The organism is Flavobacterium sp. FlaQc-57 (assembly GCF_044007395.1).
Taxonomy (GTDB): Bacteria; Bacteroidota; Bacteroidia; order Flavobacteriales; family Flavobacteriaceae; genus Flavobacterium.
Window position 1 is genome coordinate 749,731 of sequence record NZ_JBIPDA010000002.1, and the last position, 57,671, is coordinate 807,401.

Here is a 57,671-nt window from a genome sequence, read left to right on the forward strand (position 1 = left end):
GTAAGCGAATGGTCGTATACAGCTGCAGGAAATTATAAATTCAACGATAATATGGCTTCGTACGTTCGTTATAGCCACGGATTTAGATCACCAATCGAAGAATCATTTTATGATAATGCGGCTGATTTAAGCAAATTAGAAAACACTGAAGTAAATCAATTTGAGCTGGGTTATAAATATTCTAATTCATTTTTCTCTGTGAATGCCAATTTGTTCCACATGGGCTTAAAAAATGTTGCTTTTACTGATATTTTATCTGACGGAAGTTCTGAGAATAAGTTTGCCGATGTAAACAATATTGGTCTTGAAGTTGAAACCAATGCGAGATACGAAATGGTGAAACTGAACTTTACATTCACAGTTCAAAAACCGGAATATGATAATTTTACAGGAACAAATGCTGACGGTTCGACTTTTGATTTTAACGGAAACACAGCGCGAAGAATCCCTAAGTTTTTCTGTAATTTAAGACCTGAAGTAGACATTACAAAAGATCTTACGGCTTATGTTCAGTTTTCTTATTACGATAAAAAATTCACGAATCAGGATAACAGACAGGTTTTGCCAGCGTACAAAGAAGTTGGAGCAGGTTTAAATTATACCTATAATAATCTTCGTTTTGCAGTCGATGCTTCGAATTTATTTAATGAAATTGGTTTGACAGAAGGAGATCCAAGACAAACAACATCTGCAGCAAGCGATGTGTTTATGGCAAGACCTATTTTAGGGCGCGCGTTTAGATTTTCGGTAGCGATTAATTTCTAAATTTATATAACCTTTAAAAAATATTAAACACATAGAAACATAGATTTTTATCGTTAAAAAAAGAACAAAAAAGAAACTAGTTTCCACACATAGTCCCGAAGTATCGGGATGAATTAATGCAAGTGAAACGCCTTTTTGAGTTCAATCTAAGCTATGTTTCTATGTGTTAAGTTTTTACTTAGAGGGATATCTACTATATAGTTACTGTATAGGCGCACAGCAGTGCATCTCCGCACAGTAACCACAAAGCAAAGACAAACAAATAAAAGATGAAAAACATAGGAATTAAAATCTCACTTTACCTTAATTATTTTGTCTTCGCTATTTTATTAAACAGTGTAGGCATTGTGATTCTAAAATCGCAAAGAAATTACGGAGTCGATGAAGTTCAGGCAAGTATTTTAGAAGCTTTCAAAGACATGCCAATTGCAATTGTCTCCTTTTTTATAGCTTCTTTTTTACCAAGAATTGGCTATAGAAAAGCGATGCTTACAGGTTTGGCTTTGGTTACTTTGGCTTGTATTTCTATGTATTTTGGAAATTCATTCGACAATGCTAAAATTCTTTTTGCAACCGTTGGAGTTTCATTTGCTTTGATAAAAGTTTCTGTTTATTCGTTGATCGGAACTGTTACTGAAACTAAAAAAGAGCATAATGCTTTAATGAGCAGTATTGAAGGTTTTTTTATGGTTGGTATTGCGTTGGCTTACTTTTTATTTCCTGCTTTTAATAATGAAGAAGATCCTAATTCCTGGCTGAATGTATATTGGTTATTGGCAACATTATCATTTTTGTCATTTCTGTTTTTACTTTTTATAAAATTTGAAGAGCCGGAAGTTGCAGCGGGAGCAAATCTCAAAGATGATTTCATGCAAATGTTCAAATTAATGGCAAAATTACTTACTGTAATTTTTGTAATTAGTGTGTTTTTGTTTGTAATGATCGAACAGGGAATTCTCTCGTGGTTGCCAACATTCAATACAAAAGTGCTTCATTTACCAGAGAATATCAGCATTATGATGGCTAGTATTTTGGCCATTTCATTAGCGATTGGTAGAATGATTGCGGGAATTGTGACAAAAAAAGTCAATTGGATCTGGGTTTTAAGTGTATGTATTATTTCGGCCATGTTGATTGTTGTTTTTGTACTTCCAAAAACGGTCGGACTAGAAGTAAAAAATATTAATACACTCTCAGATATTCCTTTAATTGGATTTGCATTTCCATTAATCGGATTATTTATCGCGCCTATTTATCCATTATTAAATTCGATTGTATTAAGCGCATTGCCTAAAAATCTACAAAGCTCAATGACGGGATTAATTGTAATTTTTTCGGCACTTGGCGGAACATTGGGTTCCAGAATAACGGGTTGGCTATTTAAAAATGAAGGACCGGAAAAAGCCTTTTATTTTACTTTAATTCCCATGTCTTTATTATTAATATCCTTTTTTATTCTTAAAAAAATAACTTCAAAAGATGAAATTTAAATTACATATAATCCAAACCATCGAAAAATTATTGGCTCAGGAAGATACTGATGGCGATAAAAAAATAACAATTGATGACAATGGACCAAAAAAGTTCTTGTTGCATGATGAAGATGGAAATTCTGCGGTAATTGAAGGAACATATCAGCTTTCGAATTTATTGCAGGAACTGGCGTTGGCTAAAAAAAACAATACTGAATTTGCCGAAATCAATCTGAATGAGATAACAGAAGATCCTGTAAAAAGGATTTCAAGAAAAATAAAAGATCTTTATTGGAAAGGTCTTACCCGAACAATAGATGCCGATGGCGTAAAGAAAATTCTGGAAGACAATAAGATCGAAAATGAATTGGCTTATTTGTATGTTCCTTTTGGCGATGAAATTGTTTTTGATTATTTCAAGAAATTAGAAGCTACAACTCCAAAGTTAAAAGTGGTACAAATGCCTAAAAACATTTCGCCTGAGTATGTTTTATCCTTGAATAAAAAACCCGGAATTTTGGCTTTGGCACTTCAAATAAAAAACAATGAAATATCGGGAGTTCCATTTGTCGTTCCAGGCGGAAGATTTAACGAAATGTACGGTTGGGACAGTTATTTTATTGCAAAAGGACTTTTGATTGATGGCAAAATTGATCTTGCTTTAGGGATTGCCGAAAACTTTAAATATCAAATTGATCACTACGGAAAAATACTGAATGCTAACCGAAGTTATTACTTGACCCGTACGCAACCACCGCTTTATACATCTTTAATTATGGATGTTTTAGAAAAGTCGAATCCGGATATTTTTTGGATTGAAAGACACTTAAAAACGGCCATAAAAGAATATCAAACCGTTTGGATGGAAGAAGGAAAACGTCTTACGGCAAATGGATTGAATCGCTATAAAGCTGAAGGAATCGGACTTCCGTTTGAAGTTGAAGAAGGGCATTTTGATGATATTCTGGAGCAATATGCGCCAAAGTATAATTTGTCTACGCGCGAATTCGAAAAGAAATATCTGGAAAGAGAAATTGTTGATGCTGAGCTTGATAAGTATTTTACACACGATCGAAGTATGCGCGAAAGCGGACATGATACAACAAACAGATTGGTTGGAATTTGTGCCAATTTAAATACAGTTGCTATTAATAGTTTGCTTTATAAATACGAAACAGATATTGCTTTTTTGATTCAGAAATATTTTAAAAATGAATTTCAGTATTTTGAAGATAAATCTTTTTCAAGTGATTACTGGCTTGCAAAAGCGGCTTCCAGAAAAGAAAAAATCAATACAATGTGTTGGGATTCAGAATCTGGATGTTATCTGGATTATGATTTTGTAAACGAAAAACAACATTTTTTTGAAGCTGCACCAACTTTTTATCCGCTTTGGGCAAAAATAAGCACGCCTGAACAAGCTGAAATTTTAGTTAAAAAGACTTTGCCGAGATTTAAAATGAAAGGCGGAATTGCTGGAGGAACTAAAGAATCAATTGCAGATCGTGATGAAAATGCACCAATACGACAATGGGACTATCCGTTTGGTTGGGCGCCGCATCAAATGCTTTTGTGGGAAGGTTTACTGAATTATAATTTTAATGAAGAAGCACAGGAAATGGTGTATCGCTGGCTTTGGCTGATTACCAGAAATGCGGTTGATTACAACGGAACTATTCCGGAAAAGTTTGATTTGTCAATAAGCTCACACAAAATTTTTGCAGAATATGGCAATGTCGGAACTGAGTTTGATTATATAACTGAAGAAGGTTTTGGATGGATGAACGCTTCGTACCAATTTGGATTAACAATTTTAGAAGACGATCTAAAACAAAAATTATCTGATTTGGTCGATCCTGATGAACTTTTTTAGGTAAACGAGCTTTCGACTTTGCTCAGGGTGACATTTAGTTTTATAATTCATCTGTCAGGCTGAGCGGAGTCGAAGCCCTTTTAGTTATTGAAAACGACAAACCCGACAGTCCCGAAGCCTCGAGATAAAACCTGTCGGGTTTACTATTTATAAATGTGAAAATTATTTGCCACAAATTACACAAATCTCCACGAATTCATCATAATTATATTTGATTCTGAATTTTATTGAAAACTGAGAACTGAGACTGAAAACTAAACCTTTCTTCCCATTAAATTCTCACCAAAAGTTCTAAGAATGTCTTTCTTTTCAGCGTTAATATCCATTTTTTCTAAAGTCTCAAACGCTTTAAAAGTGTACATTTCTATTGCATCCTGAGTAGCTTTTGAAGCTCCTGATTCGTTAAAAATGGTTTTTGCCGTTTCGATTTTTTCAGTATTATCATCTAGTTGTAAACTGAACAATTTTTCTAATTCCGCAGCTTTTTCAAGAGTAGAAAACTCTCTTGCTTTTAGGTACAAATAGGTTTTTTTATTTACCATAATATCTCCGCCAACTTGTTTTCCAAAAGTTTCCGGATCACCAAAAGCATCCAAATAATCGTCTTGGAGTTGGAAAGCTAATCCTAAATTTAATCCAAAATCATAAATCAAATCTCCTTCTTTTTCAGAAGTTTTGGCTACAATGGCGCCCATTTTCATGGCAGCAGCAACCAAAACGGCTGTTTTATATTCGATCATTTTTAGATATTGGGGAATTGTAACATCGTTTCTTTTTTCGAAATCGACATCCCATTGTTGTCCTTCGCAAACTTCAAGAGCCGTTTTGCTAAAAAGTTTTGCTAAGTCTCTAAAAACAGTTGGATCGTATTGTTCAAAATATTGATACGCTAAAATAAGCATTGCGTCTCCGGAAAGAATTCCAGTATTCAAATCCCATTTTTCATGTACAGTTTCCTGTCCTCTGCGCAAAGGCGCATCATCCATAATATCATCGTGAACCAATGAGAAATTATGAAAAACTTCAACAGCCATAGCTGCCGGAAGTGCCACTTTATAATCAGTATCAAAAACTTCAGAAGCCATTAAAGTTAGAACCGGACGCATACGTTTTCCGCCAAGACCTAAAATATATTCAATTGGTTCATAAAGGTTTTTAGGCTCTTTGTTGATGCTTTGGCTTTCTAAATAATTGATAAAAAATTCCTGGTACTGGCTAATATCGTGCATAATATATAATCTGAATTGCGAGCCTCAAAGATACGATTCATTATGAATTTTCCTTTCTTAAAATTTTAAATGATAATTATGAGGTCAAAACAGCCCTTAAAACGGCTAATAATTAAGAAGTTAAAATATTTTTTAAAAAAACTTGGAAACTTTCTTGGTGTTTAGAGTTTCCTGTTTATATTTGCAACTTCTAAGCGGAAACTTTAAACACTGTGAAAGTTTCCGTGTAGCATTTGAGTAATTTATAAACTCAATTAAATCAAATATTTATGAAAACAACATGGACCTTAGACTCTAGCCAATCAGATGTTTTGATTAAGATGAGACATTCGATAATTGCATACATGGGCGGAACTACAAATAAATTTGGTGGTTTTGTGGATATTGAAGATAATGAGATTGAAGACGCTTCAGTTGAATTTTCATTAGATATCAATAACAAGAATGATAGTTTTCAGCAAATTGATACGTATTTACAGCTTCAAGATCTTTTTGACGTAAATGAACATCCGATTATTAGTTTTAAATCGACTTCATTTCAAAAGGTGAATAATAATATCAATTTTTTTAAAGGTGATTTAACAATAAAAGATGTCACTAAAGTGGTTGAACTTGATGCAGAATTTATTGGTGTAAACACTTATAACGGACAGAGAAAGGTTGCTTTTGAAATTAAAGGTGATATCAAGCGTCAGGATTTTGGTTTAGATTATAATTCATACAATCATAACGGGGGCCTTGCTTTAGGAAAAGATATTAAGCTTATCGCGAATCTTGAATTTAGTATCTAAAATTTAGATAATGAATGGGTTAATGTAAAAATATTACAAATATAACGGTAGCTATTCTTCAGGTTTTAGTCTTGACGATATATTTGCAATACAATTTGAAAAATCAAAATGAAAGAGAAAATCATAGCAAAAGCGAGTGAGTTGTTTTTAAAACTCGGTTTTAAAAGTGTTACAATGGATGACATTGCCGGAGAAATGTGTATTTCGAAAAAAACGATTTACAAATACTTTTGTAATAAAGAAGTCCTGATCGAAGAAAGTACTTCGATGGTTCACAGTCAGGTGCATGAAATAATTGATACCATCGTGGCGAAAGATTATAATTCGATTCATGAAAATTTCGAAATCAGAGAAATGTTTCGAGATATGTTTAAGAACAATACAGATACTTCTCCTATATATCAATTGAAAAAACATTATCCGGAAATTTATCAAAATGTATTGTCACATGAAATTGATCAATGTACTCAATACTTTAGAGTAAATATTGAAAAAGGAATCAGTGAAGGCTTATATCGTCCTGATTTAAATATAGATATATATGTGAAATTTTATTACACTTTAATTTTTCACATTAATGAGACCACAGTCTCTGAAAGAGAGGCTCAAAAAATAGAATTAGAGGCGCTGGAGTATCACACCAGAGCTATGGCAACTGAAAAGGGAATACTGGAATTAGAAAAACAACTTAAAAAAATTACTATTTAATCATCAATCTATGAAAAGAATAATTCTTATATTTTTGTGTACAATTGGCTTGACTGCCAACGCACAAGTCAAAAATCTAACCCTAAAAGAGGCTGTTACATATGCGCTTGAAAATAAAGCTGATGCTAAAAAAGCCAAATTAGAGGTTGAAAATAGTGAGTACAAAATTCAAGAAGTGCGTTCAAGAGCTTTGCCTCAAATTTCTGCAAACGGAAACTTAACTTACAATCCTATAATTCAAACAACAGTTATTGACGGAGCAGGATTTGGTCAGCCGGGAACATCAATTCAGGCAGCATTTGGTCAAAAATGGACATCGACTGCCGGAATTTCTTTAACTCAGGCAATCTTTGATCAGGCAGTTTTTACAGGATTAAGAGCAGCAAGAACTACTCGTGAATTTTATCAAATAAACGATCAGTTAACTGAAGAACAAGTTATAGAAAGAGTGGCAAATAACTACTATTCTGTATATGTACAAAAAGAAAGATTGGTTTTGTTAGATAGTAATTACGTAAACACAACCAAAGTTCGTGATATCGTAAAAGGTCAATTTGATAATGGCTTGGCTAAAAAAATAGATCTTGATCGTATCATTGTAAAAATGTCAAACATTGATACCGAACGTCAACAGATTAAAAATCAAATTACTTTACAGGAAAATGCTTTGAAGTTTTATATGGGAATGCCTATTGAAACTCCAATTGATATGCCAAAAGAAGAATTTGAAGTTGTTCCTGCTGCATTAACAGAACAGCCAAATGTTGAAAACAGAACGGAATATTTGCTTTTGAAAAAACAAGAAGAGCTTTTGGTATACAATAAGAAAGCAGTTCAGGCAGAGTATTATCCAACACTTTCGTTAAGTGCAGGTTATAATTATATTGGTCAGGGACCTGAGTTTCCTTGGTTCGAAAAGCCGTCATCAGGAGTTTATTGGTCTGATTATTCTGGAATTGGTTTAAATTTAAAAGTGCCAATCTTTACAGGTTTTGGTACTCGTGCCAAAGTAAGACAAGCTGATGTACAAATTAGATCACTTCAGGAAGATATTAAGGATACTAAACTTTCTCTTGATTTAGATTACAGAAATGCAATGGCTCAAATTGATAATAACCTTGTTACGATCAATAATCAAAAAGAAAATATGCGCTTAGCAACTGAAATTTTAAGTAATACAAAAAACAATTACCTTCAGGGATTAGCATCATTAACAGACTTATTAGATGCAGAAAATGCATCTCTTGAAGCTCAAAATAATTATACCAGAGCAGTTTTAAATTATAAAATTGCCGAAATATCTCTAATCAAATCAAAAGGCGAACTTAAATCTCTTATTAAATAACTAAATAAAATGAAGAAAACTATTATAACTATCGTAATCATAATTGCAGCTTTAGCTCTGATTGGATTTGTCTTAAATAATAATAAGAAGGAGAATAAAGCGAAAACTGATATCGTAGCGGAGAAAAATGCTGCCATCTCAGTAAAAGTTTCTCCTGTAAAAACAGAAGAAATCTCATTGGATTTCGTTGCAAACGGAAACTTTCAACCAATTCAACAATTGACTTTTTCTGCTGAAAAATCTGGTAAAGTAATCAGTGTTTTAGCTAAAGAAGGAGATTACGTTAGAGTAGGTCAAACGTTATTGACAATGAGAGGTGATGTAATTAATGTAAGTGCACAACAAGCACAAGCAGTTTATCAAAACGCAAAATCAGATTACAGCAGATACGAAAATGCTTTTAAAACTGGTGGTGTTACAAAACAACAATTAGATCAGGCAAAATTAGCTTTAACAAATGCTGAGTCTAACTTAAAACAAGCTAACATTAATGTTGGAGATACAAAAGTAAAAGCTCCAATAAACGGATTCATCAATAAAAAATACATTGAACCGGGATCTATCTTAACAGGAATGCCTGCAACTGCATTGTTTGATATTGTAAATGTTTCTAAACTAAAATTAGTAGTTACTGTAAACGAAAACCAAGTTGCGAGTTTAAAAGTAGGAAACCAAATCAATGTAACAGCTAGTGTTTATCCTGATAAATCTTTTTCTGGAAAAATCACTTTTATTGCTGCAAAAGCTGATGAGTCTTTAAACTTTCCGGTTGAAATTGAAATCATAAACAATATAAACAACGACTTGAGAGCAGGTATGTACGGAACTGCAAACTTTGCATCAAACCAACAAAAACAACATATGATGGTTGTTCCAAGAAATGCATTTGTTGGAAGTGTGAGCAGCAACGAGATTTTTGTAGTTGAAAAAGGTATTGCAAAATTAAGAAAAGTAACTGCTGGAAGAATTTTAGGAGATAAAGTAGAAATTATCAATGGATTATCTGATGGAGAAACTGTAGTTGTTACAGGTCAAATCAACTTACAAGACGGTAATACAGTAGAAATTATTAAATAATTGTAGGCTATAAGCCGTAAGCTATAAGCTTTAAGCAGTTCAAGCCTAAAGCTATAGCGTACAGCCTAAAGCATAAAAAAACATATATGAAATTAGCCGAAATATCCATAAAACGTCCGTCGTTAGTAATTGTATTGTTTACAATTCTGACACTTGGTGGATTGTTCAGTTACAGCCAATTAGGTTATGAGCTGATCCCTAAATTTGAGCAAAACGTTATTACAATTTCTACAGTTTATCCAGGAGCTTCTCCAAGTGAGGTAGAAAACACAGTAACTAAGAAAATTGAAGATGCGATTGCATCCCTAGAGAATGTCAAGAAAATTGATTCAAAATCGTACGAAAGTTTATCTATTGTTTCGATTACATTAACATCGAATGCAAAAGTCGATTTCTCTTTGAATGATGCACAGCGAAAAATAAACGCGATTATTAGTGATTTGCCAGATGATGTAAAAACACCGGCACTAACTAAGTTCTCGTTGAGTGATTTACCAATTATGACGCTTGGTGCCAACGGAAAAATGGACGAAGCAGCATTTTATGACTTAATTGACAAAAAAATTGCTCCTATTTTATCTCGTGTACAAGGTGTTGCTCAGGTAAATATCATTGGTGGTTCTGAGCGTGAAATTCAGGTAAATCTTGATGCAGTAAAAATGCAAGGTTACAATTTATCTGTTCCTCAGGTGCAACAAATGATTTTGACTTCGAACTTAGATTTCCCAACAGGAAACATTCAAACTCGTAATCAAAAAATATTAATTCGTTTAGCGGGTAAATACAAAAGTGTTGAAGAACTAAGAAACTTAGTAGTTTCTTCTCAAAACGGAATTCAGGTTCGTTTAAGTGATATTGCAGATGTTCAGGATACTCAAAAAATTGCTGAAAAAATATCTCGTGTAGATCAAAAAAGCGCGATCGTTTTACAAATCGTAAAACAATCTGATGCAAATGCGGTTGCCGTAAGTGAGCATTTATTGAAAACTATTAAAACTCTTGAAAAAGATTATAAAGACAATGAATTAAAATTAGAAGTTGCAAAAGACAGTACAGTATTTACTCTTGAAGCTGCAGACTCTGTAGTTCACGATTTATTAATTGCAGTTGTTCTGGTAGCATTTGTAATGTTGTTCTTCTTGCACAGTATTAGAAACTCGTTGATCGTAATGGTGTCTATTCCGGCATCTTTGATTGCTACTTTTATTGGTATTTATTTTATGGGATACACATTAAACTTAATGAGTTTATTAGGATTATCTCTTGTTGTTGGTATTCTGGTCGATGATGCGATTGTAGTATTAGAAAATATCTACAGGCACATGGAAATGGGTAAAAACAGAATTCGTGCATCATATGATGGTACTGCAGAAATTGGTGGAACAGTAACTTCGATTACCTTAGTAATTGTGGTTGTATTCTTGCCAATCGCAATGAGTTCTGGTTTAGTTTCTAATATCATTACACAATTTTGTGTTACGGTAATTATCTCGACTTTACTATCACTTTTAGCATCGTTTACAATTATTCCTTGGTTATCATCTCGTTATGGTAAATTAGAGCATATTGAAGGAAAGAATTTATTTGGAAGAATCATTCTTGGTTTCGAAAGTTATTTGACACGTTTCACGGATTGGGTTTCTCATTTATTAACTTGGTGTTTAGATCACTATGTTAAAACACTTGTAGTAGTTCTTATATTATTCTTTGGATCTACAGTAGGATTAATGGGAGGTGGTTTCATTGGAGGAGAGTTTTTCGCATCATCTGATAGTGGGGAATTCTTAGTTCAAATCGAAATGCCAAAAGATGCTTCGTTAGAACAAACGAACTTCATGACTCAAAAAGCCGAAGCATTCCTTAAAGGAGAAGAATACGTTCACAGTCAAATTACAACTGTTGGACAAACTTCAGAAGGTTTTGGAGCATCACAAGCGACAGCTTACAAAGCAGAGATTGACGTAAAAATGATCGAACAAAAAGATCGTACGGACGATGCGAATGTTTACGCTGCAAAAATCAAACGTAAATTAGAAAAAGTATTAGTTGGAGCAAAAGTAAAAACAGTTCCAGTTGGTATTTTGGGTACTGCAGAAGATGCTACTTTAGGATTGATCGTAACAGGTCCATCAACAGAAGCTGCAATGGCATTTGCTAAATTAGCTGAAGCTGAATTGCGTAAAATTCCAGGTACAACAGAGATTAAATTAACAGTTGAAGACGGAAATCCTGAGATTAACGTTAAAGTGGACCGTGATAAAATGGCCGCTTTAGGATTAACACTTCAAACAGTTGGTTTAACTATGCAAACTGCTTTTAGCGGAAACACAGATGGTAAATACAGAGCTGGAGAATACGAGTATGATATCAATATTAGATACAACGCATTCGACAGAAAAAGTATTACAGATGTAAGCAACCTGATTTTTATAAATTCAGCAGGACAACAAATAAAATTGTCTCAATTTGCAGATATTACAGAAGGTTCCGGACCTAGCCAATTAGAGCGTAGAGACAAATCAGCTTCGGTAACTGTAAAAGGACAAAACGTTGGGGTTCCTTCAGGAACAATTGTTGGAATATGGCAGGAAAAATTAGATAAGTTGAAAAAACCAGCCGGAGTAAATTATATCTGGGGTGGAGACATGGAGAACCAGTCTGAAGGATTTGGTACTTTAGGAATCGCTTTACTTGCGGCTATTATCTTAGTTTACCTTGTAATGGTGAGTTTGTATGACAGTTTTGCACACCCGTTTGTGGTATTATTTGCTATTCCGCTTTCGTTTATTGGAGCGATGTTAGCTTTGGCTTTAACAAACAACTCATTGAACATTTTTACCATTTTAGGTATTATCATGTTGATTGGTCTGGTGTGTAAGAATGCGATCATGCTTGTCGATTACACGAACCAACGAAGAGCAGCAGGAGAATCAATTAGAACGGCATTAATTCAGGCGAATCACGCACGTTTACGTCCGATCTTGATGACAACAATTGCGATGGTATTTGGTATGTTCCCAATTGCATTGGCATCTGGAGCTGGAGCTGAATGGAAAAACGGATTGGCTTGGGTAATTATTGGAGGATTAATCTCTTCTTTATTCTTAACCTTGATCGTAGTTCCGGTTATATATAATATCATGGAGAAAATTATTCATAAATTCTCTAAAGGAGAAAAAATCGATTACGAAGCTGAAATGTTTGCAGATTATACGCCAACAGAAGTAAGCGAAGACGGTTTTAATCCTAAACATACCCATTAATTGTTGATTTAATTTTAGATTGAAAAAATCCCAAATTCCGAAAGGAGTTTGGGATTTTTTATTTGAAACCTGAAACCTGAAACCTGAAGTTTTTTACTGTAGATACAAATAATGATTAAAATAATCTATAATTGCTTTTCCTTCCAACAAAACATCGGCACCAATAATGCCGTGCACCGGTTTTGCTTTATAAGATTCTAAAGCTTCATTAACGTGCGAGAGATCAAAAATTACAATACCGAAATCTTGATTTTTCCAGCTTCCAAGTTGTAAATGATTGTGGGCAGAAATTTGTGTTTTCATTCCTGTTCCACCAGCACCGGATGCTTTGGTTTTAGATTTTTTTGCATTCAGTTCAAAACGTTCAATGCTTTCAAAACCTACGCAAGAGTTAGAAGCTCCGGTATCTAAAATGAAATTTCCGGAAACGCCGTTTATTTTGGCTTTTATTAAAAGATGTTGTGTTTTGGTAACCTTGAATTTTATTTTTTTGTATTTCTCTTTTTTGAGAACTTCGTGAAGATTTTCCATTTTCGATAATGATTGAATATCAAAAATAAACCAATTACAGCCAATAAACTAATGATGTAAAAGATATAATTCGTTGATTTTTCTTCTGGTGAAATCGAACCGTAATATACAAATGAACTCCAGTAATAAGGAGATTTCTTGGCGTTTGGAATCGATTTGTCTTTCAAAAAAGCAATTTTAGCGTTAGTATTGGCTTCAAAATACGAAACATTATTTTTTACGTTTTTATAAAAATCAGCCATAAAAACCGATGTTGTATAATCGTTTACTTTCCATAATGAAAACAGTAAATTTTGTGCACCGGCAAACTGAAAACCTCTTGCTACGCTCATAGCGCCCTCTGCCTTATAAAGTTTTCCAATTCCCGTTTCGCAGGCACTTAAAACCACTAAATCCGGATTGATGTTGAGGTTATACAATTCAGAATATAATATTTCCTGATCGTAAAACTTAATACTTGCGGGAGTTTCGATATCGCCGGATGAAGCGTGTGTACTTAAATGGAGAATTGAATATTGGTTTGCATTATTTTTAAAATTAGAAAAACTAGCTTCTGAATTCTCTAAATACTTTCCTTTAAAATTATTTCTGATAGATTCTAATTCTTTCTTAGAATAACTCAATTCAAAAGTGGTTTTTTCGAAAATTGGAAAAATCCCTAACACTGTTTTTTCTGATTTTGAAATAGGTTTTGAATTCAGGTAATTACTGGCTGAATTATTATAAGCAATTTTGAAATCATTCAATAAATAATGCATTTTTGCAAAATTTGTTGTAGAAGATTCTTGCGTAATTAAAGCGTCAAACGGAAGGAAATTTAAAATTCCGTCAGGAACAATGATGAGGTTTTTGTAGATTGCGTTTTGAGGCAATTTCAGCATATTATAAACAGAATTCCCAACGTGATTATATTCCAAAATGTTATTGGTAATGTTATTTGCATTGCTAAAATAATCTATAAATTGTACAATTTTTGGAATTGCAGTATCGGTAATATTAATATCATTTAAAGTAATTTGGCTATTTTGTAAAATGAAGTAATAAAGCTTTTCAGAACCCATAAAATAGTAAACCATCACCGCTTTATCTTTTTCTAGTTTTGATAACAGCGCTTTTATATCACAATTCTCAGGAATATAATTGGAATTTTTGGTTTGGATTTTCTTCAAATAAAGCATCAATTCGTTTTGCTTTTTTATGGCAGAATTAATATTCGAAATATTAGCTAAATCTCCTTTTTGCTGCTCTTTTATAATATTATTGTTTAAAGTTTGAAGTTGGTGTAAAAGCTGTTTTTCTTCTACGGAAGCATTTTTAATATTTGATCTATAACCTTTTAAAATTCCAGATTTTGTTCTTTCAGACAATTGAAAAGCTTCTTCCAGATATTGAATTTTGTTTTCTTTTTGATACAAACGATCATAAATAGAAATACATTTTTCAGTACGGTTTCTTGCCCTAATTTGTGTAATGATTTTTGAGTTTTCGTAAATCAAAACATTCATCAGTAAATCTTCAATGTCAAAAGAAAGTTTAAAAGAATCAAGCGCTTTTTTGGGTTTATTTTGTTTAGAAAAGATTTCTGCCTGTAAATCAAGAACATCAATCAAAACCGTTTCGGAATACAATTGATTTTGATTGGGAAGTATGTTTTTTGAATTGTAATTCGGAATCAGGATTTTAAAAATTGCCTGAATTTGTTTTGCACTTTCATCATATTTTTCTTCATCAAAAAGCAATAAAGCTTTTTCGTAATATAGTTTTGAGAGTTTTCTGGGTTGACGATTTGTGGTTGCTAAAAATAGCTTTTCGGCCTTTTGCATATAAGAATCAGCAATTTCAAATCGTTGCCATTGTCGATTCATCGAAGCTAAATTTCGATAAGAATTTGATAATGTTTCTAGCTGGTTTTTTTCGTTTTTTAAATATTGAATCGAAGATTCAAATGCTTTTTCGGCATTATCTGACGAATTTCTAATCAACACAATTTGTTTCGAGCCTAACCAATAACTATTTCCCAGATTATTCAATAAAATTCCTTTCTGTGAATCAGATAGTTTCTCGATTTTTAAAGTATTTTCTAATATTTCAATCGCCAAAGAAATCTTTCCGGAACTCTGATAAACATTTGATAAATTGAGAATTGCTGCAAATCTTTGTTTCTGCGCGTCGGGATAATTTTTAGAGGTATTTACAATGAAAAAGTATTGTTTTATCGTATTTTCAGCATTATCATAATCGCCCAAAACAGTATATAAATTACCCAAAGGTTTCAAACAATATTCGATTATATCATAATTACCGAGTTTGTTTTTCTCATAAATTTGCCAGGCTTTTTCGTAACTGGCAATCGCTTTTTCAGTTTGACCAAATTGATTTTCATAATACGCTTTATTGCAGTTTAAAACCACAATTGCCAATAATTCGTTTTTGGTTTTTGGTTTTGAATTTTTCCAGAAATCAGTTTCGATTTGGTTTAAATTTTCTATGGCTTTCGCCGAAGGTTTCGCAACAAAAACATCAACTGCATTGTATATTTTATCTTCTTCCGAAACAGATCGCTGCCCGAATGAAATTAGAGTTGAAAAGAATAAAATATAGCAATATAGTTTTATCATACAAGTTTTATTATTTCACGGAGTCACACAAAGCTTTCGCAAAGCTTCACAGAGAATAGAAAAAAGAATTTTACGAAAATTCTACGAATCTTTGTGGTATAACTCTTAAAACTTCCATATCCCATAAACCTGAAAATAATTAAAATTCTGTTCGAAATTAATCACATATCGTGCGCCTAAACTCGGTCCAATTCTCGCGAAACCCAATGTTAAATCAAGTAAAAACCCTGTTTTTAAATTGACAAATGAGTTTTTAACCGAATTTGATTCGGTTCTCGTATCTATTAAGAATTGATCTGTTGCCCCTTCAAAAGTTTCGATTTTTTTGATTTGATTCTGTTCAGATGAAACATCAAAATTAGCTTGAATACCTGCTCCAACTCCAATGTAATTATTAATATTATAACGAACTAAAACTGGAATTTCCCAGTTTACATTTTTGTTTTCGGTTGTCATTGTTGTGCGCTGAAATTGTTTTACACCATTTGGATTTACCACATTATCAGTAACCACGGTGGCACCGCTTTCGTATTTGTTCAACGCATTAATCCATTCGGCCTGCCAGTAAAAGCGATACGATTTAAAAGGCGAAATAGTTGCGCCCACAAAATAACTCGTCGATTTTTCTAAATCCGGATAAAGATTATAACCCGCTTTTGCACCAATCGAAATTCCGGGCAAGAATCGGGTAGTAGCATAATTGGTAATTATGGGTTCGTTTTTATCAAAGATTATTGCGGTTCGGCTTCGGGTTTTTACTTTATGAAAATCTTCAGCAAACTTCATCGAATATTTTACAAAACCTTTTGTGCTGTCTTTTTCGTGCACATTTTTTTGTTCACTTCCGGGTAAATAAATGTTTTTGAAAGTAAAGAATATTTGTTTTTGTTTGATGATCGTATCGAGACAGCTTATGGTAGGTTCTTCACCTTTTGGGCAAATGGGACATTTTGGATACATGTCTTCGATCTGAAATGTCTTTTTATCAAACATATCCGGAACATCCGTTTCTAAACGAATCATTCTTGCTGGGCCTTCGCCATTATTTTGAAAGCGGGTTTTAAAATTTACTCTTTTAAAACGCACTAATCTGTAATTCATAAAACTTCCGTTGGAGCCCATTTTATTGGGATCATGAGAAGTGACGATTTCCATTTCCAGATTTTTTATTTTGTGGTTTTTATAACTTCTGTTCGGAACAAAAATACCGCGCATTGTAACCGTTGCACTGGTGTCTTTGATCATTTCCGGAGTGGTTTTGAAAGTGTAAAAAACATTTCGGGTTTCACTCGGATTGGCATCATCAAATTCTAAGATCGAAACGTTGTGATAGGTTTTATTAGCATCTAATAACGAAGCGTCAAGATCTTCTTCAGTAGTTGTATTTCGGTATTTTTTAAGTTGCATTTGATTTTCGGCGGAAGCCAAATAATTTTTAGAATCATCGAGTTCATCAGCAAAAGCAACAGCATTATCTTTTACTTCGCGCTCGTTGGCATACGTTCTAGAATCGACCAATTCGAAATTATTACTTTTAAATTGTTTCTCATTATAGAATAAATACAGTTTTCCACTCGAAACATAATTCTCGAGATTTTGATAACTTACTACGACTACCATTTCCTGATCCGGAATTGGATCGCAGTTTTTAATAATTGTAAATCCGTTTTGATCAGCGATTGAAGCAATGTCTTTATAATTAGAATCTGTAATATCGTTTACAGCCACTTTTTTAGGGCGTGTTGCGGGAGGTTTTCCGTTGTCATAATTATTGGTTACCGCAAGTCTTGTGGTGTAAGTTCCTTTATTTTTATATACGTGTTTCGGTTCGGCTTCTTTGCTGTAATGTCCGTCGCCGAGTTCCCATAAATAAGAATAACTGGGTTTTGGTGCGCCCGCAATCGGAATTAAAGGCGGGGTTTCAGGTTTATAAGTGACAGCATTTCCGTTTTGGATAAAACTAATATTGGCTCGTCGGGTTATGGTGTCTTTTACCTTGGTTTGTGAGAAAGAGAATATAGATAAAAGAAGAAAGAGAATAGATGATAGTGGTTTCATAACTAGTGGTTTTTAGCCCTGATAGTAGTGGAAATCCTTTTTGTGGCTGCTGCCAGGCAGGAAAAGATTGTAACGAATAGCAGGATTAGCTTCTGAAAATCATCAGAATTAAATTTGAAAACTGGATTAAATGTAAAAAAAAGTGATGAGCAAATCACCACTTTTTCTTAAAAGTATTTTGTAAGTTACTGAATAGCATTGATTGCGGCTACCAGTTGAGCTTCGGTACCAACCGTAGTTTCGGCAAGAGTAAAGGTGTAAACATCGTTTGCAGCAACGGTTACTGCCTTGATTGCATAACGCCATTGACCATTATCTTCGGTTGCAAAAATCACATGGCATTTTAATCCAATCGGAATCTGTCCGTAGTGTTCGCTGAATAATCCTGCTGGTGTATAAGTGTCTAATTTAGCTAGCGCATTTGTACCTTCGCCATCGTACGACAGGTAAACCGCGCTATTATTGTTGTCATAGCCAGTAGGAGCGCCAACAAGAAGTGTAGTTTTTGGTCTTGGATCACTGTAAAAACGGTCTACGTTTGTCCATCCAAAGTTTCCAAAGGTTACGTAATAATTTGTTCCTTCTCCTTGTACACCGCCTTTTCCGCCAGTTCCGTCAGCATTTGGTTTAGGTTGTTCCCAGGCCAATTCGCCTCTTTCATCAATTTTACCAGTCCATAAAGTCATTGCATTGTCTACACCGTCAGTCAAAGCTGCAGGAACGATCATGTTCATGTAACAAGATGTTTTAAGTTCAACCCCGCCTTGTGTCGCTTTAATGAAGAATTCTCCACCAGAAATCAGCAAGTTTTTCTTTCCGTCAGGCATAACTCCCATTGTTGGTTTGTTGGTAATTAACATGTTTCCTTTGTCAAAAAGTTCGATGTATTCAATATCAACTGCTCCAGTTACCGCAACTCCATTTTTAGTCAAACAATCGCCGTTAATGCTCAGTTTAACTCCTTTTGCAGATGTTATGGTTACAACACCGGTTCCTGCAGTAATAGTAAAGTTTTGTGTGTTTTTTTTAACTCCTTTTTCGTTTATACTTTTAAAAGCGGCTGCAGTAGGAGGCAAAACAAGATTATTGTCGTCGCCGTCGCCATTGTCGCAACCGATGAAAATAATAACTAATAAAAATAAAACTCCGATTTTTTTAAAGTTTGTGTTCATGATTTCTAGTTTTTATAAATCTGTCTTGGTTATGTTCAAGTGGTTTTCAGATTTTGGTTGTTAATTATATTCTTATATCAATTTGGGTTTGATATTGTTACCCTTAATTTGTAAAATTTATTTTTACAACTTCTTTTATACGACTATATCAATTCGGTTATGAGATTGTTACCCTGTTTTTTGAGTTTTATTCTGAAAGGCATTTGTCTTCAAATACATTTCCATCTTCATCAACAGCGACCAGAATGTTTTTCTTCCGCGAAAGCGTAATAATTAAATAGATCCAGACCAATGACCAAAGTCCAAATGTGATGCAGGTAAGAAATAAATGCAGAGAATGATTAATGACTTTTTTTTCTTTAGTTAAAACCACATACGGTAGTTTTTCATTATGCTCTACGATTACAAAACCATTTCTTGTTCTGGCCAAAAGCATTTTATGAAATTGATCCAGGTTTTCTTCATTTACAAATTGATAAGTTTCCATTTCTCTTAATTTTTTTATCGTTTTAAAAGACTTCTGTTCTGTTATATCAACCTGATTTGTTAATTGTTACCCCTTTAAGTGAGATTTATTTACAATTGTTTTTTAAATTAGCTAACAAAAAGTTTTTTATGGGCCAAACTAAAATTCATCCTGATCAAATGTATATTGAAGGACTTGCTGCAAATGATTCGGCAATAATTCAAACCATTTATAAAAAGTTCGTTCCAAAAGTGGTAATGTTTGTGATGAACAATTCCGGAGATAAGGAACATGCACAGGATATAGTTCAGGAAGTCATGATTTTACTTTTTAATCAGTCCAAAGCCAATACTTTACAATTGACTTGTCCGTTTGATGCTTACTTTTTTTTACTGTGCAAAAGGAAATGGCTTAATGAATTGAAAAAAACATCGAACAAAGGGGTAACAATTAATGAAGATGCGGTATCTATAAATGAATCTGCATTAGAATTAATTGGACAAACTGAAGAGTTTGATGAAAAACAACAGCTTTTTGATACGATGTTTCAAAAATTAGGAGACAAATGTCAGGAGTTGTTAAAGCTGAGTTTTACCATAAAAACAATGGAAGAAGTTGCCGAGAAACTTAACGTAACTTACGGATATGTCCGCAAGAAAAAATCGTTGTGTGTTGGCCAGTTAACGCAGTGGATTCAGGAAGCCAAAAATTTTAAATCTCTAAAAAATAATTAGTCATGAACGAAGAACGTTACATATTATTCGATCAATATCTTCAGGGCGAAATGACTGTCGAGGAAAAAAACAGTTTTGAAAAACAATTATCTGAAGACCGCGAATTGGCTGCAGAATTTGAAACTTTTAAAGAATTACAGTTACAACTAAAAAATAAATTTGAAAATGAAGAAGAAAGAGAAGCTTTTAAAGCTAATTTGAGTTCAATATCAGATAAACATTTCAATTCCAGTAAACCAAAAGTAGTTTTAATGCGACCTTGGTATTTGGCTGTTGCTGCATCGATCATGATATTATGTGGTTTATTCTTTTTTGATTATAATAATCCTTCTTTTGAGGATTATAATCATCCGGAAACAGCTTCATTTGTAGAAAGAGGTGCAACCGATGAGATTTTAAAACAAGCAGAAACAGCATTTAATGAAAGAAAATATAAAGAAGCAATTCCGGTTTTTGAGGAGATTTTAAAAGAAAATAAAACACCCGAAATTCAATATTTTTATGGAGTTTCTTTATTAGAAGAAAGTAAATATCCGAAAGCCGAAATTGTTTTTAACGAATTGATATCAGGAACTTCAGTATACAAAGAGAAAGCAAAATGGAGTTTGGCCTTATCAAAACTAAAACAAAAAAAATACAAACAGTGTAAAGAAGTCTTGCAGACTATTTCGCAGGATTATGAAAATTATGATGATGTTCAGGACCTTTTGGATGAATTGGATTAGAATCGATTTATAAAAAAAGACGCTTTACGTAAAACTACAATCGAATTTGGAATTTTTATTCTAAATTCGATTTTATTTTTTAATAATTTAACCAAAAACCTATTAATATCTTAACCTTTTACTGAATGAAAAAAACTGCCCTCTTTTTTCTATTACTTCTTTCACAAATCACCTTTTGTAAAACCAAAATCACCGAAACCGAAAAACTTACAGCAACCTGCAAAGTTTGGGGATTCTTAAAATATTATCATCCATCTGTCGCAAGTGGCAAAACCAATTGGGATGAAAAGCTTTTTGAAGTTTTGCCAAAAATCCAAAATGCACAAACTAAAGAAGATTATTCGGCAGTCATAGAAAAATGGATAGATGATTTGGGAGTAGTATCTGTTAACAAACCTATTGCTGATGCTCCTAAAAAAGATTTTTTTAATGAAAATCTAAACTTAGATTGGACACAAAAGGACCAATTATTTTCTAAAAGCCTTTCTAAGAAATTGAAATTTATTACAGAGAATAGATTTCAGGGAGCAAATCATTATGTTAATCGTGATGGAGAGAAAGTTAATCTTCAGTTCGTTAACGAGCCGGAATATGCCGAATTTTTATGGACAAATAAAAATTTACGCCTTCTGGCATTATTCCGTTTTTGGAACTATACCGAGTATTTTTTTCCGTACAAATATAAAATGGATCAAAAATGGGATGACGCTTTGGTTGAAATTCTGCCTCATATTATAGCTCCGGCTTCTGAAAAAGAATTTTTATTGGCAATGCGTGAAATATCCATAAAACTTAATGACACTCATGCTGCGACTTTCAATACGCAAATGATGAAGTATTTAGGAGGGGAGAAATATACTGCTTTTGGAGCCAAATTTATAGATGATAAAGCTGTAATAACCTCTATTGCCAATGATTCTTTAGCACAAATTGACGATTTAAAAATAGGAGACATTATCACTAAAGTTGATGGTGAAACCGTTGCACAAAAATTAGATGAGACTTTAAAGTACGTACAAGGTTCTAATAAACCAGTGGCTATATTTAATGGAGGTTTTGTAATGTTTACAGGAAATACAGATGACTTAGAAATAGAGTTTATTCGAGATAATGTCACTTTGGTAAAAAAAATTCACCGTTATCCTAATGAAAAAATTAAAAGATCACCACCTAAAAAAAGTCCAAATTGGGAAATTCTGGAAGATAATATTGGCTATGTAAAAATGAGTAAAGTGCCAAAAGAGGAAATACCGAAAATGATGGAAAAATTAAAAACTACCCAAGCCATAATTTTCGATGTTAGAAACAGACCAGCATATACCGATTTTTTAGTTAGTGAGTATTTAAACCAGGAACCCAAACCTATTTTGAGATTACTTTATCAGGATTTGAGTTATCCTGGCCGTTATTATTTTAATGATAAGATGCAAGAATGTGGTAAAATCAATGTAGATTATTACAAAGGTAAAGTAATTGTTTTGGTAAATTCAGGAACGCATAGTTTTGGCGAGCAAACAGCAATGAGTTTGCAAACGGCGCCAAATGTAACTGTTATTGGTAGTCAAACTTCTGGTTCTGACGGACCAAATTACGAATTTAAAATTATCAAAGGTTTTGATTCATCTTTTACTTCGGCAGGAGTTTTTTATCCAAATAAAAAAGAAACACAGCGTATAGGCATTGTTCCGGATATTGAAGTTAAGCCAACTATTGTTGGTGCTCAGCAAGGAAAAGATGAAGTGTTGGATAGAGCTAAAATGTTTGCTAAAAAAGGAAAATAGATATTGAATTGTTTTTCCCTGCAAAGGAAGAAGAACAGGATTAGATTTAAACCCGACAGGTTTTATTTCGAGGCTTCGGGATCGGGATCGCTCAGTCTGAAAATATTGAGAATAAAAAAGATATGTTTTTAAGAAGTGAATCTGTCAAATCGACGTTCCATATATCCAATTGGGAAAGTTTTTAATATTGTCGTAATTTTGAACCTTTAAAAATTATACAATTGAATTCGACACCCATAATTACCGATACACACACACATTTATATTCTGAAGAATTTGATCAGGATCGTGACGAGATGATGCAAAGAGCAATTAATGCCGGAGTAACACGTTTTTTTATTCCTGCGATAGATGCAGCGGCAACACAATCGATGTATGATTTAGAGCAAAATTATCCGGATTATGTGTTTTTAATGATGGGTTTACATCCCACTTACGTGAAAGATAATTACGAGGAAGAATTGAAACATGTTGAAGCTGAATTGGCCAAACGAAAGTTCTACGCCGTTGGCGAAATCGGAATTGATTTATATTGGGATAAAACACATCTGAAAGAACAGCAGATTGCGTTTAAGAGACAGATTCAATTAGCAAAACAATACAAATTGCCTATTGTAATTCATTGTCGAGAGGCTTTTGATGAAATATTTGAAGTTCTGGAAGAAGAGAAATCAGATGAGTTATTTGGAATCTTTCATTGTTTTTCAGGGACACATGAACAAGCGCTTCAGGCGATTTCTTACAATATGAAGTTAGGAATTGGAGGAGTTGTAACGTTTAAAAACGGAAAAATCGATCAGTTTTTAAATCAGATAGATTTAAAGCATATCGTTTTAGAGACAGATTCGCCTTATTTGGCACCAATTCCGTACCGAGGAAAACGAAATGAAAGCAGCTATTTGGTAAATGTTATTAGCAAATTAGCAGATATATATGACGTTTCTGAAGAAGAAATAGCGAATAGAACTACTCAGAATTCTAAAGACGTTTTTGGGATTTAACCCATACCTTACAATACTTTGATTTTTTTTTTGTTCTTTTGCCCACTAAAATAGATATTTATAATGCAGAGATTTGATGCCATTCGACCTTTTTATGATTCCGAAATAAATGAAGCACTTCATGGTGTTGTCAATCATCCGATGATGAAAGCCATGATGAATTTTACTTTTCCAGAATTAGAAGATCAAGTTTGGAAAGATCAATTGAAGAAAACGCACTCTATTCGTGATTTTCAATGTAATTTCATTTATAATACTATTCAAAAAGTTTTAGAGAAAAGCTCTGAAGGGCTTACTACTTCTGGTTTCGAAAAATTGGAAAAAAATACCTCTTACTTATTTATTTCCAATCATAGAGATATTCTTCTGGATACAACCTTATTAAACGTTTGCTTGTTTGAGCATGGTTTAGTCATGACAGCATCAGCAATTGGAGACAATTTGGTAAAAAAAGCATTCTTAAGCACCTTGGCAAAACTAAACAGAAACTTTTTGGTTTTAAGAGGTTTGACGCCAAGAGAAATGTTGCAAAGCTCTAAACTATTGTCTGAATATATTGGACAATTGTTGCTTCGCGAGAATCGTTCGGTTTGGATCGCTCAAAGAGAAGGAAGAACAAAAGATGGAAATGACGAAACCAATCCGGGAGTTTTAAAAATGATAGGAATGGGTTCTGATGAAGCCAATTTGATGGATTACTTTAAGAAATTAAAAATAGTTCCGGTTTCCATTTCATACGAATATGATCCTACAGATGTTTTGAAAATGCCACAATTAATGGCTGAAGCAAACAACGAAGTTTATATTAAAGAGAAAAATGAAGATTTCATGACCATTTTAAGTGGTATCATGGGAACTAAAAAAAGAATACACATTTCTGTTGGAGATGTTCTGGATACTGAAATCGATCAGATTGCGGCTGAAAATGACAACGCAAACAAACAAATTCAGGCTCTGGCACAAGTAATTGATGATTCGGTTTTAAAAAATTATCATTTATGGCCAACTAATTTTATCGCTTACGACATTTTAAACGGAACAGATAGATTTGCTCATTTGTATAAAGAAAGTGAGAAATCACTTTTTGAGCGTCGTTTAGAAATGCGAATTGGAAGTACTGAAAATCCAGTGGCAAGACAAGGATTTTTGGCCATGTATGCAAATCCGGTTGTGAATAAATTAAAATACCAAGATGTCATCTAAACCTAAAATATTGCTAATTTATACTGGTGGAACTATCGGTATGAGCAAAGATTTTGAGACAGGTGCGCTCAAAGCGTTCAATTTTGGTAAACTGTTACAAAAAATACCTGAAATCAAACAATTAGATTGTGAGATTGAAACGGTTTCATTTGAAGATCCAATTGATTCATCGAACATGAATCCTGCAGAGTGGACGAAAATCGCTGAAATCATTGAAGAGAACTACATCGCTTTTGACGGATTTGTAGTTTTGCATGGTTCAGATACAATGTCATATTCTGCTTCGGCATTGAGTTTTATGTTAGAGAATTTGGCTAAACCAGTTGTATTTACCGGTTCTCAATTGCCAATTGGAGATTTGCGTACAGATGCAAAAGAAAACCTAATTACAGCAATTCAGATCGCTTCGCTTCAGGAAAATGGAAAGCCCGTTATCAATGAAGTTTGCTTGTATTTTGAATATAAATTATACAGAGGAAATAGAACCTCAAAAGTAAATGCAGAACATTTTAAGGCTTTTACAGCACCTAATTATCCTGAATTGGTAGAATCTGGTGTACACTTAAAATTAAACAGACATTTATTTCTTCCAATAAAAACCGATGCTAAACTGATTGTTCATAAAAACTTAGACAATCATGTTGCAATTATTAAGATGTTTCCCGGAATGAGCGAAATTGTTTTGTCTTCAATTTTGGCTATAAAAGACTTAAAAGGGATTGTTTTAGAAACGTATGGTTCAGGAAATGCCCCAACCGAAGATTGGTTTTTAAACTTAATCGAGAAAGCAATCAAATCTGGAATGTACATCGTTAATGTTACCCAATGTTCTGGCGGAAGTGTAAATATGGGACAATACGAAACCAGTACAGTATTAAAATCTTTAGGAGTTATTTCAGGAAAAGATATTACTACAGAAGCTGCAATTACAAAACTAATGTATTTGTTGGGCCACAATATTCCGCAATCTGAGTTTAAAAAGATTTTTGAAACTGCTTTGCGCGGAGAGATTTCGTTATAAATTTTTCCACTACTTTAGTGATATAATTCATTTAATTTAATCTGGTTTGTGATTTCTCCCTTCGGTCGAAATGACAAGTATGTGGATAGTTGGAATTTGGAATTTAATTTTTGGAATTTCTATATTGAACAGGACAAGTTTCTAAATCTTCTTCAGAGCTGCGGTTTTTATAATACACATAAACAATCACAGAAATAATACAGATTATTCCCTGAATGGCAACCGTATTTCTGGTACCAATGATATGTGAAACGTATCCGATAATCAAACTTCCAACAGGAATCATTCCCTGATAAGCCATTAAATAATAACTAATACTTCTTGAACGCATATTTACCGTGCTTTGAGTCTGAACATAAATATTGATTGATGAGGTTTGCGCCATCATGCCTACGCCGCTCAAAGCCATGCAAATAAGCGCCACAGTCAAACTATTTGAGTAGGCAAGTACAATAATGCTAAAACCTAATAATAAGCTGGCAGCGATCATTATTTTACCCATATTATCGGCTTTTTTAAGATTGGCCAAATAAATTGCAGATAAAATGGAACCAATTCCCGCAGCACTTTCAAACCAACTAAAAGTCTGAGCGTTTCCGCTAAAAATATCTTTGGCAAAAACAGGCATTAAAGTGTTGAAAGAAATGACGAATAAACTGCTGCACATTAACATTAAAAGCATTTTTGCCATTTCGGTTTCTTTTTTAACGTAATCGAAACCTTCAATAAAATCATCCAACATTTTCATTTTGTCAGTGGCTTTAATATGCGGAGTAATTTTCATCATTAATAAAGAAATCAAAACTGGAATATAACTCAAGAAATTTCCAATAAAACAGATGTCTTCGCCGTAGTTGTGTAGAATAATTCCGGCCAAGGCTGGGCCTGCAATTCGGGCGAAATTATTTAAAGTAGAATTTAAGGCAACGGCGTTTGGTAAATCATCTTTATTATCTACAATGTCAATCATCATAGTTTGACGACACGTCATATCAAAAGCGTTAATAATTCCCTGAAACAGACTTAAAGCAAGAATAAAGTTGATGTTGTATATTTTAAGATAAATTAAGAGAGCCAAAGCACCAGCCTGAAGCATTGCTAAAGATTGTAATAATATCATGGTTTTGTGTCTGTCATAACGCCCAATAATGCTTCCGGCTAAAGGAGCCAGAAATAAAGACGGAATCATACTTAAAAAAGTGGCTAATCCGAGTAAAAACACAGAGCCCGTAACGCTGTAAACCATCCAACTCACCGCTGTTTTTTGAAGCCAGGTTCCAATTACAGAAACAGATTGTCCGTAAAAGAATAATTTGAAGTTTTTTGATTTTAACGCCTTAAACATGATGCTTGATATTTTTTTACAAAGTTCGCGATTATGATTTCATTAGAAAAATTAATAATTTTACTGATAATAAGTAATAAAACTTATCGATATGGAAATTTATCAACTGCAATATTTTATTAAAACTGCTGAAGTACTTCATTTTACTAAAGCAGCCGAATTGTGTTTTGTAACGCAATCCGGATTATCGCAACAAATAAAAAAACTGGAAGAAGAACTAGGAATGCCTTTGTTTATAAGAATTGGAAAGAAAGTTCAGCTTACTGAAGCAGGATCTGTTTTCTTGATTCACGCCAAACAAGTTATCGAAAACGTTCAAAGTGGAAAACAAGCGATTGACGATTTGAACGAAATGATTGGCGGTGAATTACGAATTGGAGTAACTTATATTTTTGGACTTTTGGTTTTACCCATCGTCAATTTGTTTGCAAAAAAATATCCAAATCTAAAAATTGTTGTTGAATATGGCTCAACTGAACCTTTAGAGCAGAAATTATTGAATAACGAATTAGATTTGGTTTTGGTTATTTCCTCAAAAGAGATAAAAGAAACCATTCAGAAAATTCCGTTGTTCACTTCAAAATTAGTTGTGGCAGTTGCAAAGACACATCCTTTAGCTGTTTTAGATAAAATTTCTTTTAAAAAATTGGATGGTTTTCCACTTATTTTACCTGTTAGAGGTTTTAGTTCCAGAGAATTTTTAGATGAATTGTTTTTAAAAAATAATATGAAGCCCAAAGTTTCGATAGAATTAAATGCTGTTCACGCACTTTTGCAATTGGTAGAAGAAAGCGATTGGGTAACAATTGTTACTGAGAAAGCCTTAAAAGGCTGGGATAATTTAAAAGCAATTGCTATTACAGGTGTTCCCACGCAGAGAGATTCGTTTATGTTGACAATGGAAGGCGCGTATCAAAAAAAGGCTGTAAAATTATTTATGGAAGAATTTAGAAAAAGTATGTAAAGGAATGTCTGATTTTGTTTTTCTAACTCAGTTTTTTTTGTGTTATTTGCAAACCTAATTTAGAGAGGTGTCCGAGTGGTTGAAGGAGCTAGCCTGGAAAGCTAGTATATGGGTAACTGTATCGTGGGTTCGAATCCCATCCTCTCTGCAAATTAATACTGATTTTTAAGTATTTAAAAGTTAAAAACCAATTCTACGTCCAAATGTAGAATTGGTTTTTTTTATGGATTTATTTTTTATTGCAGAGAACACAAAGATTTTTGTCTAAACCTTTAATTAGAGAATTTCTTAGTGTTGACTTTCTTTTCTTTTACTTTTATAATAAATTCGGGTACGATTACTATTTCTCCCGCTTTTAGAGTTATGTCATGGCTTGCTACTTCGCAAAATGTATTTGCAGGAAGCGATTTTTCATCAATAGTGATAACATAATTACCAATTGGAAGAAACGATATGTACTTGCCGTCATCATCAGTGTATATTTTTTTGATTAACTGATTGTCCTTCATAATGCTAAAAGAGATACCGGAAGCGCGGTGCTGAAAATCAACCACAGTTGTTGTATTGTAGGTAAAGGAAACTCTTCCTTGCATTTTTCCACTTTGGTGAAGCGGAATCGAAAGGTTGTGCACATGTCGGTCAATCTCAAAAGTAGCATCGTCGTAATACCAGCCATCTTGTGTAAATTGCTTTAAATAATAGGTTCCGTACGGTACTCTTTTATAAGTTGCCATTCCATTGGTATTGGTTTGTAAGGCAATTTTATTGATATTAATCATATAATTTGCAGCGTATTTTTCACCAGCATCGTATTGATTATTATTGTTAGAATCATAATACACTAGTGCTTTGATGGTGCCTTTTTGATCTGGATTTAATGTGGTTTTTTGTAGATTTACTGTTACACCAACTTCAAAAGTCAGGGTGTTATTGCTAAGAGATCCTACAGAATAATTGTACCAGGAGGAGTTAAAAAAAGTACTAAATGCTTTTCCGTTATACCTGGCATTGATAAAGGCCGAGGGTGATTTTCCGTAAACAATATCCTTTATATAAGAAATTCCGGTGCTCAGGTTTACTTTGTCGTTTGCAAAGTTATTGTTGTAAAATAAAGACATTGTAAGCTTTTCGTAATTTACACCATTGCCGGCAATACTAGAAAAGGCATATTCAGATAAATAATAGCTGCCGGATTGAAAAGTCGAATTAATATTAAAATTTCGATAACTATAATTCGCATTTATTTTCATCTGAAACTGATTGTCAGTTTGCATTGGATACTTCACAACACCGGTTTCAAGTCCTAAAACGGCTGATTGTCGCGATGAATTACTAATCCATGAAAATTGCTCGACGATGCGGTTGGCGTACATTTTTTGGTTCGCATTTTTGTCTGAATTTCCAAAAAGCTGATTGTAACTATTAGAACTTTCGTCTTGATATTGATACCCTAGATTAAGGCTGAAATCTCTAAATTTAGGAAAACGGTTTCCTAATTCGATTCGATTGTTTGCCGATTTTTGCTGTGTTTCAAATGAATAGAATTTAGGCGAAAAATCAGAAAGAATTACATTTGCATATAGATTATGTTTTTTAATATTGGTCGAAATATTCTGCTGCAATAGCATACTTCCTCGTCTGTTTCCGGGATAATAATCAGAGCTGTAATAATAATTTCCGTTGATATTGAAGTTATTAATTTTTCCGCTATAATTTGTTTCTCCGGCAAAAGAAGGTTTAACGAAATCTTGTATTTCATAAACACTCATTGCACCGTTTACTTTTGCATTCAGTTTCCAATTTGGATTAAAATCATAATTAACTTCAGTTCCCAGAATACTATGTTTTGCTTTCTCGAATGGATCATAACGGTAGAGGTAACCTGCCGATGCATTTCGTGAGCTGTTATTAGAGTGAAGCATTCCTTTGGCATAAAAGCCGTAACCATTTTTTAGCCAACTATTTTCTTCTATTAAATTATAATTTTGATCAACAAAACCCACTTCAACTTTTTGATTTTTTTCGAAAGTATGGCTGTATTCAGCACCTCTACCAACTAGAGTCATTTCAAGGAGTTTATTAATATTACCAATGGTGTACTGATTTCGTTCCTGACGATAGGTTAAACTGGTGTTGGTTACTAAAGGAATTTCAAGCGTATTTGATAAAGCGATATTCCCTTGCATAAACAGATACCCCGACGGAATATTGACTCCGCCAGATCCTTTTACCTGATAAAAATCGAGTCCGCTGCCAAACCTTCTGTAACTAGTGGTAATTTGGTTTTGTGTTTCTTCCAAAAAATTAATAAATAAGTCGCCTTGATATTGTTGTACACTGGCAATATTTTGAACGTCTACGCTCGTATTACCAAAAATTTCTTTATTAGGATTTCTAAATCCTGATATGCGTATCGAATAGTTTGATTGTTTGGCCAGTTCTTTAGAAGGAAGATAGATGAAGGTAAAAATAGAATCTTTTTTTACAGCGATATCAGCATTCTGTTCCAGGAATAAATTGCCATTTGTTGGATCTGGAAATTTACAAACTAAAGTAATGTTTTGCCTGATATTCCCTTTATTACTAACCTTCACTTTTACTTTTACCGGTTCATTGTTTGATGATCGGTAAATCGAGGTTTCTAAGGGAGTAATAATTAGTGTATTGTTTATTTCGATTACTTGTTTGGTACTTTGCTCTGCAAGCAATTTTCCCGAAGGATCGATTAATTTACAGGTAATTAAGGAAGATCCGGCAACAGCCTCTTCTTCAATAATAAACTTAACCGGAATGTGGCGTGTTTCATCAGGGAGCATTTCAATTTCCAGACCTTGATATCCCAGGTTTCTAAAACCTTTAGGTAAAGTAAAATAGATCTTTCCATTTATCTTATCCGGTGTTGTATTTTTAACGACTATGACCAAACTCACTAAAGATTCTTTTTGAAAAGATGCATCCCGGTTTATCTCCATAGTAACCGCATTCTGAATCTGTTGTGCATTCAAGTGGTTTACGAGTATAAACAAAAAAAAGATTGATAAAAGTTTAAAGTTACAAGAACGCATCTTTTAAAAATTATTGTGGGGTAATCTCATATTGTAAAGTAGTCGAATAATCGTCTGATTTGGCATCGATCAAACGCACGTCCTGAGGTAGTGTAAAATACTTAATATCGTAACGGTAAGACATATTATTAGTGCTGTTATTGGTTTGTACCAAAGTTTGATTGGCAGCACTAAGAACAATTGGAAAAATACGCTGATTGGCGTTTGATGTTGCTGTTCCTAATGTTAAATTAATAACATCAACAGGAATTGAATTTCCGGCCGCAGATTGTAAGTTGCTTTGCAGAGATCGTACTTTAATCTGAAAGTTACTGCTGCTGTTTACCAAAAGCCCATCAGTATAAGTAACACTCGTTCCGTTACTGTAATCTTGCATCGTTTTAAATTCTAAAAGCCCATTGGCAGCATTCATATTTATTTTTAAAGAAAGTATATCTGCTGGTGGCGGTGCATCAGTAATATTTCCAATTTGGAATTGAAAATCATGACTCATCTTGCCAATTATAGCATTATTTTGGTCGTACGCCGTAAACTCAACAGACGCAGTAAATCTTGTCCATGCAGGAAAACTTCCTAAGTATGAACCGCCAAGAAGTGTTAGAGCATATTTTAACTGAAGGTTGTAATAACCATTTGGAGTCTGTGGATTGTTATATATTGGGGCATTAGAATTTGGAATCAAAAACGACTCACTATTCTCTTGTAAAAAAACATTTAATGGAGCGCCAATTTGCGAAATTGTCGGAACCGGATTTGGATATGCCTGACCATTTGTAGAAATGGGTTGAAAAGAAATCTTATTAGACGGAATCGTGAATTTACCATCGTTTGATACAATATTCTGTTTCAATCGTGCAGAAAGTTTCCAATTCGGAATATTCAAATTACCATTTCCGGCAAATGTTACTGTATAGGCATCAGGATTGGTATTCCCATTATACGAATTAATTTGTAAATAAGAGTTTACCCAAGATGTAAAAGATACTTGAGAAAAGCCCAAAAAAGGAATGCAAAAAAGTGTAATAAGAATATATTTATTCATAATTAAAATTTAATTCAGCCATTTCTAACAGAGACGAATCGCCATAATCAATAATGACAGATGCATTGTAAGATCCTTTCTCTAAAGCTTGCGTAACAGGAATACTTAATTTACGTAAATTACCTGGCAGTGTATAAAAAACGATATCATTCACCACCACTTTTTTTCCCGTTTTTATATTAATAATTTCGGTTGAAATTTTACCATCTACCCAAATTTCAGATTGATTTTTAAATTTTAAGTTTAGGTTATTCGTAGATTGATCAAATTTTAAATCTTCAATTTCAATTTTTTTGGTAAGACTATTTGAAAAGGTGTGAAAAATTTTTATTCCAGAACGAATACTCACTTTAATATTTGCTCCTTTGCTGTCAAAATCATCCACAGGATTCATTTGACTTACATATAAAACAGCAGTATGAGCAGGCAAACTATCATTGGCTGCCTTTACCGGTGTAATAGTTACCTCCAGATCTTTTCTTTCTCCGGGAGCTAGCGTAAAATAATTGTCATTGTTTTTAACAGAAATCCAGCTTGCACACGAATTTTTTAAAGTATTTGAAGGATACATCATGTTTTCGCCTTTTTCGTCATACTCCCAATCACCAAGACTCACGGCAAGATCCAAAGTATTCTTTAGGCTCACATTCGTAACCGTTATTTTTTGAGTACTACTCGTTCCGGGTTTCGACTCAAAATAAATTCTTGGAGGAGATACAGAAATACCGGTTTGTGCCTGCGCTTGAAAAATTAAAAAACAAAAAAGTAAAGCAAGTTTATTCATTTTAAGTAGTTTAAAGAAATCTGTTGGGAACATTAATTGAAGTAAAGCAAAGTTAGCTAAATAAAAAAGTGCCACAATTTCTTGTGACACTTTTTTATTTATTCTCACCTAGAGTTTTATTGACTTACAATAGTATATGTAAGTTCAGTAGTGTAAACCGTAGGGTTTTGACCCGGAACATAGTTGTCAATATAAGTATCAGCTCCTGCACCTTTATACTCAATACTAATCTTTTTGTCTACTCCACCTTTTGTAGAAGTTACTAAAGTAGTTTCGTTGTTAGACAATTGAACGTTTTGAGAATATTGAGCGCCATTTACAGCATTAGAACCAGCAGTTGCTTTAATTTGAATAGTGTTAGCATCTATAGTTTTAGCTCCGTTTTGCAATGTAGCATTTGCACTTTTTACTTTTACCTGAAAACCTCCAGTACTGTAAATGTTTAAGTGATCTGTATTTGTTGATGATACACCATTTTTGTAATCATCAGCAGTTGTATAAGTAAGATTTACAATCTTCTGTGCATTGTTAACCACTAAAGTTTGGATAGGTTTTAAATTTACATTTAATGTTACATTTTGAGCATTTACTGTAAAAAAGCCTAAGATAAATAAAGAGGCTAAAAGTAATTTTTTCATTGGGATTTTATTGAATCAAGTTTGTATTCTGTTAATTTTCAGTGCAAATGTATAATGCAATTTCAGATTAAAAATGCAATTTCAGAAGTTTTAGACAAGATGTAATTTTAATCGACGAAATGCATTTTAAAGGTTAGATGTTTGGTAATTAGTAATCCATAACTTACTTTAAAAAGCGACTTTTTGGAGTTTATGAGCGAAGAAAACGTGCTTTTTAACAGACATTTTGAGCGAAATCGTCGTCTAAAGTTGTGTTATCCAACAAAATCGGTCTGTTTTGTTTGATTTATTTGTTTGATTTTCCGCTTTTCAGAGCAAAATTCCTGTACGTTTTTTGTCGGAGATTTTAAATTTTCATTTCTTCAAATAAAAAACCCTTGTAAAATTGCTTTACAAGGGTTTTGTTTTTTAAGTAGAAATATGTTTTTCAAAGGATTTATTTCCCTTTTAATAATTTCTCCAAATATTCATTTTTATCCTTTTCAACCTGTATCAAACGTTCGTAAAGTTCGACAACTTTGTCTAAAGGATTAAAAGTACAATCATTATAATGCTTGTTAAAAGCTCCGTTATCGTAAATATTATTGAAATAATTGATTACAGCTTCTTCAGAAAAGTTTTTAATGGCTTCAACAGTCATTCCAAGTGCTTTTGCTACTTCTTTAAGTTTTTCTTCGTCTATGTTTTCACTGTTTTCCATAGCCGAGATTGCTTGCTGATTTGTTCCCAAAGCTTGTGCAAGTGCTTCTTGTTTCATGTCTTTAAGTTCACGAATACGGCTTATTTTTCGCCCTATATGATATGGTTTTGTTGCTGTGCTCATAAATCAAAGGTATTTAAAATTTTTAAAGAAAAATACTTTTTAGTAAAAAACAGGCTTTTTTTGTAAGATACCGGCTTCATTTTATGCTACAGGAATATAAATGTCAAATTTAGCACCGTGATTAAGTTTTCCTGTTGCAGTAATAATTCCGTTATGGTTTTCTACAATTTTTTTAGCAATGGCAAGACCAATTCCGGTTCCTTTATAATCAGTTTTATTATTAAGTTGCTGGAACATTTCGAAAACACGGCTTTCAAACTGAGGATCAAATCCAATACCATTATCTTTTATAATAATATGACAGTAATTAACAGCCAATTTGTTTTTCTTTGTTTTGGGTTTTGTATATACACTTTCTATAGTAATATGCAATGGTTTATCATTCGCTGAAAATTTGAGAGAATTATTTATCAAATTGCATATTAATTGATGAAATTGTGACGGAATTATATTAGCGGTACAATTTCCTGTTATTTCGATAATGGCTTTTTTTGATGTAATTTCTTTTTCTAAATCTTCAAGCACCCTATTGATAACGTCATTAAGATTAACGTTTTCGAATTTCTTTTCGGTTACACTTGTTCTAGAATACGTTAGTAAATCGTTTATAAGTGCTTGCATATGAAAAGCAGCAACTTCAATACGTTCAAAATAATACTTCCCTTTTTCGGTTAAATTTTGGTTTTCATCAGTTGTAATTCGATCTGAAAAAACTTGTATTTTTCGTAAAGGTTCTTGTAAATGATGACTTGATATATACGTAAAAGCTTCAAGTTCATTGTTTGCCAAGATTAATTCGGCAGCACGTTTTTCTTTTTCATTGTTCTGAAACGTAAGTTCTTCATTGGCTATAAGCAGCTCGGCAGCGCGTTTTTCTTTTTCCTCGTTTTGATAAGCAAGTTCTGCGTTGGCAATAACAAGTTCTGCGGCGCGCTTTTCTTTTTCATTATTCTGGAAGGTTAATTCTTTATTTGCAATAACAAGTTCTGCAGCGCGCTTTTCTTTTTCCTTATTTTGGAAAGCAAGTTCGGTATTTGCAATCACCAGTTCGGCAGCGCGCTTTTCTTTTTCTTTGTTTTGAAAAGTAAGTTCTTCATTAGCTATAAGAAGTTCAGCAGCTCGTTTTTCTTTTTCCTGGTTTTGATAAGCAAGTTCTGCGTTGGCAATAACAAGTTCAGCAGCGCGTTTTTCTTTTTCTTTGTTCTGAAATATAAGTTCAGAATTGGCAATACTTAGTTCATCAGCACGTTTTTGCTTTTCATTGTTTTGATAAGCCAATTCTTTATTTGCAATCACAAGTTCTGCGGCACGATTTTCTTTTTCCTGATTTTGATAAGCAAGTTCTGTATTCGCGATCACCAATTCGGCAGCACGTTTTTCTTTTTCTTCGTTTTGATAAGCGAGTTCTTTATTAGCAATAATTAGCTCGGCTGCACGTTTTTTACGTTCTTCTATTTGTTGGGCAAGTCTTTTGTTAACAAGCAATAATTCATCATTATGACTTGTTTTATTACGTTCCGGAAAAATTGTATTCTCAGGCAGATTAATCTTTTTTTTGGTCATGATTTCTCACTCATTTATCCAAATGTAATCTAACTGAATTTAATGTCTTTGATTTAAATATAATAAGTAAAATTTTAATCGATAAATAGCGATAATACCCAAAAGCAAGAAGTTTTATTTTAAGTTTTTTCTTATGTTTTAAGAATTAAAAAACCCTTGAGAATTAATTTCGCAAGGGTTTTATTTTTTTGAAGATGTCTAAAGTTTAATCTCAAACAAGCTAAAAGAACCTTCTTTATAATGTTCAGGCAATTCACTTGTCCATTCGATCGTGCTGATTCCTTTGTAGTCAAAACCGCAACTTGTATAATATTTGTTTATTCTTTCGTTTCCGCTGTGCGTGTCAAGCCGAATGTATTCTTTATTGTTTTCTTTGGCATATACTTTTACCCATTCGATGATTTTTTTGACATATGATTGTCCTCTAAATTTTGGATTTGTCGCAATGCGATGAAGATATACAGCCGGATCTTGCGCGGCTTCTTTCCAGATAATTAAATCATTAAAAGTAAGTACAAATGTACAAGCAACTTCGTTCGCTTCTTTGATTACAAAATGACGATTTTCGGCAATTTCCTTTTCTATAAGAGTTCTTTCAAAACCTCTCCAACTTTTATTGTTGACTGTTTTTTGATAAGATGTAGCTTCGTTATAAATATCGAAAACAGCATCGATATCTTCATTAGTAGTTTTAAAAAATTCCATTATTGTGGTTTATTCTGTAGATTAATGAATCTTCAAAGATAAATCTTTCAATTGCTTTGCGTGGGCGAAAACCTTAATTTATGTTTTTTTTATCAGAATTCAGCCAAACCACATTTTGCTCCGATTCGTGGTTTTGACCAATAATATCTCGGTACAAATCTGGTCTTCTCGCTTTTATGTAGCGATTTCCTCCAGCCTGAATGCATTTTTCAGGAGTAATTATCGCTGTTGCAAAAGAGTCATCAAAAGAGCGGCATTCAGCTAAAATATCTCCAAACGGATCAATAATCATCGAACATCCATTTTTTAATTGATCATCGTCCATACCAATTGGGTTCGAAAAAACGGCATAAATCGCATTGTCGTAAGCTCTGGCGGGAAGCCATTTCATTAACCAATCTCTTCCTTTCATTCCGTCAAATTCCAGTCGTAAAGAAGTTGGGTCAGCTTCACGGTTTTCCCAAAGCTGAGGTGCAACAAATCCAGCGCCAGGTCGGGTAGAAGGTGTGCACATTGTTACGTGAGGCATGAAAACAATATCTGCGCCTAAAAGCTTTGTAGCCCGAACATTTTCGATAATATTGTTGTCGTAGCAAATTAAAATTCCACATTTCCAGCCTTTAATTTCAAAAATACAATAACGATCTCCGGGCGTTAAATATGGATTTATAAACGGATGTAATTTTCTGTATTTTGCGACCAAACCATTTTTGTCAACACAAACATAAGTCTTGAAAAGATTGTCGTTTTCATCTTTTTCAAAAAGTCCGGCAAGAATTACAATATCATTCTTTTGTGCAATTTCAGTAAGTTTTAAAATGCTTTCTCCAGTTGGGATAATTTCTGCCAAATCCAACATTTGATCTTTCGATAAATGTCGTGCAAAAGTATATCCCGTAATAGAACATTCATGAAACGAAATGACATCGCAACCTTCATTGGCTGCTTGCTGCGAAAGTTTTTCGATTACAGATAAATTATAGTTTTTGTCACCACTTTTATTCTCAAACTGAGCCGTTGCTATTTTTAGATTTTCCATTATTTAAGCTATTAATTTGAATCAAAAATAGCAATCATGTAATTCTATAAATTGTATAAAACCGACATTTTAGAGTGAAGTTGCAGGAAAGGTTTTAATAAGATTGTTGGCTAATTTTCCGCTGCTGTATAAATACGCTGTAGGAGATATTCCGGTATGTTTTTTAAACTCTTTTATCAAATGCGATTGATCTGCGAATCCTGCTTCATAGCAAATAGCCGTTAGATTGGTATCGTCAGTTTTATTTTTCAGTAATTTTAAAAAATGATGTAGTCTTACAACGTTGCCAAATTTTTTCGGGTTCAACCCAATAGATTCTTGAAACTTTCTTTCAAGATGTCTTTCGCTATAACCAGTATATTTGACTAAATCTGCAACAGCAAAATATCCTTTATTTGAAATTATAAAATCCAATGAATTGTTTATAATCAATTGGTTTGATGCTGATTTTTTAGAAATTAGATTGCTGAAAAAAACGTTCAAAAGTTCAACTCTGGAATTATTATTACCTTGTTCAGATAATTGCTCTTCGAGAATCATTCCGTTTTTACCAAAAACAGTATCAATAGCAATAATAGCATCCAGAAATTCATTAGCCGGAATTCCTAATAATTGATGAATTCCGTTGGGTTGAAAAACGACAATTATCAAAGTTATTGCATCATTAGAATAAATGTCTTTGAAGCCATTAAGCTGCCCGTATAAAAAAGAATTGGGTAAATAATCTGTTACACCCAAATTGTCAATGCGAGAGATTAGTTTACTTTTTAGAGAAAAAACAACACCAGTATTACCATCAGAAAACATTCGAAGTTTTTGTATATCAGTAGCAGCATTATCTAAAAAAAGATAATGTTTAATGTAAGGTGATAGCTCTTTTGATGGAGAAACTTGCATAAAGATATTTTTTAATAATCTCAAAAAATAGTGATGCAAATTTAGAGATATTAATCCTGCAAAGCTATTTTTACATCAGGTAAAATACGGCCAACAAACAGTTTATAAGCCAATTCAGAAGGATGTAACCCATCTGAAGCTACTAAACTACTATTGCTAAGACCTTGACGAGTAATATCTGTAATCGAAATAAAAACTACGCCTTTGCTTATACATGTATTCTCAGCAAAAGTGTTGTATTGATTTAGTTCGTTAGAAATTTTCATGCGGTTTGCCTCAGCGTAATTTGCAGCAAATGGAGTGTAAGCATAATCAGGAATCGAAAGTACGATTACATTTTTCTTATCTCCTTTGGCTAAGGATATTGCTTTGGTAAGCAGTTCAGGAAATTCCTTTTGATAAACTGAAAAATCCACATGTTGATATTGATTGTTAACACCTATTAAAAGTGTAATTAAATCATAATCAGAATCCGGATTTTGTGTGTTTATTGCCGAAATTAAGTTTGAAGTAGTCCAGCCAATTGTCGCAATTATTTTTAACGAAAAATCGGTTTGAGGATAAATTGCTTTTAGACTTGCTTTTAGTTGTTCGGGATATCTGCAAGTTTCGCAAACACTTTGACCAATAGTATAACTGTCGCCTAATGCCAGATATTTAATAGAATTGGCAATTGGAGTAGTAGGAATTTGTGTTGCCGGAGGAGTAACAGGTAATGTTGGAGTAACAGGAGTTTTTGAAGCTGAATCATCAGAACTACAGCTTAAAAGAAATATAGAAAGGATAACAATAACTATTTGTTTGAAATGCGGTTTCATAATTTAGATAAATTAATTTTCGGATCATTCTAAACAAATAGTTACGTTGTATAACTTATTTTGGTTTTACACCATTTCTGCTTTCATCACGATTTCTTCTTCAATGGCGTTCCAAAGACCGATTCGTTTTTCTAATGCCAGAATTGAAATTTCTTCTACTTCTTTCCATTTTTGAGCATCATCTTCGCATAAATCTGTGATCATTTGCATTGCCATTGGGCCGTGTTCATCGGCATCAAGTTCAATATGTCTTTCAAAATAGTAAAGCAATTTGCTTAGATCCGTTTCCGGAAGATTTTTTTGAAAGTTTTTTAATATTGCTGTAAACATACTCGGAATCAAATCTTCTCTTCCAAAAGTAAACGCAGCGGCAATTTCATGCGGTTTTCCTTGCTCAATTACTCTAAAAGTAAAATCTAAAAAAGCCTTTACATCTGGATGTAAGGAACTTTGTTTAATGGCAACAAAAATGTTATGAAGTGAAGTAACTTCAGATAGAAAATTGTTGATTCCGTTGGTATTAGCACCACAATCTTCCATAGCCTCGATATACATTTCGTAATGGCTTTGTCTTCTTCCGTCAATACTTAAATCAGTTTCTTCTGCAAGAACGATTTCATTGATCAGGTATCTTGTCTCAGGATTTTTTGTAGCGAACCAAGGTGTTGTAGTACAAGTAAGTTTTGCTTGTAACGCCTTTAATAATGACATAAAATCCCAAACTGCAAAAATATGAGTCTCTAAGAAAATATGTAAATCATCAATATTCTGAATCTTATTATATAAAGAATGTTTTAAAAGTTGATCTTTTTGTAGTTGAATGCTATTGTTGATAGTTTCAATATTCATTTTTGTAAATTTTGTGCAAAGATAAAAAGCTTCTCGGGAAAGAGAAGCTTTTCATATTGTTTTTGTATATATTTTAATAGTTGTTTATTATTTAAATGCTGGAATTCCAGTTACATCCATTCCTGTTATTAATAAATGTATATCATGAGTTCCTTCGTAAGTAATTACACTTTCAAGGTTCATCATATGTCTCATAATCGAATATTCTCCCGTAATTCCCATTCCGCCTAACATTTGTCTGGCTTCACGCGCAATATGAATTGCCATATCAACATTATTACGTTTTGCCATCGAGATTTGAGCTGTTGTAGCTTTTCCTTCGTTTCTCAAAACACCCAAACGCCAGGTTAATAATTGTGCTTTTGTGATTTCAGTAATCATTTCAGCCAGTTTTTTCTGTTGTAATTGAGTTCCTGCAATAGGTTTTCCAAACTGGATTCTTTCTTTAGCATAACGCAAAGCAGTATCGTAACAGTCCATTGCTGCCCCAATTGCTCCCCAGGCAATTCCGTAACGAGCAGAATCTAAGCAGCCTAGTGGTGCGCCCAATCCGGATTTATTTGGTAGAAGATTCTCTTTTGGAACTTTTACATTGTCAAAAATTAATTCTCCTGTTGATGATGCACGTAACGACCATTTATTATGAGTTTCAGGAGTTGTAAAACCTTTCATTCCGCGTTCTACAATTAATCCGTGAATTCTTCCCGTTTCATCTTTTGCCCAAACAACGGCAATGTCAGCAAAAGGAGCATTCGAAATCCACATTTTGGCGCCATTTAAAAGATAATGATCTCCCATGTCTTTAAAATTCGTAATCATACTTCCGGGATCAGAACCATGATCCGGTTCAGTCAAACCAAAACAGCCAATAAATTCTCCTGTTGCAAGTTTTGGCAAGTATTTCATTCGTTGTTCTTCATTTCCATACTTCCATATAGGATACATTACTAATGAAGATTGTACAGATGAAGTCGATCTTACGCCAGAATCTCCGCGTTCAATTTCCTGCATTATTAAACCGTAAGAAATCTGGTCTAAGCCAGCACCTCCATATTCTACTGGAATGTAAGGTCCGAAACCACCAATTTCGCCAAGTCCTTTAATAATTTGTTTTGGAAATTCTGCTTTTTGAGCATATTCTTCAATAATAGGAGAAACTTCTCTTTTAACCCAAGCACGAGCAGACTCACGAACTAATTTGTGTTCATCTGTCAATAAATCGTCAAGGTTGTAATAATCCGGGGCTTGAAATAAATCTGGTTTCATTTTTTGATAGTTTTACAAAAACAAATTTACGCAATAAAAATATAACAAAAACATATAAAATTGTTATATTTCTACGCTTTATAAAGAAGAAAAATAGTATAAATAGAAATAAATTTTAGTTTATTGAAAATTTAAAAGCTATTTTTGAGATTCCAAAAACAAAATGAATGAGGCTGATCATCTCTTTTTTACTCTTCTTTGTTCTGAATAATGTAGTTTCTCAAGAGAAGAAAGCATTAACGGAACAAGAGTATTTAGTATTGCAGGATAAAATTCGACTTAATATTAATGTAAATGTCGACAGTGCTGTTGTATATGCCAATAAAATGGCTAGATCTAACAATTATAAGCATCTTGCTTTTGCTAATGGAGCATTATCTTACCTCGATCAATTAAAAGGAAATGCGGCAAAATCTAAAGAAAGTTATCAGCTGGCATTTAAGTATTTGAATAAAATGCCTGATTCGCGAGAAAAAACAGAGCTTAAATCTTACTTATATAATTATGGTGGATTGGCTGAGTGGAAAAGAGCGAATTTTAGTAAAGCATTAGAAAATTACCAGGAAGGAATGAAACTTTCTATGGAAATAAGAGATATTATTCAAATTGTAAAATTTAAAACCAACATCTCTTCTATAAATAATTCGGTTGGGAACTATAGGTTGGCGATTAAAAACTTAAGACAACTAGATGAGTTTGTAGATAAGAATGAAAGTGTTTATACTAAAGACCAATTCTTAAATACCAAAAGTAATATTAACCTCAGTTTGGCTGGCGCGTATGAGAATAATTATGTAAAAAACCTGAAGGAGAAATTTTTACTGGATTCATCTGAATATTTTTATAAGAGAACAGTTAGTTATTCTAAAAACTTTGCAGATAATAAAATTGTTGCAAAGTTAAGTTTGGGTAATATTTACAGCTGGAAAAAAGATTATGTAAATGCGGAGAAAACCTATTATGATATTATATTTTTAGCCGATCAAAATAAGATGCTGGATATGTTATGCTCGGCAAATTATAATTTAGGAGATATCTATTTTACAACAAAAAAATACGATAAAGCGTTAGTTTTTTTTAAAAAATCAGATTCAATTGGTGCTATAACAAAAAGTAATGAAGTCGATTATTTAAAATCAAATTATTATCAGGCAAAAATTTATAGTATTCGCAAAGAACCTGAATTGGCTTATAAACACTCTAAAATTTATTTGGATAATTATGAAAAATCTGAAACAAAATTAAGTGAGCAAGTTTTAGAGGTAAATTATAAACTTGGTGTTGGAGGTTTAACTGATGAAATGATTTCTATTCAGGAAAAATATAAGTATGATGTTTTTTTGAATAAAGCTTTAAAAGTTTTTTATGTCGTTTTATTTGTTGCAATTGTATTTTTATTGATTAAAAATATTAGGGATAAAAATAAAGCACATAAAAAAATGAACGCCTTAATTGAAGAATTCAAGGCCAATTTAGAAAAGAAAAATCAAGCCGAACCGGAAGTACAAGAAGAAGTTGTTTTTGAACCAGAAGAAATTCAGCTTAAGAAAGAAAATGTCAATTTAAGTATTGATGAAGCAAAAGAGAACAAAATAGTAGAAAAACTATTGGCTCTCGAAAGCAAACACGAATATCTAAATGCCGATTTTACGCTGCCTTATGTCGCAAAAAAAATAAAAACGAATACAACCTATTTGTCGTATGTCGTTAATAAAAGATTTGGTAAATCTTTTGGAGAATACTCTAACGAACTTAAAATTAACTACGTAATCAATGAAATGATTACCAATCATATGTACCGAAAATATTCAACTCAGGCAATAGCAGAAAGTGTTGGGTTTAAAAATGCAGTTTCTTTTGCCAAATCATTTCGCAAAAGAACTGGAGTATCTCCAGCTCAATTTGCGAATAATATTTAATTAAAAAAATATAAGATTATTTAGATAAAGTTAAGTTGTGGTACTTCTCTTGTTTGTTAGGATTATCGATTTATGAATAGATTATATCATAATTTTTGTTGATTTCCAGATAGTTATTCTATTTCGAAAGCTTCAAGATTGGCCTATGATATTTAATCTTTTCTTGAATCAACCCATTCCTTTTCCTTGACCAATAGTTGGATCTGTTGGTGCTGTTTCTAGTAATATTTTAGCTGCTTCTTGTGCTGCTTCTTGCGCTGCAGTTAGTATTGGTGAATCGCCTCCGCGAACTGATTTTTGCTGATTTTTGGATAGTTGTTCAGTTTCAAAATCTGCGAAATTTAGTTTCTGATTTCCCATGTCTGTTAGTATTAAATTATTAATTTTTAATATGATTTTTTTAAAATTTTAGCTTCTGATTTTAGCTTTATGGCTTACCTGCTCCTTTACCTTGACCTATGGTTGGATCAGTTAAATCTTCTCCTCCGTGAACAGTTTTTTGCTCTTTTCTTGATAATTTTTCGTTCTCAAAATCTTCGAATTTTAATGCTTGATTTGTCATGTCTTTGTGTATTAGGGTTTATGATTTATCAAAACTAGACAAAAAGGAAAACGCTTAGTCGAGATTACGGTTTTGAGGGTTTTGTTAGAAATTTATCAGTCGTAAGTAATTGTAGTACAGATTATTGAGTAATGAATTCAACATGCTATAATTTATAAATTGTATGTAGTATAATTGATAAAATGTGTGCCATCGTCGTTTTATTTACAATAAAAACAGCAATATTTGTATTGTAATTATGATTTAAAACGATCGAAAAAGATGTTAAAACTTGTCCAAAAATTTCTCCAAATAAATAGATACTCGGAAATTAAAAATGAGTTTAAAGATTTGTTTCTTTCTCATCCAAATTACCCTAGTTTATTTGCGATAACAGATTCTCTGGATTTACTATCTGTAGAGAATGCTGCAGTAAGAGTTTCGAAAGAACAAATAGTAGACTTACCATCAAATTTTTTAGCTTATTTTAAAGAAGAACTTATATTGGTAGAAAAGGCTAAAAATTTCGTACGTATAAATACTATCAAAAAAGGAAGCCAAAAATTGCCTTATGAAAAATTCCTTTTAGATTGGAATGGAGTAGTTGTTGCAATTGAACCTAATAATGTAGTTGCAAGAGAAAATTTAAAAGTAGAATTCAGTTGGTTAAAATATGGTTTACCATTATTATTAATTGTTGGTTTGTCTTTTTTCTACAATACATATAATTTATTCAGTCTTATTTTTTTAACTACATCTATATTAGGATTTATAGTTAGTGTATTTATAGTTCAGGAAAAATTAGGTTTCAAAAATAGTATCATCTCAAGAATTTGTAATCTTAGCACAACTTCTTCATGTAATGCAGTTATTAACAGTAAAGATGGAAATGAGAATAAATGGATTAGTTTTCCTGATCTGCCATTGATTTTTTTTAGTGCCAGTTTGATTTCTATTTTAATTCGTCCTTTAGATTCAGCAATTTTTATTGGCTTTTTAAGCTTGCTGGCAATACCTATTATAGTGTCTTCAATTTGGATTCAAAAATTTGAAATTCAAAAATGGTGCGTAATGTGTTTAATGGTGTCATTTTTGATTTTTGTGCAAAGTATTATATGGTTTGCATCAGATTTGTTCACATTGAGTTTTAGTTTCGAGAATGTCTTTCCATTTTTATTCTCAGTAGTTCTTCTGGTTCCTATTTGGTTTGTTTTAAAATCAATGATAAAAAATATCCTAAGTAGCGAAAACTCACTTAAGGAAATGAAAAAGTTTAAAAGAAATTATTCTTTATTGAATTTTTTGTCCAGAAAAGTTCCTTATACAAAAGGATTTGAGGATTTAAGAGGTTTGAATTTTGGAAATAGAAATGCAGCAGTTAAGCTTTCTATTATAATAAGCCCAAGTTGCGAACATTGTCATAATACATTTCATGAAGCTTTTGATTTGGTAATGAGATTTCCGGACAAGATCTTTTTGAATGTGTTGTTCAATATTAATCCTGAAAACACTGAAAATCCGTATAAAGTTGTTGTCGAAAGGCTTTTAACAATAAACAGATCAACACCAGGAAAAACGGTCGAAGCGATATCAGATTGGCATATTAAGAAGATTGGACTAAAAAAATGGTTAAAAAAATGGCATGTTGACTCTGTTAGTATGATGATTAATCAGGAAATACAAAAGCAATATGAGTGGTGTTCGAAAAATAATTTTAACTACACTCCTATAAAAATAGTTAATGAGAGACTGTTTCCTAACGAATATGAATTAAGTGAGTTGAAATATTTCTTGAATGATTTTGTAGAAGAGATTGAGATTTTAGAAAAAACCGCTTAATTTTTTAAAAATAGATTGAAAAGAAGTTTTTAAATATTTGTAATGAAGTTGAAAAATTAACCCTAAAAAGAAAAAGCGATGTTAGAAAAAATTTTAAAAATAGAAGGAATTGAAAAATTATCAGAACAGGAACAAAAAAGCATGCTTGCTAATTTGAATCAGCTGAAAAACGGTAAAAAGAAGTTCGATACTTCTGTTATGACTAAATAAAAATATATATGTTAAAAAATATTTTGAATTTAGAAAATGTTCAGCATATAACTAAGAGTGAGCAAAAAAAGATAAAAGGAGGGATTCCTGAATGTTGGGTTTATGCAATCGAAGCAGGTTGTGTTTTAATACCCGTAGGCGGCACTTGTCCGGTAAATACTATGCCAGGTATTTGCGATACAAGCCGACTTTGTTGTTAATTTTTAACCTTTTTAAGAGTAATACGATATAGCCTTTTTTAGAATTTAGTCATGTTTTTTTTAATTTGTAGGCGCTCGATCGTGGAACATTGAGCAAATTCCCCACATTGATGATTGGTGTTGGGATTCTTTAGGAAATTGGTCACTGAGTTGATTTTATTTGGTTAGGGTTAACCGGTGCCATGTCCTACAGAAATTGTATTTCGAATAATAAAGCTTTTAAATAGTAAACAGAGAGGAATTTTTCCTCTCTGTTTTTTTTTGTAGCAATATCAGAATTATAATATTAAATTGCACTTGAATTAAATTTTGTAAATTGAAAAAATTCACCAATTATAAGCAAGCTGATTACAAAGATTGTGGGCCAACGTGTTTAAAGATAGTAGCTAAACATTACGGAAAAACAATCAACATTCAGGAGTTGAGAGACATTAGTGAAACAACTCGTGAAGGAAGTAATTTGCTGTTTTTGAGTGATGCAGCAGAAAAAGTTGGGTTTAGAACCTTAGGGGTAAAACTAAGTATAACGAGGTTAGAAGAAGCGCCGTTGCCATGTATTCTGCATTGGAATAAAAACCATTATGTAGTGCTCTACAAAATTAAAAAAAACACCTATTATATTTCAGATCCGGCTTTTGGTTTAATTGAATATAATAAACAAGATTTTCTTAAATTTTGGATTGGAAACAATGCAGATGACTCTACTCAGGAAGGAGTCGCATTGTTGATGGAAGCTTCTCCAAAGTTTTTTCAATCTGAATTTGATAAAGAAGAAAATAAAGGATTAGGTTTTCGATTGTTGTCACAATACGTATTGCGATATAAATCATTTTTGATCCAGCTTAGCATTGGTTTATTAGCGAGTAGTTTGTTACAGCTAATTTTTCCGTTTTTAACCCAAAGTATTGTCGATGTCGGTATTCAGAATCAGAATATTCATTTTATTTATCTGATTCTTTTTGCACAATTATTTCTTTTCGCAGGAAAAACCGGTTTAGAACTTATCAGAAGTTGGATTTTACTTCATCTTTCAACCAGAATCAATATATCGCTTATCTCAGATTTCTTTATTAAATTAATGAATTTGCCTATCTCATTTTTTGATGTCCGAATGACCGGAGATATAATGCAGCGTATAAATGATCATCGAAGAATAGAAAAAATTCTGACCACATCATCATTAAATGTCTTATTTTCTGTAATCAATATGTTTGTTTTAGGCGGAGTATTGGCGTACTTTAATCTTAAGATCTTCTTTGTGTTTTTTGCCGGAAGTATTCTTTATTTTGGATGGATAACGTTATTCTTAAAACGTAGAGAAGTATTAGATTATAAACGCTTTGCTGAGGTTTCTCAAGAACAAAGTAAAGTAATGGAGCTTATCAACGGAATGCAGGAAATTAAACTCCACAATGCCGAAAAGCAAAAACGTTGGGGTTGGGAGTATGTACAAGCGAGACTTTTTAGAGTTTCGATAAAAGGGCTAATTTTAGAACAAACACAAACAATCGGTTCTTCTGTAATCAATGAATTGAAGAATATCTTTATTATTTTTCTTTCTGCAAAACTGGTAATCGACGGTTCTATTACTCTTGGTATGATGTTGGCGATAAGTTCGATTGTGGGAAGTTTGAATGGGCCAATTACACAACTTATAGAATTTGTTCGAGAACTTCAGGATGCTAAAATTTCGTTGGCAAGATTATCTGAAATTCACGAAAAAGAAGATGAAACACAGCAAGAAGAGCATCAAACAAGTGATGTTCCTTATGATTCGGATATTGATATAAAAGATGTTTCTTATCGCTATCTTGGATCAGATATTCTTGTTTTAGACAATTTAACTTTAAAAATCCCGGCCAATAAAGTAACGGCAATAGTTGGAGTTAGCGGAAGCGGAAAAACTACTTTGATGAAACTGCTTCTTAAGTTTTATGAGCCTGAAAAAGGTGAAGTTCATATTGGTAATACACAACTTAAAAATATTTCGCAAAAAGGCTGGAGATCTCATATTGGAGCCGTAATGCAGGAAGGCTTTATCTTTAGTGATACAATCGCTAATAATATTGCTTTTGGTGTTGATATAATTAATAAAGAACGATTGGTTTATGCCGCCGATGTTGCCAATATAAAAGAATACATTAGTGGTTTACCGCTTGGTTATAATACGAAAATTGGTGCCGAAGGAGTTGGAATGAGTACGGGACAAAAACAACGTTTGCTCATTGCACGCGCTGTTTATAAAAATCCCGAGATATTGTTTTTTGATGAAGCAACCTCGGCTTTAGACGCCAATAATGAAAAAGAAATTATGCAAAAGTTGGATACTTTCTTTAAAGACAAAACAGTAGTTGTTATTGCTCATCGATTAAGTACCGTTATGAATGCTGATCAAATTGTGGTTTTAGATAAAGGAAAAATCATCGAAATTGGCAACCATTCTAGTTTAGTCGAGCAAAAAGGGAGTTATTTTGAACTGGTGAAAAATCAATTACAATTAGGAAATTAAATCATGGCTGAAGATAATACTGCATTTGAACTAAGAAGTGAAGAAGTTCAGGACATTCTTACCAAAGTGCCCCACTGGATGATACGTTGGGGGACCATTTTAATATTTGTAATTATTTGTATGTTGTTTTTTGTGTCTTGGTTTATTAAATATCCGGATGTTGTAACGACCGAAATTGTGATAACAACCAATATTCCGCCAGAGAAAATAGTTTCTAAATCATCAGGCCGTATTGAAGCCATTTTGGTAAAAGATAAATCGATAGTTTCAGAAAATAGTACGCTTGCAATTATCGAAAATACAGCCAATTACAAAGATGTTTTTTTATTAAAAAAAATAGTAGACGAATATAATATCAATAATCTCAATAAAGCTTTTCCTTTTGAATTGCTAAAAAATGCACAATTAGGAGAAATTGAAAGTGCTTTTGCTGTTTTTCAAAAAGATTACCAGGCAGAGCAGTTGAATAAAAATCTGCAGCCCTTTGAGGTTGAAAACCGTGCACAGATTTCTGAAAAAGTTCAGATTAAAGAAAGGCTGGAAATTCTGCAACAGCAAAAAGTAATCAACGAAAGTGAATTACAACTTCAAAAAAATGAAATTTCTCGTTTCGAAACGTTATTCAATAAAGGAATTATTTCGGCACAGGAAATGGAAGCTAAGAAACTAAGTTATCTTCAGGCTCAAAAGAATTATAAGAGCCTCTTAACGTCTATTTCGCAGTTGAGATCCTCTTTGATTGATAATTCGAAATTGAGTCAGAATTCGCAAATAAGCGGCACGAAAGAAGAAGTTACTTTAGGGCGTAACATGGCGCAATCTTTTTATCAGTTAAAAAAAGTAATTAAAGATTGGGAGTTGGCTTATACACTAAAATCATCCGTAAGTGGTGTGGTGACTTTTTTGCAGGTTTGGACAGAAAATCAAACTATAAATATTGGTGATAATGTTTTTTCGATTATTCCGAACACTAAAAATGGTTTCGTTGGGAAAGCAAAAGCGCCAGCTTTAAATTCTGGAAAAATAAAAGTTGGGCAAGTTGTCAATATCAGATTAGCCAATTTTCCTGACAGGGAATTTGGCGTATTAAAAGGTAAAATAAAAAACATATCCCTTGTTCCGGACAAAGACGGCAATTTGTTGCTAGATGTTGCGCTTCCAAACGGGCTGCAAACTTCGTATAAAAAACAAATTGTATTTCAGCAGGAAATGAAAGGAAGTGCTGAAATTGTTACTGAAGATTTACGATTAATTGAGCGGATTTTATATCAATTTAAAAGTATTTTCGAACAAGTTTAAAATAAATCAAAACTAACCCAAATTAACCCAAATTAACCTTTACAAATGAAAAAAACTTTACTCGTCGTTCTTGTTTTGCTATTTCAATTCTCTTTTTCAAAACCAATAACCGAAGTTCAAAAGCTGAGCGCTACCTGTAAGGTTTGGGGATTTTTAAAATATTATCATCCAAATGTTGCGGATGGAAGCAAGAATTGGGACGAGCAATTGTTTCAAATTTTGCCAAAAGTTGAAGAAGCGCAAACTGCAGAAGCGTTTTCTTTAGTAATTGAAAATTGGATTACTTCATTAGGAGAATTAAAAACGTACGAGGCAGTAAATTCAAAGAAAGAGTATTTCGACAAAAATTTCGATTTGTCTTGGATCAATAAAAATGATTTATTTTCTAAAACACTTTCAAAAAAACTGAAATTTATTGAAGAAAACAGAATTCAGGGAAAACAGTATTATGTTAATTATGAACTTGGCAGTGGTGATGTTCCATTGCAATTTAAGAACGAAGTAAAATATGCAGATTTTAAATGGACAGATAAAAATCTTCGTCTTTTAGCCTTATTTAGATATTGGAATTACATCGAATATTTTTTTCCATATAAATACCAAATGGACCAAAATTGGGATAAATCATTAAATGAATTTCTTCCGCGAATCATTACGCCAGAATCAGAAAAAGATTTTGTTTTAGCAATGCGCGAAATTTCGATTAAAATAAACGATACGCATGCTTCTACTCAAATGTCTCAGCTGTTTGACTATTTTGGAGATAAATTTATTCCTGTTGATGTTAAAATTATTGATCAAAAGGCTGTTGTTATAGGTTTGAAAAATGATTCTCTGGCAAAGATTAGTGATCTTAAAATTGGAGATGTAATCACCAAAGTAGAAGGAAAAACGATTGCCCAGATTCTAAAAGAAAATTCAAAATACGTTGAAGGATCAAATGAGCCTTCCGTTTTAAAAAATGCTTATTGGACGATCTTTAATGGAAAAACACCAACTGTTGAAATTGAATTTATCAGAGATGGAAAATCCGCAATTAAAACAATAAATCGATATAAATATCAAGATTTAAAAATTCAATTTCCTGATGAGGAAAAGTGGAAAGTTCTGGATGGGAACATTGGTTATGTAAATTTTGATGCATTAGAAGGAAATGATATTCCAGCTTTAATAACGGCACTAAATAATACAAATGCTATTATTTTTGACGATAGAAAACGTCCCCATGATGTAATGTTTACGCTTTTAGAATGGCTTAATCCTGAACCAAAAGAATATGCAAAATATATTGATCCGGACATTAGTTTTCCAGGAAGATATATTTGGAGATTTGGAGTTGAAAAATGTGGTAAAGTGAATTCTGATTATTTCAAAGGAAAGGTTATTGTTTTAATTGACGAGAATGCTGTTAGTCATGCTGAACATACAGCTATGGCGCTGCAAACGGCTCCCAAAGTTACCATAATTGGAAGTCAGACCGGAGGCGCTGATGGTGCAAGTTATAGATTTGGCATTATAAAAGGATTTTCTTCGTCGTTTACTTGTTACGGCGTTTTTTATCCAAACAAAAAAGAAATTCAACGTATTGGGATCGTTCCGGATATTGAAGTAAAACCAACTATTTTAGGTATTCAGCAAGGAAAAGATGAGATTTTAGATCGTGCGATTCTTTTTGCTAAAAATGGAAAATAATGAATTCTGACATAATAATTAAACAATTGATTGTAGCAATATTTCTATTGTTACAATCTGTTTTGTATTCTCAAAAATCGAAAAATTCATACGATTCGTTTAGTGTTTTCGGAACTGTTAAAGATTCAGAATCAGATGCGACAATTGTAAATGCTGATCTTTATCTTCTTAATTGTAACAAAAGTGTGGTTTCAAATTCAGAAGGAAGTTTTCAATTCAATATTTCTAAAGGGAGCTTTAATGATCAATTGATTGTTTCAGCTTTAGGGTATTTTTCAGATACAATTGCTGTTTCTAAGCTTGAAAAGCTGCGAAGTGAATCACTGGATATTAAATTAAAGAAAGAAACGAATGCTGAGATTTCATTAAAAGAAACGGTTGTTACTTCTTCTAAAAAGAAATCTAAAACTTTATCTGCTATAGCGATTTTAAAAAAAGCAAAAGAGAATATTGAGAGTAACTACTATCAAAAACCATTCAATCAGAAATTCTTTTTTAGAGCTCAAACCAATAAAGACAGTATTTTTATAATAAACGAAGAAGCTTCAATTAATACTTACAGTCCAAATGGAATAAAAGTTTCGGATGATGCGGTTGCCAATTATTTTGGAGAAGTATTGCAATTACGAAAAAAAGTGAGTCCAGAGACAATTGAAAATTGGAAAGGAATAGGATATTTTGGAGTGGTTATTTTTAGAAATATAATGCTAAGCAATCAGAATTTGCTTTACGAAACAAAAGACTTTGAATTAAAGAAAGAAGGAACGACAACATACGGAGGTAAAAATGTGTATGTAATAAGTTTTACAAATCTGAATCCAACTATTTTTTCTACCGGTTTTGGAAATCCTGCGCCCAAATCGGCAATAGGTTTTATCTACATCGAGACAGATTCTTTTGCAATTGTGAAATTTGAGCAGTACGTAGTTTTAAAGAGAGACAGATCGAACGATAATGACGATATTGTAGTAGAGTCATCATTGAAGATTACTCAAACCTATAAAAATGTTAATGGACGCTATTTTATTAACTATTGTAATGAAAAGGTAGAAAGCAGTTACTTTTCGTTGGGGAATAAAGAGCAAATTAGTATCGTAAATTCTAATTACGATTTAATGTCTGAAGATATTATTACAGAAAATGTATCAGTTGTAAAACGTCCGATTGATCGTTTAAAACTAGATATAAAAGTTGTTGAAGATTTGGAATATTGGAAAAACAATAACTTTATTATTGAGAATAAAAAAATGGAGTTTTGAATTACATCTTTAAATAAAAATCTTTTGTCAGCTCAATATATTCAGGAGTATAAATATGTCTGTCGATTTCGATTGTCAATTCATCTATTTCAATTTCAGAAATTTCATTTCGGCTAAAAGCCAATAAGCTGCGTTTGATTTCAGATTTTGGAGTTCCTTTTACGCGCGTAATTTTTATCGGATATAATTCTGATTCTTTGGCTAAAGCGATAAATTTTTCTTCTTCCTTGAATGGTAAAATTAAAGCAAATATTCCATTTTCAGAGAGTAATAAATCGGCAGCTTCAACTAATTCTTCAAAAGGCATTGCGTCTTGAAAACGGGCCAGATCACGCTGTTCGTTTTCGGTTTTGTAATCTTCAGCATAAAAAGGCGGATTTGAAACAATCAAATCGTATTCGTCTTCCGGTTCATCTATAAATTCATCCAAACCTGCATGAAAACAAAATAAACGGTCTCCCCAAGGAGAGTTTTCAAAATTTCCAACCGCTTGTTCGTAAGCGTCTTCGTCAATTTCTAGAGCATCAATTTGTTCTGCGTGAGTTCGCTGCGCAAGCATCAAAGCAATAATTCCGGTTCCTGCACCAATATCTAAAACACTATGCGTATTATGATTTACCGGAGCCCAAGCGCCAAGTAAAACACCGTCAGTACCAACTTTCATAGCGGTTTTGTCTTGTTGAACAGAGAATTGCTTGAAAGTGAATTTAGACATTGCTGAAAAATTAAAAATTTAAGAATCAGAATAACTGAAAACTGTAACTGAATACTTTTACAAGTACATCTCTACTAACCCTTCCGGCAGATTCATGATCACTTTTTTGTTCTCGCGGTCAATTTTCACTAGAAAATGGTCGATCATCGGAATTAACATTTCGACTTCGCCATTCAAAACTTCAAAAAGTGGTTGTGCAGTACTATCGTTAACGGCAGCAATTTTACCGAAAACACCTAAGCGTTGGTCTTCGATTTCGAAACCGATAACTTCATGGAAGTAAAATTTGTTGCCAGAAAGTTTTGGCAACATACTTAAAGGAAGATAGATTGCATTACCCATAATGGCATCAGCATCTTCTTCAGTATTCATGTCTTCAAAACGAATTCTAAGAAAATCGTTTTTGTGTAAAGAGCTTTTCTCAATAAAAAAAGGAACCAAGTGTTTGTTGCATTCAACAAACACTGATTCCAAATTTTCGTATAACTCAGGTTCGTCCGTGTCTAGATAAGCCAGGACTTCACCTTTGAAACTAAATTTTTTAGCGATTTTACCTAAATAAAAACATTCTTCTTTACGCATTCTCGCTAAATATAATTATGCTTCAGTTGTTTCGTTATTTTCTTCAGCAGCAGGAGCTTCTTCAGTAGATTCTTCTACTTCAGCAACTTCTTCAACTGCAGGAGTTGCAGCAGCGATAGCGTCAGCTTCAGCTTGAGCTGCAGCAGCTAAACGTTTAGCATTAACTTCTTGTTCTGCTTTAAAAGCTTTAGCTTTAGCATCAGCTTGCGCTTTTGTTAAACCGTCTTTTTTAGCATCAACTTTTCCAGCTTTAGCCTCTAACCAAGCAGCTAATTTAGCATCAGCTTGTTCTTGAGTTAAAGCTCCTTTACGGATACCTCCATCAAGGTGGTGTTTCAATAAAGCACCTTTGTAAGAAAGGATTGCTCTAGCTGTGTCGGTAGGTTGAGCACCATTGTGCAACCATTTTACAGCGCTATCAAGGTTTAATTCGATAGTTGCAGGGTTTGTGTTTGGATTGTAAGTACCGATTTTCTCTAAGTATTTACCATCTCTTTTTGAGCGTGCATCTGCAGCTACAACCCAGTAAAAAGGTTTTTGTTTTTTACCGTGTCTTTGTAATCTAATTTTTACTGACATAATCGTATGATTAAATTTTGAGGTACTCGACCTCTGTTAATTAAGGGCGCAAAGATATAATTTTTTTATGAATAATACGATTCATAAGGGATTAAAAATATTTCAGAAGAATTTGTATCTTCTTTTTAATGCTTTTTGACTTTTATGTTTTAGATATTTATACTAAATGTGGTACTTTTACGGCAAATCCCCTAGAAATGAAAAAAATCTTTCAATTAGTATTACTTCTTATTGTTGTTTCGTCTTGCACTGAGGATGTTAAATTTAATAATCCTGCATTTCAAGCCTTAAAAGATAATGTTTTTTGGAGAGCTACATCTTTTAAAGCTTATACAAATTCAAACGGAAGTCTCGCTATAGAAGGAGATTTAGGGTTTGAAAAAGTTACTTTAAGAACTCCGTCTTCTGTAGCACAAATTTATATTCTTGGAATCGATGATAATTCAACGGTTTCATATTCAAATACGCTTCCGTCACAAGTGGAGGATTTTTATACAGGTACTAATGTTGGCAGCGGTCAAATTGAAATTACGGAACTGAATCTCGAAAATATGACGATTTCAGGAACTTTCAGGTTTAGTGCAATGAATGAAGACGAAACGAATACAGACAAACCAAAGGTGAACTTTAAAGAGGGAGTTTTTTATAAAATTCCGATTGTATTAACAAATAACTTTTAGAATTTTGATTTAGAACCATTTGGTTTTATTGATTTGTTCTTTTTTAAATCAAAATAAAAACATAAATAAACTAATATATAGTAGATTACAGAAAAATAAGACTACATTTGCTACATTATTATAAATAAGTACATATGAACATTTTTGTTGGAAGCCTTCCATTCAGTATTGAGGAAGCAGATTTAAGAGAGTCTTTCGAGGCTTACGGAGCAGTAGATTCAGTTAAAATCATTACTGATAAATTTACAGGAAGAAGCAAAGGTTTTGGTTTCGTAGAGATGCCAAACGATGCAGAAGCTCAAAAAGCAATTGATGAATTGAACGGAGCTACTGTTCAAGGTCGTGCAATTGTAGTTAATAAATCTGAACCGAAACCTGAAGGTGAAAGAAGAAGCTTCAACAATAACAGCCGTGGTGGAGATTCACGCGGAGGTTATGGTGGAGGAAACAGCCGTGGTGGAAATGACCGTGGTGGTAACAGAGGAGGATATTAATATTTTTTTCTAAATATATAAAAGGGATCAATTTACATTGATCCCTTTTTTTTGTTTAAAATTGTTTCAAGTTTCAAGTTTATTTTGTTTCACGTTCCAACAAACCTTAAACTTGAAACAAAATAAACCTGAAACAAATAAAACTATAGGTTTGCTACAAGCCAGTCTCCAACTTCACTGGTTTTGTATGCTTTTGTTTCTTTTGCAGCTAAATCTTCAGTAACAATTCCTTGTTCTAATGATTTGTTTACAACAGCTCTAATCGCTTCGGCTTCGGCTTTTAGTCCAAATGCATCTTCGAACATCATTGCTGCAGATAAAATAGTAGCTAATGGATTAGCGATATTTAATCCAGTTGCCTGTGGATAAGATCCGTGAATTGGTTCGTATAATGAAGTGTGCTCTCCAACAGAAGCAGAAGGCATTAATCCCATTGAACCTGAAATTACAGAAGCTTCATCAGTTAAAATATCTCCAAATAAATTTTCAGTAATTAATACATCATAAGAGTTTGGCCATTGAACCAAACGCATTGCAACTGCATCAACAAATTCATAAGAAACAGTAACTTCTGGATAATCTTTTTCCATTGCCTGAACTGTTTCTCTCCATAAACGTGAAGTTTCCAAAACGTTTGCTTTGTCAACACAACATAATTTCTTGCTGCGTGTCATGGCTAATTCGAAACCTTTTTTAGCTAAACGCTGAACTTCAGCTCTTGTGTAAACGCAATTATCGAAAGCAGTTTCTCCGCCGTCTCTTCTTCCTTTTTCTCCAAAGTAAATTCCGCCAGTTAATTCTCTTAGGAAAACTAAATCTGTTCCTTCGATTCTTTCTCTTTTTAAAGGAGAATTATCGATTAAAGAAGGAAAAGTAAAAGTTGGACGTACGTTAGCAAACAATCCTAATTTTTTACGCATCAATAATAATCCTTGCTCCGGGCGAACTGGCGCACTTGGATCGTTATCATATTTTGGGTGTCCAATTGCTCCAAATAAAACAGCGTCAGCTTTCATACAAACTTCGTGTGTTTCATCAGGATAAGGAACTCCAACTGCGTCAATTGCACAGGCTCCGGTAAGAGCCGGTGTCCAGGTTATTTCGTGATTGAATTTTTTTGCAATAGCATCAGATACTTTTACTGCTTCATTTATTACTTCTGGTCCGATTCCGTCTCCGGCTAAAAGGGCTATGTTAAATTTCATTTTTTAAGTATTTATTATTTTAAGGTTCATAGTGGCAAAGGTTCAAAGGTTTAAAGGTTTCAAATGGCAAAGATTAAAAACCTTTGTTGCTCTGTGACTTTGAACCTTTGTACCTCTATTAAGCAATTACATTCAGCATCTTTTGAGTTGCGATAATTGCTGCAACCGTTTGATCTGAATCTAATCCTCTTGTTTTAAATTCTTTTCCGTTGTTTACCCAGGTAATGATCGTTTCGCACAAGGCGTCAGAACTACTTCCCGGAGGAATTCTTACTGCGTAATCAATCAATTTTGGAAGCGTTAATTTCTTGCTTTTA

The 57,671-nt window shown here is 33.0% G+C and carries 51 protein-coding genes and 1 tRNA gene (2 of these 52 only partly in view); 26 read left to right on the forward strand and 26 right to left on the reverse strand.

Features of this window, described 5'->3' with window-relative positions; all coding sequences use genetic code 11:
• The 3 genes from ACHRVZ_RS09225 to ACHRVZ_RS09235 all read left to right on the forward strand — a co-directional run.
• A protein-coding gene (locus ACHRVZ_RS09225; protein ID WP_395422040.1) for a TonB-dependent receptor crosses the window boundary here: on the forward strand, positions 1-765 show its 3' end. The gene continues 1,875 nt to the left of window position 1, outside the view; the window shows 765 of its 2,640 coding nt (coding positions 1,876-2,640); its start codon lies beyond the left edge, outside the window; the stop codon is at positions 763-765.
• A 269-nt stretch (positions 766-1,034) separates the two neighbouring features.
• Positions 1,035-2,255 (forward strand): MFS transporter, encoded by a 1,221-nt coding sequence (locus ACHRVZ_RS09230; protein WP_395422041.1) that lies wholly within the window; start codon positions 1,035-1,037, stop codon positions 2,253-2,255.
• Positions 2,245-4,110 carry a trehalase family glycosidase gene (locus ACHRVZ_RS09235; protein WP_395422042.1) on the forward strand — a complete coding sequence of 622 codons (1,866 nt, stop codon included), beginning with the start codon at positions 2,245-2,247 and terminating at the stop codon, positions 4,108-4,110. Before ACHRVZ_RS09230 ends, ACHRVZ_RS09235 begins: the two co-directional genes overlap by 11 nt.
• A gap of 254 nt (positions 4,111-4,364) precedes the next feature.
• Here ACHRVZ_RS09235 and ACHRVZ_RS09240 read toward each other — a convergent pair whose 3' ends face one another.
• The gene (locus ACHRVZ_RS09240; RefSeq protein ID WP_395422044.1) at positions 4,365-5,339 is read right to left on the reverse strand and encodes a polyprenyl synthetase family protein; all 975 of its coding nucleotides are present in this window, start codon (positions 5,337-5,339) and stop codon (positions 4,365-4,367) included.
• A gap of 269 nt (positions 5,340-5,608) precedes the next feature.
• On the opposite strand from ACHRVZ_RS09240, the gene ACHRVZ_RS09245 reads away from it, so the two are divergent.
• From ACHRVZ_RS09245 to ACHRVZ_RS09265, 5 genes are all read left to right on the forward strand, one after another.
• Entirely contained in the window at positions 5,609-6,130 is a 522-nt protein-coding gene (locus ACHRVZ_RS09245; RefSeq protein ID WP_395422045.1) for a YceI family protein, read from the forward strand.
• A gap of 108 nt (positions 6,131-6,238) precedes the next feature.
• Positions 6,239-6,838 (forward strand): TetR/AcrR family transcriptional regulator, encoded by a 600-nt coding sequence (locus ACHRVZ_RS09250; RefSeq protein WP_395422046.1) that lies wholly within the window; start codon positions 6,239-6,241, stop codon positions 6,836-6,838.
• 10 nt (positions 6,839-6,848) lie between these two features.
• Positions 6,849-8,183 (forward strand): TolC family protein, encoded by a 1,335-nt coding sequence (locus ACHRVZ_RS09255; protein ID WP_395422048.1) that lies wholly within the window; start codon positions 6,849-6,851, stop codon positions 8,181-8,183.
• Positions 8,184-8,192: 9 nt separating this feature from the next.
• Positions 8,193-9,260: an efflux RND transporter periplasmic adaptor subunit gene (locus ACHRVZ_RS09260; RefSeq protein ID WP_395422049.1), complete on the forward strand. Its 1,068-nt coding sequence runs from the start codon at positions 8,193-8,195 to the stop codon at positions 9,258-9,260.
• A gap of 86 nt (positions 9,261-9,346) precedes the next feature.
• Complete coding sequence (locus ACHRVZ_RS09265) at positions 9,347-12,523, forward strand: efflux RND transporter permease subunit (protein ID WP_395422050.1); 3,177 nt, start codon at positions 9,347-9,349, stop codon at positions 12,521-12,523.
• A 93-nt stretch (positions 12,524-12,616) separates the two neighbouring features.
• On the opposite strand, the gene ACHRVZ_RS09270 is transcribed toward ACHRVZ_RS09265, so the two are convergent.
• The 5 genes from ACHRVZ_RS09270 to ACHRVZ_RS09290 all read right to left on the reverse strand — a co-directional run bounded on the left by ACHRVZ_RS09270 (position 12,617) and on the right by ACHRVZ_RS09290 (position 19,389).
• On the reverse strand, positions 12,617-13,054 hold the full coding sequence (locus ACHRVZ_RS09270; RefSeq protein WP_395422052.1) for a retropepsin-like aspartic protease: 438 nt from the start codon (positions 13,052-13,054) through the stop codon (positions 12,617-12,619).
• Positions 13,006-15,672: a CHAT domain-containing protein gene (locus ACHRVZ_RS09275; protein WP_395422053.1), complete on the reverse strand. Its 2,667-nt coding sequence runs from the start codon at positions 15,670-15,672 to the stop codon at positions 13,006-13,008. Before ACHRVZ_RS09275 ends, ACHRVZ_RS09270 begins: the two co-directional genes overlap by 49 nt.
• A gap of 105 nt (positions 15,673-15,777) precedes the next feature.
• Positions 15,778-17,730, reverse strand: coding sequence for a PKD domain-containing protein (locus ACHRVZ_RS09280; protein ID WP_395422054.1), 1,953 nt, complete (start codon positions 17,728-17,730; stop codon positions 15,778-15,780).
• 185 nt (positions 17,731-17,915) lie between these two features.
• Complete coding sequence (locus ACHRVZ_RS09285) at positions 17,916-18,902, reverse strand: hypothetical protein (protein WP_395422055.1); 987 nt, start codon at positions 18,900-18,902, stop codon at positions 17,916-17,918.
• 187 nt (positions 18,903-19,089) lie between these two features.
• Complete coding sequence (locus ACHRVZ_RS09290) at positions 19,090-19,389, reverse strand: hypothetical protein (protein WP_395422056.1); 300 nt, start codon at positions 19,387-19,389, stop codon at positions 19,090-19,092.
• A gap of 128 nt (positions 19,390-19,517) precedes the next feature.
• Between ACHRVZ_RS09290 and ACHRVZ_RS09295 the strand changes: the two genes are divergently transcribed.
• The 6 genes from ACHRVZ_RS09295 (at position 19,518) to ACHRVZ_RS09320 (ending at position 25,833) form a co-directional block, all read left to right on the forward strand.
• On the forward strand, positions 19,518-20,102 hold the full coding sequence (locus ACHRVZ_RS09295) for an RNA polymerase sigma factor (RefSeq protein ID WP_395422057.1): 585 nt from the start codon (positions 19,518-19,520) through the stop codon (positions 20,100-20,102).
• Between the two features lie 2 nt (positions 20,103-20,104).
• On the forward strand, positions 20,105-20,827 hold the full coding sequence (locus ACHRVZ_RS09300) for a tol-pal system YbgF family protein (RefSeq protein WP_395422058.1): 723 nt from the start codon (positions 20,105-20,107) through the stop codon (positions 20,825-20,827).
• 125 nt (positions 20,828-20,952) lie between these two features.
• Positions 20,953-22,608, forward strand: coding sequence for a S41 family peptidase (locus tag ACHRVZ_RS09305; protein WP_395422059.1), 1,656 nt, complete (start codon positions 20,953-20,955; stop codon positions 22,606-22,608).
• A gap of 221 nt (positions 22,609-22,829) precedes the next feature.
• Positions 22,830-23,609, forward strand: coding sequence for a TatD family hydrolase (locus ACHRVZ_RS09310; RefSeq protein ID WP_395422060.1), 780 nt, complete (start codon positions 22,830-22,832; stop codon positions 23,607-23,609).
• Positions 23,610-23,672: 63 nt separating this feature from the next.
• Positions 23,673-24,812 (forward strand): 1-acyl-sn-glycerol-3-phosphate acyltransferase, encoded by a 1,140-nt coding sequence (locus ACHRVZ_RS09315; RefSeq protein ID WP_395422061.1) that lies wholly within the window; start codon positions 23,673-23,675, stop codon positions 24,810-24,812.
• Positions 24,802-25,833 (forward strand): asparaginase, encoded by a 1,032-nt coding sequence (locus ACHRVZ_RS09320; RefSeq protein WP_395422062.1) that lies wholly within the window; start codon positions 24,802-24,804, stop codon positions 25,831-25,833. Before ACHRVZ_RS09315 ends, ACHRVZ_RS09320 begins: the two co-directional genes overlap by 11 nt.
• A gap of 103 nt (positions 25,834-25,936) precedes the next feature.
• Here ACHRVZ_RS09320 and ACHRVZ_RS09325 read toward each other — a convergent pair whose 3' ends face one another.
• Positions 25,937-27,178, reverse strand: a complete 1,242-nt coding sequence (locus ACHRVZ_RS09325) for an MFS transporter (RefSeq protein ID WP_395422064.1) — start codon at positions 27,176-27,178, stop codon at positions 25,937-25,939.
• Between the two features lie 91 nt (positions 27,179-27,269).
• Between ACHRVZ_RS09325 and ACHRVZ_RS09330 the strand changes: the two genes are divergently transcribed.
• Both ACHRVZ_RS09330 and ACHRVZ_RS09335 read left to right on the forward strand, forming a co-directional pair.
• On the forward strand, positions 27,270-28,142 hold the full coding sequence (locus tag ACHRVZ_RS09330; protein ID WP_395422066.1) for a LysR substrate-binding domain-containing protein: 873 nt from the start codon (positions 27,270-27,272) through the stop codon (positions 28,140-28,142).
• Between the two features lie 61 nt (positions 28,143-28,203).
• Positions 28,204-28,290, forward strand: a tRNA-Ser gene (locus ACHRVZ_RS09335).
• A gap of 124 nt (positions 28,291-28,414) precedes the next feature.
• On the opposite strand, the gene ACHRVZ_RS09340 is transcribed toward ACHRVZ_RS09335, so the two are convergent.
• The 12 genes from ACHRVZ_RS09340 to ACHRVZ_RS09395 all read right to left on the reverse strand — a co-directional run bounded on the left by ACHRVZ_RS09340 (position 28,415) and on the right by ACHRVZ_RS09395 (position 41,631).
• Positions 28,415-31,114: a hypothetical protein gene (locus tag ACHRVZ_RS09340; protein WP_395422067.1), complete on the reverse strand. Its 2,700-nt coding sequence runs from the start codon at positions 31,112-31,114 to the stop codon at positions 28,415-28,417.
• A gap of 103 nt (positions 31,115-31,217) precedes the next feature.
• Positions 31,218-32,249 (reverse strand): hypothetical protein, encoded by a 1,032-nt coding sequence (locus ACHRVZ_RS09345; protein WP_395422069.1) that lies wholly within the window; start codon positions 32,247-32,249, stop codon positions 31,218-31,220.
• Complete coding sequence (locus ACHRVZ_RS09350; RefSeq protein ID WP_395422070.1) at positions 32,242-33,033, reverse strand: molecular chaperone; 792 nt, start codon at positions 33,031-33,033, stop codon at positions 32,242-32,244. Before ACHRVZ_RS09350 ends, ACHRVZ_RS09345 begins: the two co-directional genes overlap by 8 nt.
• Positions 33,034-33,149: 116 nt before the next feature.
• Complete coding sequence (locus ACHRVZ_RS09355; RefSeq protein WP_395422071.1) at positions 33,150-33,671, reverse strand: hypothetical protein; 522 nt, start codon at positions 33,669-33,671, stop codon at positions 33,150-33,152.
• A 436-nt stretch (positions 33,672-34,107) separates the two neighbouring features.
• Positions 34,108-34,494, reverse strand: coding sequence for a helix-turn-helix domain-containing protein (locus ACHRVZ_RS09360; RefSeq protein WP_395422072.1), 387 nt, complete (start codon positions 34,492-34,494; stop codon positions 34,108-34,110).
• 81 nt (positions 34,495-34,575) lie between these two features.
• The gene (locus tag ACHRVZ_RS09365) at positions 34,576-36,057 is read right to left on the reverse strand and encodes an ATP-binding protein (protein ID WP_395422074.1); all 1,482 of its coding nucleotides are present in this window, start codon (positions 36,055-36,057) and stop codon (positions 34,576-34,578) included.
• Between the two features lie 198 nt (positions 36,058-36,255).
• Positions 36,256-36,762, reverse strand: a complete 507-nt coding sequence (locus tag ACHRVZ_RS09370) for a GNAT family N-acetyltransferase (protein ID WP_395422075.1) — start codon at positions 36,760-36,762, stop codon at positions 36,256-36,258.
• A gap of 73 nt (positions 36,763-36,835) precedes the next feature.
• The gene (locus ACHRVZ_RS09375; protein ID WP_395422077.1) at positions 36,836-37,801 is read right to left on the reverse strand and encodes a nitrilase family protein; all 966 of its coding nucleotides are present in this window, start codon (positions 37,799-37,801) and stop codon (positions 36,836-36,838) included.
• Between the two features lie 69 nt (positions 37,802-37,870).
• Positions 37,871-38,698, reverse strand: coding sequence for a helix-turn-helix domain-containing protein (locus tag ACHRVZ_RS09380; RefSeq protein WP_395422078.1), 828 nt, complete (start codon positions 38,696-38,698; stop codon positions 37,871-37,873).
• A 50-nt stretch (positions 38,699-38,748) separates the two neighbouring features.
• Positions 38,749-39,516, reverse strand: a complete 768-nt coding sequence (locus tag ACHRVZ_RS09385) for an SGNH/GDSL hydrolase family protein (RefSeq protein ID WP_395422079.1) — start codon at positions 39,514-39,516, stop codon at positions 38,749-38,751.
• Between the two features lie 66 nt (positions 39,517-39,582).
• Positions 39,583-40,365, reverse strand: a complete 783-nt coding sequence (locus ACHRVZ_RS09390; RefSeq protein ID WP_395422080.1) for a DUF3050 domain-containing protein — start codon at positions 40,363-40,365, stop codon at positions 39,583-39,585.
• An 87-nt stretch (positions 40,366-40,452) separates the two neighbouring features.
• Positions 40,453-41,631: an acyl-CoA dehydrogenase family protein gene (locus ACHRVZ_RS09395; RefSeq protein ID WP_395422081.1), complete on the reverse strand. Its 1,179-nt coding sequence runs from the start codon at positions 41,629-41,631 to the stop codon at positions 40,453-40,455.
• 1,607 nt (positions 41,632-43,238) lie between these two features.
• On the opposite strand from ACHRVZ_RS09395, the gene ACHRVZ_RS09400 reads away from it, so the two are divergent.
• Positions 43,239-43,550 (forward strand): helix-turn-helix domain-containing protein, encoded by a 312-nt coding sequence (locus ACHRVZ_RS09400; protein ID WP_395422507.1) that lies wholly within the window; start codon positions 43,239-43,241, stop codon positions 43,548-43,550.
• A 168-nt stretch (positions 43,551-43,718) separates the two neighbouring features.
• Here the strand turns inward: ACHRVZ_RS09400 and ACHRVZ_RS09405 are convergent, their stop codons facing one another.
• Positions 43,719-43,910 carry an rSAM-modified peptide gene (locus ACHRVZ_RS09405; protein ID WP_395422082.1) on the reverse strand — a complete coding sequence of 64 codons (192 nt, stop codon included), beginning with the start codon at positions 43,908-43,910 and terminating at the stop codon, positions 43,719-43,721.
• Positions 43,911-43,977: 67 nt separating this feature from the next.
• Positions 43,978-44,112 carry an rSAM-modified peptide gene (locus ACHRVZ_RS09410; RefSeq protein WP_395422083.1) on the reverse strand — a complete coding sequence of 45 codons (135 nt, stop codon included), beginning with the start codon at positions 44,110-44,112 and terminating at the stop codon, positions 43,978-43,980.
• 261 nt (positions 44,113-44,373) lie between these two features.
• On the opposite strand from ACHRVZ_RS09410, the gene ACHRVZ_RS09415 reads away from it, so the two are divergent.
• From ACHRVZ_RS09415 to ACHRVZ_RS09445, 7 genes are all read left to right on the forward strand, one after another.
• Positions 44,374-45,930, forward strand: a complete 1,557-nt coding sequence (locus ACHRVZ_RS09415) for a vitamin K epoxide reductase family protein (protein WP_395422085.1) — start codon at positions 44,374-44,376, stop codon at positions 45,928-45,930.
• A 78-nt stretch (positions 45,931-46,008) separates the two neighbouring features.
• The gene (locus ACHRVZ_RS09420) at positions 46,009-46,140 is read left to right on the forward strand and encodes a hypothetical protein (protein ID WP_395422087.1); all 132 of its coding nucleotides are present in this window, start codon (positions 46,009-46,011) and stop codon (positions 46,138-46,140) included.
• An 8-nt stretch (positions 46,141-46,148) separates the two neighbouring features.
• Positions 46,149-46,340, forward strand: a complete 192-nt coding sequence (locus tag ACHRVZ_RS09425; protein WP_395422088.1) for a hypothetical protein — start codon at positions 46,149-46,151, stop codon at positions 46,338-46,340.
• 316 nt (positions 46,341-46,656) lie between these two features.
• Positions 46,657-48,849, forward strand: coding sequence for a peptidase domain-containing ABC transporter (locus tag ACHRVZ_RS09430; RefSeq protein WP_395422089.1), 2,193 nt, complete (start codon positions 46,657-46,659; stop codon positions 48,847-48,849).
• A 3-nt stretch (positions 48,850-48,852) separates the two neighbouring features.
• A complete protein-coding gene (locus ACHRVZ_RS09435; RefSeq protein WP_395422090.1) occupies positions 48,853-50,148 on the forward strand; it encodes an HlyD family secretion protein in 1,296 nt (431 codons plus the stop codon).
• A gap of 45 nt (positions 50,149-50,193) precedes the next feature.
• The gene (locus ACHRVZ_RS09440; protein WP_395422092.1) at positions 50,194-51,840 is read left to right on the forward strand and encodes a S41 family peptidase; all 1,647 of its coding nucleotides are present in this window, start codon (positions 50,194-50,196) and stop codon (positions 51,838-51,840) included.
• The gene (locus ACHRVZ_RS09445) at positions 51,840-53,099 is read left to right on the forward strand and encodes a carboxypeptidase-like regulatory domain-containing protein (protein WP_395422093.1); all 1,260 of its coding nucleotides are present in this window, start codon (positions 51,840-51,842) and stop codon (positions 53,097-53,099) included. The genes ACHRVZ_RS09440 and ACHRVZ_RS09445 overlap by 1 nt, the downstream gene beginning before the upstream one ends.
• A 1-nt stretch (position 53,100) precedes the next feature.
• On the opposite strand, the gene ACHRVZ_RS09450 is transcribed toward ACHRVZ_RS09445, so the two are convergent.
• Genes ACHRVZ_RS09450 through ACHRVZ_RS09460 form a run of 3 tightly spaced genes read right to left on the reverse strand, consistent with a single transcriptional unit; the run spans position 53,101 to position 54,975 of the window.
• Positions 53,101-53,814, reverse strand: a complete 714-nt coding sequence (locus ACHRVZ_RS09450) for a tRNA1(Val) (adenine(37)-N6)-methyltransferase (RefSeq protein WP_395422094.1) — start codon at positions 53,812-53,814, stop codon at positions 53,101-53,103.
• Positions 53,815-53,871: 57 nt separating this feature from the next.
• Entirely contained in the window at positions 53,872-54,396 is a 525-nt protein-coding gene (rimM, locus tag ACHRVZ_RS09455) for a ribosome maturation factor RimM (RefSeq protein WP_395422096.1), read from the reverse strand.
• Between the two features lie 15 nt (positions 54,397-54,411).
• Positions 54,412-54,975, reverse strand: a complete 564-nt coding sequence (locus ACHRVZ_RS09460; protein WP_395422097.1) for a 30S ribosomal protein S16 — start codon at positions 54,973-54,975, stop codon at positions 54,412-54,414.
• A gap of 197 nt (positions 54,976-55,172) precedes the next feature.
• Between ACHRVZ_RS09460 and ACHRVZ_RS09465 the strand changes: the two genes are divergently transcribed.
• Together ACHRVZ_RS09465 and ACHRVZ_RS09470 are read left to right on the forward strand one after the other, a co-directional pair.
• A complete protein-coding gene (locus tag ACHRVZ_RS09465; RefSeq protein WP_395422098.1) occupies positions 55,173-55,655 on the forward strand; it encodes a DUF6252 family protein in 483 nt (160 codons plus the stop codon).
• A gap of 134 nt (positions 55,656-55,789) precedes the next feature.
• On the forward strand, positions 55,790-56,149 hold the full coding sequence (locus tag ACHRVZ_RS09470) for an RNA-binding protein (RefSeq protein ID WP_026982652.1): 360 nt from the start codon (positions 55,790-55,792) through the stop codon (positions 56,147-56,149).
• 143 nt (positions 56,150-56,292) lie between these two features.
• Here the strand turns inward: ACHRVZ_RS09470 and leuB are convergent, their stop codons facing one another.
• Complete coding sequence (leuB, locus tag ACHRVZ_RS09475; RefSeq protein ID WP_395422099.1) at positions 56,293-57,354, reverse strand: 3-isopropylmalate dehydrogenase; 1,062 nt, start codon at positions 57,352-57,354, stop codon at positions 56,293-56,295.
• A gap of 118 nt (positions 57,355-57,472) precedes the next feature.
• A protein-coding gene (locus tag ACHRVZ_RS09480) for an alpha-isopropylmalate synthase regulatory domain-containing protein (RefSeq protein WP_395422101.1) crosses the window boundary here: on the reverse strand, positions 57,473-57,671 show its end. It continues 1,322 nt past the right edge of the window; 199 of the gene's 1,521 nt are visible here — the last part of the coding sequence; its start codon lies beyond the right edge, outside the window; its stop codon occupies positions 57,473-57,475.

Coding starts and splice junctions, on each gene's coding strand:
- ACHRVZ_RS09230 (WP_395422041.1), top strand. CDS start 1,035: ATGAAAAACATAGGAATTAAAATCTCACTTTACCTTAATTATTTTGTC.
- ACHRVZ_RS09235 (WP_395422042.1), top strand. CDS start 2,245: ATGAAATTTAAATTACATATAATCCAAACCATCGAAAAATTATTGGCT.
- ACHRVZ_RS09240 (WP_395422044.1), bottom strand. CDS start 5,339: ATGCACGATATTAGCCAGTACCAGGAATTTTTTATCAATTATTTAGAA.
- ACHRVZ_RS09245 (WP_395422045.1), top strand. CDS start 5,609: ATGAAAACAACATGGACCTTAGACTCTAGCCAATCAGATGTTTTGATT.
- ACHRVZ_RS09250 (WP_395422046.1), top strand. CDS start 6,239: ATGAAAGAGAAAATCATAGCAAAAGCGAGTGAGTTGTTTTTAAAACTC.
- ACHRVZ_RS09255 (WP_395422048.1), top strand. CDS start 6,849: ATGAAAAGAATAATTCTTATATTTTTGTGTACAATTGGCTTGACTGCC.
- ACHRVZ_RS09260 (WP_395422049.1), top strand. CDS start 8,193: ATGAAGAAAACTATTATAACTATCGTAATCATAATTGCAGCTTTAGCT.
- ACHRVZ_RS09265 (WP_395422050.1), top strand. CDS start 9,347: ATGAAATTAGCCGAAATATCCATAAAACGTCCGTCGTTAGTAATTGTA.
- ACHRVZ_RS09270 (WP_395422052.1), bottom strand. CDS start 13,054: ATGGAAAATCTTCACGAAGTTCTCAAAAAAGAGAAATACAAAAAAATA.
- ACHRVZ_RS09275 (WP_395422053.1), bottom strand. CDS start 15,672: ATGATAAAACTATATTGCTATATTTTATTCTTTTCAACTCTAATTTCA.
- ACHRVZ_RS09280 (WP_395422054.1), bottom strand. CDS start 17,730: ATGAAACCACTATCATCTATTCTCTTTCTTCTTTTATCTATATTCTCT.
- ACHRVZ_RS09285 (WP_395422055.1), bottom strand. CDS start 18,902: ATGAACACAAACTTTAAAAAAATCGGAGTTTTATTTTTATTAGTTATT.
- ACHRVZ_RS09290 (WP_395422056.1), bottom strand. CDS start 19,389: ATGGAAACTTATCAATTTGTAAATGAAGAAAACCTGGATCAATTTCAT.
- ACHRVZ_RS09295 (WP_395422057.1), top strand. CDS start 19,518: ATGGGCCAAACTAAAATTCATCCTGATCAAATGTATATTGAAGGACTT.
- ACHRVZ_RS09300 (WP_395422058.1), top strand. CDS start 20,105: ATGAACGAAGAACGTTACATATTATTCGATCAATATCTTCAGGGCGAA.
- ACHRVZ_RS09305 (WP_395422059.1), top strand. CDS start 20,953: ATGAAAAAAACTGCCCTCTTTTTTCTATTACTTCTTTCACAAATCACC.
- ACHRVZ_RS09315 (WP_395422061.1), top strand. CDS start 23,673: ATGCAGAGATTTGATGCCATTCGACCTTTTTATGATTCCGAAATAAAT.
- ACHRVZ_RS09320 (WP_395422062.1), top strand. CDS start 24,802: ATGTCATCTAAACCTAAAATATTGCTAATTTATACTGGTGGAACTATC.
- ACHRVZ_RS09325 (WP_395422064.1), bottom strand. CDS start 27,178: ATGTTTAAGGCGTTAAAATCAAAAAACTTCAAATTATTCTTTTACGGA.
- ACHRVZ_RS09330 (WP_395422066.1), top strand. CDS start 27,270: ATGGAAATTTATCAACTGCAATATTTTATTAAAACTGCTGAAGTACTT.
- ACHRVZ_RS09340 (WP_395422067.1), bottom strand. CDS start 31,114: ATGGAGATAAACCGGGATGCATCTTTTCAAAAAGAATCTTTAGTGAGT.
- ACHRVZ_RS09345 (WP_395422069.1), bottom strand. CDS start 32,249: ATGAATAAATATATTCTTATTACACTTTTTTGCATTCCTTTTTTGGGC.
- ACHRVZ_RS09350 (WP_395422070.1), bottom strand. CDS start 33,033: ATGAATAAACTTGCTTTACTTTTTTGTTTTTTAATTTTTCAAGCGCAG.
- ACHRVZ_RS09355 (WP_395422071.1), bottom strand. CDS start 33,671: ATGAAAAAATTACTTTTAGCCTCTTTATTTATCTTAGGCTTTTTTACA.
- ACHRVZ_RS09360 (WP_395422072.1), bottom strand. CDS start 34,494: ATGAGCACAGCAACAAAACCATATCATATAGGGCGAAAAATAAGCCGT.
- ACHRVZ_RS09365 (WP_395422074.1), bottom strand. CDS start 36,057: ATGACCAAAAAAAAGATTAATCTGCCTGAGAATACAATTTTTCCGGAA.
- ACHRVZ_RS09370 (WP_395422075.1), bottom strand. CDS start 36,762: ATGGAATTTTTTAAAACTACTAATGAAGATATCGATGCTGTTTTCGAT.
- ACHRVZ_RS09375 (WP_395422077.1), bottom strand. CDS start 37,801: ATGGAAAATCTAAAAATAGCAACGGCTCAGTTTGAGAATAAAAGTGGT.
- ACHRVZ_RS09380 (WP_395422078.1), bottom strand. CDS start 38,698: ATGCAAGTTTCTCCATCAAAAGAGCTATCACCTTACATTAAACATTAT.
- ACHRVZ_RS09385 (WP_395422079.1), bottom strand. CDS start 39,516: ATGAAACCGCATTTCAAACAAATAGTTATTGTTATCCTTTCTATATTT.
- ACHRVZ_RS09390 (WP_395422080.1), bottom strand. CDS start 40,365: ATGAATATTGAAACTATCAACAATAGCATTCAACTACAAAAAGATCAA.
- ACHRVZ_RS09395 (WP_395422081.1), bottom strand. CDS start 41,631: ATGAAACCAGATTTATTTCAAGCCCCGGATTATTACAACCTTGACGAT.
- ACHRVZ_RS09405 (WP_395422082.1), bottom strand. CDS start 43,910: ATGGGAAATCAGAAACTAAATTTCGCAGATTTTGAAACTGAACAACTA.
- ACHRVZ_RS09410 (WP_395422083.1), bottom strand. CDS start 44,112: ATGACAAATCAAGCATTAAAATTCGAAGATTTTGAGAACGAAAAATTA.
- ACHRVZ_RS09415 (WP_395422085.1), top strand. CDS start 44,374: ATGTTAAAACTTGTCCAAAAATTTCTCCAAATAAATAGATACTCGGAA.
- ACHRVZ_RS09420 (WP_395422087.1), top strand. CDS start 46,009: ATGTTAGAAAAAATTTTAAAAATAGAAGGAATTGAAAAATTATCAGAA.
- ACHRVZ_RS09425 (WP_395422088.1), top strand. CDS start 46,149: ATGTTAAAAAATATTTTGAATTTAGAAAATGTTCAGCATATAACTAAG.
- ACHRVZ_RS09435 (WP_395422090.1), top strand. CDS start 48,853: ATGGCTGAAGATAATACTGCATTTGAACTAAGAAGTGAAGAAGTTCAG.
- ACHRVZ_RS09440 (WP_395422092.1), top strand. CDS start 50,194: ATGAAAAAAACTTTACTCGTCGTTCTTGTTTTGCTATTTCAATTCTCT.
- ACHRVZ_RS09445 (WP_395422093.1), top strand. CDS start 51,840: ATGAATTCTGACATAATAATTAAACAATTGATTGTAGCAATATTTCTA.
- ACHRVZ_RS09450 (WP_395422094.1), bottom strand. CDS start 53,814: ATGTCTAAATTCACTTTCAAGCAATTCTCTGTTCAACAAGACAAAACC.
- rimM (WP_395422096.1), bottom strand. CDS start 54,396: ATGCGTAAAGAAGAATGTTTTTATTTAGGTAAAATCGCTAAAAAATTT.
- ACHRVZ_RS09460 (WP_395422097.1), bottom strand. CDS start 54,975: ATGTCAGTAAAAATTAGATTACAAAGACACGGTAAAAAACAAAAACCT.
- ACHRVZ_RS09465 (WP_395422098.1), top strand. CDS start 55,173: ATGAAAAAAATCTTTCAATTAGTATTACTTCTTATTGTTGTTTCGTCT.
- ACHRVZ_RS09470 (WP_026982652.1), top strand. CDS start 55,790: ATGAACATTTTTGTTGGAAGCCTTCCATTCAGTATTGAGGAAGCAGAT.
- leuB (WP_395422099.1), bottom strand. CDS start 57,354: ATGAAATTTAACATAGCCCTTTTAGCCGGAGACGGAATCGGACCAGAA.